The organism is Mycolicibacter arupensis (assembly GCF_002086515.1).
Lineage (GTDB): Bacteria > Actinomycetota > Actinomycetes > Mycobacteriales > Mycobacteriaceae > Mycobacterium > Mycobacterium arupense.
Map to the genome: position 1 here is coordinate 1 of NZ_MVHH01000025.1, position 57,671 is coordinate 57,671.

Sequence of the window (57,671 nt, forward strand, 5' to 3'; positions counted from 1 at the left end):
GATCAAGGCCTAACTGAGGCCTCCCCGCCCCGGGGGCGGGGAGGCCTCAGTTAGGCCTTGATCCGGATCTGGCCCGGTGACCACCAGCCGGATCGGGTGGCGGTGCCCAGGTCCAACTCCGCGGGCGTCGCGGGCGTGATCACGTCGAACTGACGCAGCGAACCCCAGTCGCGGCCCCAGTCGTAGTTCAGGTACGTGGCCATCACGTGCGCCCGCAGCAGCATGTCCGAGATACCCAGCAATCCGCCGTTGACCCCGTCCTGCCAGGTGTCGGTGTCCTGCTTCTTGGCGTTGTAGTCCGGGGTGATCCGATACTGCGGCACCTCGGTGACCCCGTTCGCGTGCAGCATCGGGTGCTGGCACGGGAACGCCAGGCCCACCGCCCAGTCCAGCAGCACCGGCTTGTCGGAACCGATGTACTCCTGGATGGTCTTCACCTCTGGCAGTCGCGGCGGAGTGAACGCGATCCAGTCGCGCGGGTTCAACGACTTGTCCACGGCGACAATGCGAACCGCAGTGGCCTGCTCGGGAATCTGCGCCCGCGGGTAGCGCAGGTTGCGCCACATCCGCGGCCACTCGCCGAACAGGTCGTACGGCACCAGCCGGCCCGCGGCCACCGGGACGCCGTCGGGCCCGGGCACACCGTACTCGAGCTGCACATCCTGGCCGGTGGTGTAACCCTTCAGGACGCTGTTGCCGGCGATCGTGCCGGCCGCGGTCACCGCCACCAGTGGGTGGCCGGCATCGGCGGGCGGCAGTGTGTACCAGGCCGACGTCAGTCGACTCTCCTGTTGGCCGTCGGTGCTGTAGCTGCCCGCCAACGGAATCCGGGCCGGGTCCAGCCCGTAGGGCAGCGGGACCCTCGAGCCGTTGATGCCAGCCGCCGGCAATTTCTTCGGTGCATCCCAGTCGTAGTCGGTACCGGGCTGGGTGATCGGCATCCGCAGCGACTCGGCCACCACCTTCTCCGGCACGCCGCTGGCGGTGAAACCGACCGGGTCCACACCGCCCAGGGGTCCCAGGTCGCCGTATTCGCCCGGCAGCGGCGTCAGGGCACCGTCGTTGGGGTCCGGTTCCACCAGCACGTTGTCGGCCAGCCCGCAGCCACCGACGAACGCCCGCACGTTGGCCAGGCCATTGGAGTACGTCGGGTACTCGCGAACGATCCCGGCCACCATCGAGGCCACAAATACGCAGACCATGAAGCCGGCCGCCACCGGGATGGGTGCGGCGGTCAGGGCGCGGGCCAGCCGGCCCTCACCGCGGTCGCGCGGTGCGAAGTGCAGCCAGGCCGCCCATCCGGCAGTGACGGCGAACATGGCGAACAGAATTGTGCTGACGGTGATCCCACCGATCCGCGGCATGTCGGCGTTGAACGGAACCCCGTAGCTGGAGACGTACCACCAGCCGTTGGTGGTGGCGAAACACAACGCCAGGATGAACAGCACCGCCGCGGCGAACGCCATGCGGTTTCTCGACCAGCGCACCACTTGTCGCGAGACCAGGACCGTGGTCAGTGCCGCCATGGCTCCGGCCACCGCGGCGAACAGCCCGAAGTGATGCACCCACTTGGTGGGCGCGAACATCAGCGAGAACATGGTCGCCAAGATGACGCCCATCAGCCGCCACACCGGGCCGCTGGCGACACCGGCAACGCGCTTGCGGCGCAACATGATGAACATCGCGGTGAACAGGCACAGCGCGCAGATCAGGAAACCGAACCGCCGCGACAATGAGCCGTCGACAGTCGGCAGAATCAGGTAGTAGTAGCGCAGGTTCTCGGTGTACCAGGCCTGGCTGGGGCCGATCGCGGTGCGCACCCGGGTGGCTTCCAGCACGGTACGGATGGTCTGGTCGGAGAAGACCACGGTCAGGATCACCGCGCCGGCGGCCAGCAGCGGGGCCACCAGCGGCCACGTGCCGTGAATCTGGTGGCGACGCACCAGGATCCGCAGCAGTGGCCGGCCACCGGCCAGCAGTGCGGCCACCGCGATCAGGCCGGTGGGTTGAATGCCCAGGGTGAAAGCCGCGCAGATGATCGCCAACGCCGCCGGTGTGAGGCGGCTTGAGATGATCGCCCGTTCCACCAGCACCCAGGTGATCAGCGCGCCGACCGCGATGATCCCTTCGGGGCGCAGGCCGTTGTTGAACGGCATCCATGCCGCCAGCAGCACCAGGCCTGCGGCCCACAGTGCGGGCTTGCTGGCCGCCACCGCCGGACCGAACCGGGGCAGTACCTCGCGGCTCAGCAGCAGCCAGCAGACCAGCCCGGCGACCAGATCCGGGAGCCGGATCCAGATGCTGGCGTCGGAGACGTGCGTCATCAATGCCAGCAGGTTGTAGTACCAGCCGAACGGATCTTCCGGGCTGCCGAACCAGCGGAAATAGTTGCTCATGTAGCCGGCATGGTCGGCGACACGCGCCATCCCGAGGACGTAGCCGTCGTCGGAGGAGTTCGCACCGATCACGTACCAGAGCACGAATCCGAACACCACCACCACATCGGCGAGGGAGAAGAACCGCCAGCGGCTCGGGATCAGCCGGTGCATCCGGTGGCCGTCGAGCCGGTCCAGACGCCACAGCGCCAGTACCGCGATCACCGTGGCCAGAATGGCCGCAAAGATCGCGGCCCGCTTGAGCGCCGTCGGCTTGGTGGAGAACCGGGTGTCGATGTCGGCGGTCAATGCCAGACCGGCCGGTGCGGGACCGGCCAGATCGGTGAACACGCCGACGATCTGCGGGCGCAGGTTCGGGTCGGGCCAGCCGTAGCGCTGCGTGATCCCGCCGATGGTGGCGAACGTCCCGTCGTGCGACGACGTGACCTCGATGTCGGTGCAGTCGGGGCCCTCCACCTTGGCGCGGGGGGCGGTGGCCAGCACCACGTTGCGGTCGGTGACGTCCACCCGCTTCTCGGTGACGGTGATGAACAGCCCGTTGAGCGCGGCATCCTTGCCCTTGGCCGGAGCCGTTGACACCAGCGTGCCGCCCTCGGCGGGCAACTGGCGCACCAGCGCACACGGCGCCTTCACCGTCATGGAGATCGGGGTCTGCGAGATCAGCGGTGCCGTCACGCTGCTCAGCTCGCCGTGCTGCGGCCAGTTCAGCGTGGCGGTGGTCTGCACCACCGGCAGCAGCGGCGTGGCCACCGACAGCAGGAAGCCCACCAGGCCGGCGATGACCGCCACCCAGCGAGTCACTTTCAGGTCGCGCGTCATGGCAGTGCTCGAATCGGTCCGGGCCGGCTCCAGCCGGCAACAGTGACGGTGCCCTGCTCGATCACGGCGTCAGGTGCCTCCGCGGCGGGGATCAATCGGTGATACGCCTCGACCGCGCCCCAATCGCGATACCAGTCGTTGCGCAGGTAGGTCGGAACGGTGGTGGTCCACAGCATGGCCTGAGTGATCATGAACGGGCCACCGTCTTCGGCGGACTGCCACAGGTTCGACGACGCCGCGGTCTGTTTGTGGTCGGGCATGATCCGGTACTCGGGCAGTTCGGCGACGCCCAGGTGCTCGGCGAAGGGTCGCTGGCACGGGAAGTTGGCCGCGACAGCGATGTCCATCAACACCGGGGTCTGTGAGCCCATCAACTCGCTGATCGTCTTGACCACCGGTACCCGCGGCGGGGTGAAGGCGATCCACTGCTCGGTGGACAGGTTGGGGTCGTTGGCCACGATGCGTACCGCGTTGGTGCCCGGCGGCGCCCATGCCAGCGGGAAGCGCAGGTTGCGCCAGGAATTCTGCGGCCCGATGTCGATCGGCTCCACCTCGCCGAGCGCCGTGAACGTCCCGTCGGGATTGCTGGTGCCCCACTCCAGTTTCAGCGGCTGCCCGTAGTCCAGTTTGCCGTCCTCGCCGTGCGACCAGATGGCGCCGGCGGCGGATACCACCACGATCGGTGCACGGTCCTTCGACTGCTCCGGCAGCCGGTACCAGACCGACGTGGCGTGCGCGGCCACCTGCTCTTTGTACGAGCCGAGCACCGGGGTAAGGGCCGGGTCCAGCCCGAACGGCAGTGCCACCCGCGAACCGTTGACCCCGTCGGGGGCGTCGTCGGGGATCTTGCCGCCGGCGGTGCCCGCGGCGTCACTCTGGTTGGCGCTCGGCTTGTTGGGCGAGGCATCGGCGTTAGGCACGCCGGGCTTGGCGATCACGGCCAGCGAGGTCAGGTCCTCGTCGACGGAGTTCGGGTCGAAACCGTACGGGTCGGCACCGCCGAGCGGGCCCAGCTCGGTGTACTTCTGGCCCGGGATCGGCTGCAGCAGACCGGCATTGGTGTCGGGTTCAGCCAAGACGTCGTCGGCCATGGAGCAGCTGGCGGAGCCCCGAACCCCCGACAACACGGCCTCGGCGTTGGCTTTGGCAGTGGTGTAGGCCGGGTAGCGTCCCGCGGCCGCCTTGGCCATCGAGCCGACCATCAGCAGCACCATCAGGCTCGCGACGATCAACAGGGGGGTAGAGGCCAGGATCCGGTTGCGCCGGTTCGGTGTCACCTGGGTGTGCCCGCTGTAGTCCAACCGGAAGTGCTGCCAGCCGGCCAGTAGGCCGGTGGCGATCGAGGCCGCCAGGAACATCGACGTCACCGGCTTGCTGGCGATCACCGGCGGAATGTCGAACCACGGCACTCCGTAGCCGCCGACATAGAACCAGCCGTTGACCCCCGAGGTCGAGACGGCCACCAGGAACAGCAGCGCGGTGACATACAGGGTCATGTTGCGTCGGCTGTGCAGCCCGACGCGGGCAAAAGTGAAGGCGGTGAGCGCTCCCAGCGCCCCGGCCAACCCGGCGAAACCGCCGAACTGTACCGCCCACTTGGTCGGGGTGAACGTCAACAGCAGCAGGCCCACCGCGCAGGTGCCGATCAGGCGCCAGGCCGGGCCGCTGGCCACACCGCTGATGCGTCCGCGGCGCAGCAGCACGACCAGCATGGCGAACATGCAGAACAACAGCACCAACACGGCGAACCGGCGGGTCAGCGAGGCGTCGACGTTCTCTTCGACGGTCAAGAAGTAGTACCGCAGGAACTCCTGATACCAGGCGATGGTCGGACCGACCACGTACTTGATCCGAGCCGATTCGGCGACCGCGGCCAGGCTCTGTGACCGGCACACCACGACGGCGAGAACCGACGCGGCCGCAGCCAGCACCGCCAGCGGCGCGGCCAGCCCATCGACGGCCCGCCGTCGGCGGATCACGGTCTCGATGGCCCGCGAGCCGGTCAGCAGCGGGGCCAGCGCGATCAGGCCGTGCGGGGCCAGCGTGACGGTGAAGACCGCTACCAGGATCGCCAGGGCGGTGGGAACCAGCCGGCGGGTGGCGATGGTGCGCTCCACCAGCACCCAGACCACCAGGGTGCCCAGCGCGATCAGCGGCTCGGGCCGCAGCCCGTTGTTGAACGGAAGCCAGGCCGCGGCGAACATGGCCGCAGCGGTGAACACCGCCACCCGGTTGCCCGACAGCCGGCCCAGGCGAGGCAGGATTCGGCGGCTGATGATCAACCAGCAGGCCATGCCGGCCAGCGTGGCGGGCAGGCGCATCCACACCCCGGCAGTGCTGATGGTGCTCAACTGGCCCAGCAGCGCCGGATACCAGTCGAACGGGGCCTCGCTGGCGCCGAAGAATCGGTAATAGTTGGCCACATAACCGGCGTGCCCGACATTGCGCGCCATCGTCAGGTTGTAGCCGTCATCGCTGGAGATGGCGCCGATGACGTGCCACAACGCCAGAGTGCCGAGGACGCCCACGTCGGCGAGTCGGGTCACCGGGTGAACTGTGGATCTGGAGCGCCGGCGCCGCGGCCCGTCGAGGACCGCCAGAGCCACGATCGATGCCAGCACCGCCAGCACGCCGAGCGCCATCACGGCGGTCTTGAGTGGGGTTGGCCCGCTGATGAAGCGGGTGTCGATGTCGATACGAGCGTTCAGTCCCGGCTGCGGGCCGACCTGCAGCTCGGTGAAGACGCCGCCGATCTGCGGCTTGTTCTCCGGAGGCAACGTGCCGGCGGCGCCGGGGATACCGACGAAATCTGCGCCGACCCCACCGGCCCCGGCCCACAGGTGCAATTCGCTGCAGTCGGCGAGCTTGCTGCGCGGCGCGGCCGCGGCCACCTGGTCGCGGTAGGCCGCGAACACGGTGGTCTTGTTGGCCCGCACGAACAGGCCGTGCGCCGTGGCGTCGACGCCACCGGCCGGCACCGTGGACAGCACCAGGCCGCCCTTTTCTCCCAGGGTGGCCATCGCCGAGCAGGGGATGGTGATGTCCAGGCTTTGGGGCGCTCCGGAGACCAGGGGCGCGGTGACGTCGGCGACGTGGCCATCAGCGTCGACGCCCTGTGGCCAGGCGATGGTGGCGGTGGTCTGGTTGACCGGGAGCAGCGGGGTGATGCCGCACAGCAGCACGCCGGTGACGCCGGCCACCACCGCGATCAGCCGTGCGAATCGATGACGCTGCCTGGGCTGGTCGTAGGTGGAGGACACGAGCCCTGATGTTAGGCGACCCGATCGGTCACGCGGGGAAGCCGTCCCGCCCGTCCCGAGACCGGGACATATGTGGTCGTTGCCCGCCTCTGAGCGACAGCAGGCATTATGTCAGGTTGGGGACGGGGGCTGGGAATCGCTGGGCGCAAAGCCCTCGGCCTCGGCGCGCAGTGCCATCACTCGTTGGTGAATCCGGTACTCGGTGCTGCGCGGCAGCAGGTGCGCCGGCCCGTAGCGGCCCCGGCCTCGCCGGAACACCCGGCCGTGTTCGCCTTCCCAGCGCAGGGCATCCGAGATCGCCTTCGACGGGCGCCCCCGCACCGTGAAACCGCGGGAGTCCAGCTCCGCGGCCAGCTCGCCGATACTGCAGATTCCGTGATGCTGCAGGTAGTGGGTCAGTACATAGCGGAGTTCGATGCCACGCAGCGGCTTCCGGTTCGTCATGCGGCGACCCTGACACCACGGTCCGACAGACGGGACGTTGTCGCTCAGAGGCGGGCAACTCTCACATGCCCCGGATCCGGTGACGGGTGGGGCGAGCCAGGCGCGTGTCGGAGGAGTGAGCGTGGATCAGTGCCGCAGTGGCGCCGGACTCCACAATCCGGAACGTACGGCGGTGCCCAGTTCCAGCTGCGCCGGTGTGGCCGCGGGGTAATACGGCGTCAGCCGCTGCAGGGCACCCCAGTCCCGGAACCAGTCGTGGTTCAGATAACTGGGCACCGTTGTCGCACGCACCAGCAACTCGGTGATGCCCAACGGACCTCCGCCGTTGTTGTCCATCACCGGGGAGTTGGCCTCCGCGCCGAACCGATCCGGCAGGATCCGCCACTTGGGCACCTCGGTCACCCCGTTCTGGTGGCCGAACGGGCGTTGGCAGGGGAATGCCAGGCCGACCAGCCAGTCCAGCAGCACCGGGTCGGACGAGCCCACCACCTCCTGCAGGGTCCGCAGCTGCGGGACACGTGGCGGTGTCACCGCGATCCAGTGCTGCGGCGCCAGGTCGTCATCGCGGACCACCAGCCGGATGCGGGTCGCCTCGGCCGGGATCGCCGACAGGGGTGCTCGAAGATTGCGCCAGGCCGGGACCGCGCCGATATCACCGAACTCGACCGTACCGCCGGGCTTGTCGTTCGCGGCGCCGGACTCGGTGGCCCACTGTGCGATGACCTCGCCGCGATCGAAGCGACCCGCTGCCGTCACCACCAGCAGGGGCCCGGCGTTGGCCCGGTCGGCGGGCAGCCGATACCAGGCCGAGCGCAACAGCGCGGGCACCTGAATGCCGGGACGCCAGCTGCCCAGCACCGGCACTCGGGCCGGGTCCAGCGTGTAGGGCAGCCGGGCACGGGAGCCGTTCACACCCTCGGCGGCGGTGGTGCCACCCTCGGTGCCCGCCTCGCCGCCGGCGGTCTGTGCGTCGTCATCGGCCAGCCGGCCCAAGCCGGGCGGCCCGATCACCTGATCGGCCGAGACATCGGCGGGGATCCCGTTGGGGGTGAACCCGACCGAGAACGTCGCACCGAGGGCTTCATCGACCGGCGTGTCGATCGGGGTGAGGATTCCGGAGGTGGGGTCCTGCTCCACCAGCACGTCGTCGGCCAGCCCGCAGGTGCTGCCGTTGCCCACAACAGGAAGCGCCCCCAGGTTGGACCGCCCCACCGTCCATGCGGGGTACTGGCCCACCATCGCGGCGGTCAGCGACACCACCTCGAAGACGATCAGCACCCAGGACGCGATCGCCAGCGGGTAGCCCGACAGCGCCGCCCACCGCGGCGGCCGGTCGGGGCCCCCGGTGAAGTGGAACCACGCCGCCGCCAGTGCCGCGGCCACGGTCAAAGCGACACCGATGGTGGCGAACGCCAGGTGCCACTTGGGGAACGCGTTCGACCACGGCACCCCGAAGTTGGAGACGTACCACCAGCCGTTGACACTGGCGAACGACAGCGCGGTGATGAACAGCACCACCGCGGTGAACAGTGCCCGGTTGCGCCGGGAATGCATCGCCGCGGCGCTCACCGCGACGGCGGCCAGGGCGCCCAGCGAGCCGGCCAGTCCGGCGAACACGCCGAAGTGGTGCGTCCACTTGGTCGGAGTGAACATCATCGCGATGAAGGAGATGATCGTGATCCCGATGATGCGCCGGCTGGGTCCGGCGGCGGTGCCGGGAATACGGCCCTTGCGCAGGGCCATCGCCACCGACACCGCCAGGGCGACGCCGAGGGCCAGCACCGGGAAACGCCGGGCCACCGAGCCGTCGGGGGTGGCCAGGAAAAGCCGCTCGTAGCGGACGTGCTCTTCGAACCAGGCCAGGCTGGGCCCGACCGCGGACTTCAGCGTGCTGGCCTCGATCTCACCGGCCAGGGTCTGGTCGCGGAAGATCACGATCGCGGTGATGCTGACGGCCGCGGCGATCGGAGCCAGCAATGGAGCCAGCCCGAACTGCTTAGAGCGCCGGTGCAAGATGGTGCGCAGCGGCCCGATCGCCACCAGCAGGGCACCGATCGAGGCGATCCCGGTGGGCCCGGAGAACAGCGTCATCGCGCCGATGATGCAGGCGATCGCCAACGGCAGCAGGCGGCTGGTGGCCACGGCCCGCTCCACCGAGCACCAGGTCGCCAGGATGCCCAGCGCGATGATCGGCTCGGGACGCAGACCGTTGTTCAGTGGCAGCCAGAACGCCAGGAACATGCCCGCCGCGGTCCAGGCCGCGGCGCGGCTGTGTTTGACGGCGTTGCCCAGGCGGGGGATCACCTCGCGGCTGATCAGCCACCAGCTGGCCAGTGCCATGCCCAGGGTGGGCAGCCGCATCCAGATGCTGGTGGTGGACACCTGCGACCACACTGCGAGCAGGTCGTAGTACCAGCCGAACGGCGCCTCCGGGGTGCCGAACCAACGGTAGAAGTTGGCCATGTATCCGGCGTGCTCGGAAATCCGGGCCATCGTGAGGATGTAGCCGTCGTCGGAGGTGTTTGCGCCCACGAAGTGCCACCACACCAAGACCAGGGTGACCAGGGCGTCCAGCGGTTTCATCGACCACCAGCGGGCCGGCAGGAAGCGCCGGTGCCGGGTGCCGTCGGCGGTGTCCAGGATGTGCAGGGCGATCAGCGCGGCGATCGTCAGCACCACCCCGAGGATCATCGCCGCCAGCTTGAGAGGGGTGGGCGCGCTGGAGAATCGGGTGTCGATGGTGGCGCTGAAGTCCAGGCCGGCCGGCGCCGGTCCGGCCAGGTCGGTGTAGACGCCGACGATCTGCGGCCGGAAGTCGTAGCCACTGCGGGTCCCGGTCAGCGGTGAGCCGGGCTTCTCGGCGTTGGGCCCGTAGGTCAGGCCGACGAACTCGGCGGTGACCCGGTCGGCGTGGGCGGTGAAGGTCAGTTTCTGGCAGTCCGGACCGAGCACCTGGGCCAGCGGCGCCACCACCACCGGCACATTGCGCACGACCAGGACCAGGTCGTCGTTGACGAGTTCGATGAGCAGGCCGCGGTCGACAGCCTTGGGGGCCTGCTTGGGCACGGTGGACAGCAGAACCGACTTGGCCGGGGTGAGCCCGGCCGCGGCCTGGCACGGCACGCTGATGTCCAGGTCGGTGGCGACGTAGCCGATCAGCGGGGCCTGCACGCTGGCCATGACGCCGTTCTGCGGCCAGTTGAGCTCGGCGGTGGTCTGTTTGACCGGCAACAACGGGGTCAGGATTGCCAGCAGTGTGCCCAGAACGCCGGCGACGACAGCGACGGTCCGAGCGATCCGGTAGTCGGCGCGCGTATCGGTCACGCAGAGATGTTATCGGGGCGGTCCGCAGCGCCTGTCAGGTGCGGACGGCCAGCACGAACGGCCCGATCTTCTGGACACGGAACTGCGGCCCCGCGAACAGCGCCGCGTCGAGCTCCACGGTGTAGCGGCGCACGTTGGGATGGTTCGGGTAGACGTCCTTGGCCAGCCGCAACGTGTAGCTGTCACCGGCGCCGGGCCGCATCAGGAAGACGGTCGGAGCCGGCCACGCCAGGTCGTCGAGCGCCTGGGTGAACTGCTCGGACGTCTCAAGGGCGGACCAGGCCCCGATCGCCGCCGCGCGGGCGGAGAACTGCGCCAGTGGGTTGGCGTAGTGCGGGGTGAGGCCCTGGAAGCCCCAGTAGGGGTAGTAGGAGAGGAAGCTGTAGTCGGCGGTGAGCACCACGGTCTCGTTGCGCGGCCTGCCGGTGGCCGCAAGGATTGCGGCATCAACCGCCTCGTAGTACTTCACCGCGCCGGGCGGTCGGCGGTCGCCGCGTTCGCCGTGGCCATCGGTGTCGGTGTAGGCGACGGTGATGTCGGGTCGCAGCACCTCGGGGATGTCCTGGCTGAATGCCAATGCCCCGGCCAGACCCACCGCGGTCGCCGCGGGATACACCACGGTGTGCCAGCCCTGCGCCGCGCGACCGAGCGCCCGCGCACCTTCGACGAAGCCGAACACGCCGGCCGTCGCCAGCAGCACCGTCAACGTCGGCTGCAGCCGGAAACTCAGCAGCGTGGTGCGGGCCAGCGTGGACACCATGGACAACAGTGACCACAGGTAGACGCCGACGACACCGAGCGCCAGGGCGCCCGCGCGGGTCGACTTGGGTGCCCGGACTACCAGCCACAGGGTGCCCAACAGGCATAACGCGCCCAGCAGGGTGAACTGCAGCATGGGGAAACTCAGCTCGGCGCCGTCGCCGGGCAGATAGTGGAAGGCACTGCGGCTCTCACTCGCGGGGCGGCGCAGTGCGGCTAACAGATAGGGCGTCCAGGTGATCGATGCCAGGGCCACGGCGATAGCGCCGATCACCGCCAACCGGATCAGCGGGCTCAGCACGGCGGTGATGCCGGCGCGTGTGACGGCCCGTGATGTCGCCAGCGCCACGGCCATCAACGTCACCGTGAACGCGCCGTAGGCCACCAGCAGGGTGTAGAAGGTGGCGGCGAAGCCCAGGAACAGCCCGGCTCCGACGATGGCTCCCCAACCGCCGGTGGGGCGGGAGCCGTCACCGGCGGCCCGCAGGCCCGACCAGGCCAGGATCAGCACCGGGGGCAGCAGCATGGTGATGATGGCCGCGTACGGCTCCGGGGAGCTGTAGGCCAGCGTCACGGCGGTTCCGGTGATGGTGACCAGCAGGGCCAGCTCGAAGCGGATCATCCGGTTCCACAACACCAACGCCACCGCGGCGGCTATCGCCATCGAGGTGATCGCCCACGGCTTGTACATCTCCCAGGCCGGTGTGCCGGTCCAGGCCGCGGCCCGCCCACCCAGCCAGAACCACCCCGGGGGGTAATACGGTGGCAGCCCCAGATACGTCATGTCGGCTAGCCGTGGACTGTCGGTCAGGCGGGTCAGGTATTCGGTGCGGAACTGCTGATCCACCGAGATGCCGAACAGGTAGAGCTTGGTGGCCCCCAATGGCATCGCCAGTGTCACCACCGCGAACGCACTGGTGAACACGACGGCCGCCAGCCAGGCCATGCCGCGGCGACCCCGCCGCCAGGACCATGCCGCGGCGGCCAGGCCGGCCAGGCAGCCGACCTGCCCGACGGTGGTCAGCGCGTGCAGCTGGTTCGACGAGGGATATGCCGGCCACTGCACCCGCGCGATGGCCACCAGCGCGACCACCGCGACGAGAACGGCGATGACGCAGGCCAGCATCATCTGGGCCACCGTGTTCAGCGCATTACGCACGGCCACCACCAGTCCCAACTGTCACTCGGAAACAGATATATGCCGATTGCCCGCCTTGGAGCGACAATCGTTGTCGCTCAGAGGCGGGCAACTCACCGCAGCCTTCCTCCACGTGACGTGTGTGACGCACGAGGCTGGCGCGGCTCATCGGCTAGATGGGCAACCGGCGGAAGATCACTCGCGGGACGTGCCGCAGCACCATCATGACGTAGCGGAATGCCCCGGGCGCCCAGACGATCTCCTTACCCTTGGCGGCCGCGGTGACCGCCAGCTCGGCCACGTCCTCCTTGTCGACGGTCAGCGGAGCTTCCTTGACGTGCGCGGAGAACCGGGTGCGCACCTGCCCGGGCCGGATCACCAGCACCCGTACCCCGTCGTCGCGAAGCGCCTCGCCCAGACCAAGGTAGAAGCCGTCGAGCCCGGCCTTGGTGGAGCCGTAGACGAAGTTGGTCCGGCGCACCCGCTCACCGGCGACCGAACTCATCGCGATGATCTGCCCGAAGCCCTGCGCGCCCATCTTGTTGGCGAGCAGCACACCCACCGACACCGCCGCCGTGTAGTTGATCCCGGCGACCTGCACGGCCTTGGCCTGGTTGTGCCAGAGTTCTTCGGCGTCGGCGTCCATACCGAAGGCCACGATCGCCACGTCTATATCGCCGGCACTGAATGCGGCATCGATCATCGCCGGGTGGCTCGCGGTGTCCAGGGCGTCGAAGTCGACGATCCGCACCGACTTGGCGCCGGCCGCCTCCATCGCAGCCACGGCGCCGTCCCGGCCGGGATCACCGGGCAGGCACGCCAGCACCACACTCGCCGAGGCGTGGCGCAGGTAGCGCGCACAGATCGCCAGGCCGATCTCGGAGGTACCACCCAGCAGCAGAATGGACTGGGGGTTTCCGGTTGCGTCGAACACCATCTACATAAGCTCCAAACGTCGGGCCATATCTGAGGCGAAGATCCCCTCGGGATCCACCTGGCGGCGTATCGCGATCCACTCGTCGATCCGCGGGTACATGGCGTGGAAGTTCTCCGCGGTGGTGCGGGAGTCCTTGGCCGTGTAGAGCCGGCCGCCGAACTCCAGCACCCGGCGGTCGAGGGAGTTCAGTAGCTCGTTGACGCCGGGCTTCATCGGGAAGTCCAGGCACACGTTCCAGCCGGGCATCGGGAAACTCAGGGGCGCCTGGTTGGCGGGTCCGAACAGCTTGAACACGTTGAGCGCCGAGTAGTGCCCACTGGCCTGGATGTCGATGATGATGCTCTTGAACTCTTCGACGGCCTCGGTGGGCACCAGGAACTGGTACTGCGCGAAGCCGGCCGGGCCGTAGCCGCGGTTCCACTCACCGAGCAGGTCCAGCGGGTGATAGAACTGCGTCAGGTTCTGCACCTTGCCCCGGTAGTGGCCGCCGCGGCGGTAGTACAGCTCGCCGATGGCGCTCAGGCTCAGCTTGTTCATCAACCCGTTGGGGAAGACGTCAGGCACCGTCATCAACTGCGGTGCGTCGAATTTCAGCGGGTTGCGGGCGAGCTTTGGGGGCAGCTCGTCGCGCAGGGCCAGCCGCCCGCGGGTGATGGTGGCCCGGCCCAGCTTCGGCGCCGGGCTGATCGCGTCGAACCACGCACTGGAATAGGTGTAGTTGGCTTCGCTGCCGTCGCTGTGAAAGGCGATGGTCTCGTCCAGGGTGGCGGTGTTGTCGCCGTCGTTGATGAAGTACGCCGTCTCGGTCGGGGTCATGGCGATAGTGGCGCGCAGGATGATCCCGGTCAGCCCATTGCCGCCGATGGTGGCCCAGAACAAGGCGGCGTCATCGCCATCCGGCGTCAGGTGCCGCACGGTCCCGTCGGCGATCAGCAGCTCCATGGAGCGCACGTGGTTGCCGAAGCTGCCCTCGCTGTGGTGGTTCTTGCCGTGGATGTCGCACGCGATCGCACCCCCGATGGTGACCTGGCGGGTACCGGGCAGGACCGGCACCCACAGTCCGAACGGCAGCGCCGCCTTCATCAGCTGGTCCAGGCTCACGCCGCCGTCGACGTCGACGAGGCCGCGGTCGGCGGAGATCGAGTGGATCCGGTTCAGCGCGGTCATGTCGATCACCAGGCCGCCGCCGTTCTGGGCGTTGTCCCCATAGGAACGGCCCAACCCGCGGGCGATCACGCCGCGGCCTCCCGACTCGGCCGATCGGGCCACCGCCTTGGCGATGACGTCGACGTCCGGGGTCGACAAGACCTGCGCCACGCTCGGCGCGGTGCGGCCCCAACCGGTGAGGCGGCGGGGTGTGGTCTGCAACTCGGTGCTCAACATCGCACATGAGGGTACCGTCAACGCGCCGCATCTCGATTCAGCGTGACTAAACGGAGCTGTCCCGTTACGATCGCGCAATGCCTGAGACCTCTGCAAGCGAATCATCCTCTGCCAAGCCCAAGACCGCGGGTTTTCCGCAATCTTCCACTTCAGCGTCGGCGTTGTCGGTGCCCACGATCGCCGCTCTGGCGCTGGCCGTGATCGGTATCGTCCTGGCTATCCTCGGCTGGTTCCACCCGTCGACGAGCCAGAAGTTCAACGACGACCAGCGGACTCAGGCCAAGGGCAACATCTGCAACGCGCAGAGTGTCGTGCGTCAGGGCACCCAGTTCAACACCAACCTGCAGAACCCGGTCCCGGGCGACCTCGCCGGTGACCTGGCGGTGGGCACCAACGCGCGGCTGTCGCTGTTCGCCGGTGGCGCGTACCTGCACCAGGCCCTGGAGTCCAACCCGGCCACCCCGGCCGACGTGGCCCAGGCTGTCGGCGACATGGCCGACACCCTCGAGGCGCTGAGCATCAACTACCTGGCCGGGCACTCGCCCGAGGACGAGGTCCAGCAGCCGCTGCGCGACCAGCTGCGCGGTCAGATCGACGTTCTGGACAACCTCTGCCAGCAGCAGTAATCCCCATCCGGCGACAGGTGCGCTGGGCGAGGTCGAAGAGACCGCGCCCAGCGCACTTTTGTTGGTGGACCTGCTAGAGCTAGTAGGCGCACAGACCATTACGGCCACCCCGGCGACGGGGTGGCCGTAATGGTCTGTGGCCGTTTAGTGGGCCATGGCTCGTTGAGAGTCCAGCAAACGTGACGGACCGCATAAGTCTTTGCTGAATATCAGAGAGTCTTCTCTAAGTCCTTGATCAGCATCAAGGCATCGAATTTAGCATATCTAACTACAAGCGGAGGTTACTAGCATATCCGACCGTAATAGTGGGTCACAAGCCTCAAGTCGAGTTTGAAAGTCTCCGAAAGTGTATGCGAGTTGACGAGTCGAGAATCGGTGTTAGCCTAATTTTTTGATCAGGATTGCTGTGCTGCCGTTGTGTCCTAGTTAAGGGGGGGAGACGCCATGTCTCGTCATGCTCGAAGTGGTTTCCGGGGGCCTCGCGGCCGTGTGTTTGGTGCCGGGACCGCGGTCAGTGCCTTCCTGACGTTCGGCCTGGGGCCGCTGGCGCCCGTGCCGGCAGCGCACGCGGACATCGAGGATGTGCTGGTCGACCTGTTCGGTCAAAATCTCAGCGACGCCTTCGCCGGCCTGGGGGCCGACTGGGGTAATCAGGCCGACTGGGCGGTGGTCCTGGATGCAGACAGTTGGTCGCCCTTCTTCGACAACCTCGCCAGCCAGGCCACCTGGGATGCGATCCTGGCCGATCTGAGCCTGAGTGGCATCGGCGCGGCGGACTTCGATCTGCCGGGCTCGGCGGCGTTCAACCTGTTCGACTACAACCTGTTCATGCCGTTCGGCAACGGCGCGGACGGCACTGTCGACCACCCGGACGGCTATGCCGGCGGGTGGATCTACGGAACCGGTGGTGCGGGGTGGGACGCCGACGGCACCGGCGCCAGCGATGACGGCGGTGCGGGTGGCCAGGGCGGCCTCTTCGGTGGTGACGGCGGCGCCGGTGGTGACGGTTTCGGTGAGGGTGACGGCGGTGCCGGTGGCAGCGCCGGATGGTTCGCCGCGTTCAGCCACGCCGGTGCCGGCGGTGCCGGCGGTCTCGATGGTGGCGCTGGTGGTGCCGGTGGCGACGGCGCTGTCCTCGCCTGGATCAGTGACGCCGGGGTCGGTGGTGCCGGTGGTAGCGGTGGTGGTGCCGGCGGCAAGGGCGGCAACGTCGGATGGTTCTCCTGGTTCAGCAAGGCCGGCGCGGGTGGTGACGGTGGTAGCGGCGGGGGCGCCGGCGGCAAGGGCGGCAGCGTCGGCGACCTGTCCTGGTTCAGTGACGCCGGCGACGGTGGTGACGGCAATGGCGGTAACGGTGGCGACGGCGGCAGCGTCGGCTGGAACTCCTGGTTCAGCAACGGCGGCGACGGTGGTGACGGCTTCAACGGTGGGGACGGTGGCAACGGCAGCCTGCTCGCCTGGTTCAACAGCAGCGGCGGGGACGGTGGCGACGGCATCGGCGGTAAGGGTGGCGACGGCGGAAGCGTCGGCTGGTTCAACACTTTCAGCAGCGGCGGCGCCGGTGGTAACGGCCAGACCGGCGGCAACGGTGGCGACGGCAGCCTCTTCGGGTGGTGGAGCAACGGTGGTGCCGGCGGTGACGGAACCGACGGCGGCAACGGCGGCGACGGTGGCAGCGCCGGATGGTTCTCGTGGTTCAGCGACGGTGGCGCCGGCGGTAAGGGTGGTACCGCCGTCGCCCTGGGTGACGCCGGTGGCAATGGTGGCGCTGGTGGTGACGCCGCGTTGTGGGGTCTGTTCAGTGCGGCCGGTGCTGGTGGTGCTGGCGGTGATGGCTTCACGGGTGCGGCGGGTGCGGCGGGCAGCTTCGCCAATGGTGGCGACGGCAACGGTGGTGTCGGCGGTAATGGTGGCAATGGTGGTAACGGTGGTACGGGCGGTCGGGGCTCGTATCTGTTCGGGGCCGGCGGTCAAGGTGGTGCGGCCGGTGATGGCGGTAAGGGTGGTGCCGGAGGTGCCGGCGCCGACGGTGCTGATGGCGCGGTAGCCGGTGCCGATGGCACCAATGGTGGTAATGGCGGTGTCGGCGGTAATGGCGGCGCGGCCGGCCAGGCCGGCGCCGGTGGTCAGGGTGGCTGGCTCAGGGGCGAGGCCGCCTCGGGTGCGGCCGGTTCGTCGGACTCGGGTGGTCTGGGCGGTAACGGTGGCCGCGGTGGCGACGGCCAGGACGGCGTCGGCGGTGAGGCGGGGACCGCGTCGAACCCCGATGGTGGGGCTGGTCAGGCCGGTGGGCATGGTGGTAACGCGGGTCTGGCCGGTGCCGGTGGTGTGGGCGGCAACGGTCAGCAGGCCGGTAGTGGTACGGCGGGTGCGGCCGGTAAGGGCGGCAGTGGTGGTACTGGTGGGGCCGGCTATGACGCGGCGTCGGACGGGACCGCTCTGGCTGGTACCGCCGGCGGTAATGGTGGTGTCGGTGGTGATGCGGGCCTGGGTGGTTTGGAGGCCAACGGCATCACGCATGGCGTTTCGGGTGCTGCTGGTGTTGGTGGTGCTGGTGGTGACGGTCGTGACGGTGCGGCCGGGGCGGCGGGCACGGCGCTTGATCCCACCGGCAAGGCCGGTAGTGCCGGTGGTGCTGGGGGTAACGGTGGCCTGGGCGGTCTGGAGGCCAACGGCTTTACCCATGCTGCGGCCGGTGTTGGTGGTGATGGTGGTGCCGGCGGTAAGGGCGGTGCCGGATTTGACGCGTTGGCTGCCGGTGCTGCGGCGGGTACTTCGGGTGGCAATGGTGGTGCCGGTGGTGCCGGTGGCACCGGGGGCACGGGTTCGGTTGCGGGCACTCACGGCACCGGTGGTGTGGGTGGTCAGGGTGGTTCGGGTACCGCTGGCGCCGATGGTGGGGCTGGTACCGATGGTGATGCGTCCAACCCTGATGGTGGCGCGGGTGGCAATGGCGGCACCGGTGGTAATGCCGGTGTCGGTGGTGCTGGTGGTGACTCGGGTAACGGCAACCATGCCGCCAGTGGCGCTAGCGGTGTGGCCGGTAAGGGCGGCAGTGGTGGTGTCGGTGGTGCCGGGTATGACGCCGCCTCCGACCTCGCCGCGTCCGCGGGTGCCGCGGGCGGTAACGGTGGTGCCGGCGGTAACGCCGGCCTGGGCGGTTTGCAGGCCGACGGCACGACGCGCGCGGCGGCGGGCAACGCCGCTGTCGGCGGTAACGGTGGTGACGGGAAGGACGGCACCGACGGTGTCAACGGCACGCAGAGTAGCCCGGACGGCACGGCGGGCCAGGCCGGTGGCGCCGGTGGTAACGGCGGCCAGGGCGGCCTGAAGGCCGACAACACCCGGGCCGCCGACGGCGACGGTGGTAACGGTGGTGCCGGTGGTAAGGGTGGCACCGGCTACGCCGGTTTGGCTGGGACCAACCCGGGCCAGGCTGGCGAGAGCGGCGGTAACGGTGGCGCCGGTGGTGCCGGTGGAGTCGGTGGTACCGGGACCAATGCCGGCACACACGGTGTCGGCGGCGTGGGCGGCGACGGTGGATCCGGTGGTGCGGGCGCTCAGGGCGCCGACGGCAATAACGGCACCGCGTCCCATGTGGATGGTACGGCGGGGCAGGCCGGTGGGGCCGGTGGTAACGCCGGTAAGGGTGGTGCCGGTGGTGACAGCGGTAACGGAACCACGGTGGCCGATGGCAATGACGGTACGGCGGGCGTCGGCGGTAAGGGTGGTGCCGGCGGCCAGGGCTACAACGGTGTCGACGGCTCTACCGGGCACGTCGACGGCACCAACGGTGGCGCGGGCGGCGCCGGTGGTGCCGGTGGCCTCGGTGGTCTGCAGACCGATGGGTCTCGGGCCCTGCAGGGCAACGGCGGCAATGGTGGTGCCGGCGGTAAGGGCGGCAGTGGCCTGTCCGGTGTTGCCGGAGCTACCGCGGGTGCCAGTGGCACCAATGGTGGTGCCGGTGGCAATGGTGGCACCGGTGGTGTCGGCGGTGCGGGCACCGTCAGTGGTGTGGCCGGCGCCGGTGGCGTCGGCGGTAACGGCGGTAACGGTGGCGCGGGTGCGGCCGGCGCGGCCGGTGTTGACGGAAACGCCTCGCACGTTGACGGCACCGCCGGTGGTAATGGTGGTGCCGGTGGTAATGCCGGCAAGGCCGGTAGTGGTGGCCTCAGTGGTGCTGGGGTTCAGGCCAGTGGCGGCACTGATGGCACCGCGGGCGTGGGTGGTGCCGGTGGTCAGGGTGGTAAGGGATTTGACGGCACCAACTCCAGCAGTGCGGCGGCTTCTGGGGGCAATGGCGGCGCCGGCGGCGCCGGCGGTAACGGTGGCCAGGGGGGCCTGAAGGCTGATGGTGTCACGCGGGTCGCTGATGGTGTCGGCGGCAATGGTGGCGCCGGTGGTGGCGGTGGTGCCGGTTACACCGGCCAGGCGGGTGCTGACGCAACGGTGGCCGGTGCTGCCGGTGGTGTCGGTGAGTCGGGCACCAATGGTGGTAACGGTGGCGCCGGTGGCGCTGGTGGTACGGGTTCGGTGGCGGGTACGCAGGGCGTCGGCGGTAAGGGCGGTGCCGGTGGCTCAGGTGGCGCCGGTGGCAAGGGTGCGACCGGTGCTGATGGAAACGCGTCGCATGTCGACGGTTACGACGGTGGTGCCGGTGGTGCCGGTGGCAACGCCGGTCAAGGCGGTCTCGGTGGTGCGGGCCTGGGTGGTACGGCCGCTGGTGGGACGAATGGCACGGCTGGTGTGGGTGGCGCCGGTGCTGCCGGTGGTACGGGCTTCGCTGGTGCTGACTCGCACACCGCCGGTCAGGCCGGCGGCAACGGTGGTGCCGGTGGTGCCGGTGGTAACGGCGGCCAGGGCGGTCTGAACATCGGTGGCAGCTATGCCGCGCAGGGCAATGGTGGTGCTGGTGGTGCCGGTGGTAAGGGTGGCGCCGGGTTTGACGCGGTTGCTGAGGGTGCGGGTGCTGGTGTGTCGGGCACTAATGGTGGTGCTGGTGGTGATGGTGGTGCCGGTGGTAGTGGCACCGTGGCCGGTAGCCATGGTGTCGGTGGTGTCGGTGGTGCCGGTGGTTCGGGTACCGACGGCGCCAACGGTGGTGTGGGTACGACGGGCACGGCGGAGGATCGCACCGGTGGTGCCGGTGGCAATGGTGGCGATGGTGGTAACGCCGGTGCTGGTGGCGCTGGTGGTTCCTCCGGTGGTGGTAACTACGCTACCGGTGGGTCGAACGGTTCGGCCGGTACGGGTGGCTCCGGTGGTGCCGGTGGTACCGGGTATGACGCGGCTGGTGATGCGGGTGCTGCGGCGGGGACCTCGGGTGGCAATGGTGGTGTCGGTGGTAACGCCGGCAAGGGTGGTCTTGAAGTCGGTGGCGGCCATGCGGCCGACGGCACCGCCGGTATCGGTGGCGACGGTGGCGACGGTAAAGACGGGGCGAACGGAACCGACTCGCACACCGCGGGTGTGGACGGCACGGCCGGTCAGGCCGGTGGTGCTGGGGGTAACGGCGGCCAGGGCGGTCTGAACATCGGTGGCAGCCATGCCGCGCAGGGCAATGGTGGTGCTGGTGGTGCCGGTGGTAAGGGTGGCGCCGGGTTTGACGCGGTTGCTGAGGGTGCGGGTGCTGGTGTGTCGGGCACCAATGGTGGTGCTGGTGGTGATGGTGGTGCCGGTGGTAGTGGCACCGTGGCCGGTAGCCATGGTGTCGGTGGTGTCGGTGGTGCCGGTGGTTCGGGTACCGACGGCGCCAACGGTGGTGTGGGTACGACGGGCACGGCGGAGGATCGCACCGGTGGTGCCGGTGGCAATGGTGGCGATGGTGGTAACGCCGGTGCTGGTGGCGCTGGTGGTTCCTCCGGTGGTGGTAACTACGCTACCGGTGGGTCGAACGGTTCGGCCGGTACGGGTGGCTCCGGTGGTGCCGGTGGTACCGGGTATGACGCGGCTGGTGATGCGGGTGCTGCGGCGGGGACCTCGGGTGGCAATGGTGGTGTCGGTGGTAACGCCGGCAAGGGTGGTTTTGAAGTCGGTGGCGGCCATGCGGCCGACGGCACCGCCGGTATCGGTGGCGACGGTGGCGACGGTAAAGACGGGGCGACGGGTACGGCCGGTGATGGCGGCGACGTCGATGGCGGCGTCGGTCAGGTTGGCGGCAACGGCGGCAACGGCGGCCTGGGCGGCCTGAACACCGACGGCAGTCTGGCCGCGCAAGGTGATGGCGGCAAGGGTGGCAACGGCGGCGACGGCGGTCAGGGCTATGACGGCCTGACCGGAATCGCCGGCAGCCCCGACGGTGGCAATGGCGGCGTCGGTGGTGTCGGCGGTGTCGGCGGCAATGGTGGTGCCGGCTCGGTCGGTGGTGCCGCCGGTAGCGGCGGCAAGGGTGGTGCCGGCGGCGGCGGTGGTGACGGTTTCAGCGCGATTGTCGGAGACACCACCGGTGGTGACGGCGGCAACGCCGGTGCCGGTGGCGTCGGTGGTGGCGGTGGCGTCGGTGGCACCTCCAGTGGCGGCGGCGCCGACGGTGCCGGTGGCAATGGTGGTAGTGGCGGTAACGCCGGTACGGCCGGTAACGGTGGCGCCGGTGCTGGTGGTGGCGGCAGCAACACCGCGGGCTCTGGTGGTAAGGGCGGCAATGGCGCTGACGGTGGCGCCGGCGGGATCGCCGGTGCCGGCGGTACTGACGGCGTAACCGGCACTGGTAGTGCTGGTGGCAATGGTGGTGCTGGTGGCGATGCTTCGGGCTTTGCCGCTGATGGTGTGACCGCCCAGAACGGTGGTGCTGGTGGTGCCGGCGGCAACGCGGGCACCGACGGTGTTGGTGGTGCTGGTGGTCGTGGTGGTAACGGCGCCACGGGTGCTGATGGTGCAGTGGCTGGGGATGCTCAGGCCGGGAACAGCGGTGGTGTCGGCGGTAACGGTGGTGTCGGTGGTGTCGGTGGCACCGGCAAGGGGACCGGTAACGGTGGCGCTGGTGGTGTCGGTGGTAACGGTGGCGATGGTGGTGCCGGCAGTGCCGGTAACTCGGGTCCTGATGGTGCCGGCCGCGACGGTGGCGACGGCGGCGATGGTGGTTACAGCGGTGCCGGTGGTCGCGGTGGCGATGCCCTGGGTTCTGGTGATGGTGGCCGTGGTGGTGATTCGGGTAACGGCGGTAACGGCGGTAACGCCGGTGCGGGCTCGAGTGCCACGAATGCCAGTGGTGATGGCGGCAATGGTGGTACCGGTGGGTCCGGTGGGGACGCGCTGGGTGCCGGTGTGAGTCCTCCGCTCACGGCCGGTGCGGCCGGTGCCGGCGGTAAGGCGTGGGGTACCGGTGCCGGTGGTGCCGGTGGTGATGGTGGCGATGCCGGACACAGTGGCAACGGTGGCAATGGTGGCGACGGCACCGGCACCGGTAACGGTGGCAATGGTGGCGATGCCGGGGGCTCCGCGCATCTGGGTGGCGGCATGGGTGGCCGTGGTGGTGACTCAGTGGCCGGTGATGGTGGTGCCGGTGGTAACGGTGGCAACGGTGGGGACACCGGGTCGGTGGCCGGTACCGGTGGTGCCGGTGGCGCTGATGGCGGCAACGGCGGCAACGGCGGTTGGGGCAGCATCGCCGGTTGGGGCGGTACCGGTGGTGTCGGCGGTGATGCGTTGGGTGCCACGGGCAATGGTGGTGCCGGCGGTGCCGGCGGCAATGGTGGTAACGCGTTGGCCGTCGGTGGTGCCGGTGGTAGTGCGCAGACCGCGGGTGCCGGTGGCAACGGTGGTGACGGCGGCTGGGGCGGTATCGGTCGTGAGGGTGCTGCCGGTGGCAATGCGGCCGGCAGTGGCTCTGGTGGCACCGGCGGCAAGGGCGGCAACGGTGGCACCAACACCGATGGCGGCCAGGGCGGCAACGGTGGTGCGGGTACGGCCACCCAGAACGCCGGTAAGGGTGGCGCCGGTGGTGACGGTGCCGGTGGCACGCCGGTCTGGTGGGCTCCGGGAACTTACGAGTACGGCCAGGGCGGCAATGGTGGCGCCGGGGGTAGCTCGGTCAGCGGTGCCGCTGGTGGTAGCGGTGATGGTGGCCAGGGTGCCAGCGGTAGTAACGGCGGTAACGGCGGCAATGGTGGTACCGGTTACACCGCGACGCCCGGCAGTGGCCAGTCCGGCACTGACGGCGGTAACGCCGGTGCCGGTGGTGCCGGTGGCGTGGGTGCTTTCGGTGGCAGCAGTGCGACCGGTACCGCCGGCAGTGGCGGTAACGGTGGTGTCGGCGGTAACGCCGGCACGGCCGGTACCGGTGGTGACGGCGCCGGTGGTGGCGGCACCAACACCGCGGGCTCTGGTGGCAAGGGCGGCAACGGCGCTAACGGTGGTGCCGCGGGCAGTGCCGGTGCGGCCGGGGCTGGCACGGGAGGCAGCAACGGTGCCGTCGGCACCGATGGTGCCGGTAGTGCTGGTGGCAATGGTGGTGCTGGTGGTGATGGTTCGGGTCTGGCTGTTGATGGTGTGACGGGTCAGGCTGGTGGTGCTGGTGGTGTCGGCGGTAACGCGGGTACTGGTGGCGTGGGTGCTGCTGGTGGTGCGGGTGGTCGCGGTGGTAATGGCGCCACGGGTGCTGATGGTGCAGTGGCTGGGGATGCTCAGGCCGGGAACACCGGTGGCCAGGGTGGTGCTGGTGGCGTCGGTGGTGCCGGCGGCTCGGGGACCGGTGTCGGTAACGGTGGCGCTGGTGGTTCTGGTGGTAATGGTGGCGATGGTGGTGCCGGTAGTGCCGGTAACTCGGGTCCTGATGGTGCCGGCCGCGATGGTGGTGACGGCGGTGACGGCGGCACTTCCGGTGGCGGTGGCCGTGGTGGTGACGCTCTGGGTTCTGGTGATGGTGGCCGTGGTGGTGATTCCGGTAACGGCGGTAACGGCGGTAATGCCGGTGCGGGCTCGTCGGCCACGAATGCCAGTGGTGATGGCGGTAACGGTGGTACCGGTGGCTCTGGTGGGGATGCCCTGTTCGGCGCTGGCCCGAACTCGGGTTCAGCCGGTGCTGGTGGTAAGGCGTTCGGGACCGGGACCGGTGGTGCCGGTGGTGATGGTGGCGATGCCGGACACAGTGGCAACGGTGGCAACGGTGGCGACGGCACCGGTGCGGGCAACGGTGGTAACGGTGGCGATGCCGGGGGCACCGCGCACTTGGGTGGCGGTGTGGGTGGCCGTGGTGGTGACTCGGTGGCCGGTGATGGTGGTGCCGGTGGTCACGGCGGCAACGGTGGGGACACCGGGTCGGTGGCCGGTACCGGTGGTGCTGGTGGCGTTGATGGCGGTAACGGCGGTAACGGTGGCTGGGGTGGCCTCGGTGGTTGGGGCGGCACCGGTGGTGTTGGGGGTAATGCGTTGGGGGCCACGGGCAATGGTGGTGCTGGTGGTGCCGGCGGCAACGGCGGTAACGCGTTGGCTGTCGGTGGTGCCGGCGGTCAGGGTGGCCTGAGCGGTAACGGTGGCAATGGTGGTGACGGCGGCTGGGGCGGTGTGGGCCGTGATGGTGCTGCCGGTGGTAACGCGGCCGGCAGCGGCACTGGTGGTGCCGGTGGTGCCGGTGGCGCCGGTGGGGCCAACTCCGATGCCGGTAACGGTGGTGCCGGTGGTGACGGTGTCAATGGTCAGGCGGCCGGTAACGGTGGCAATGGTGGGGCCGGTGGCGGTGGTTATGGCACGTTCGTGGCCCCGTTCCAGTTCGGGCAGGGCGGCAATGGTGGTGCCGGTGGTTCCTCGGCGACCGGTACTGGTGGTGCCGGGGGCAATGGTGGCGCCGGTTCCAGCGGTAGCAATGGTGGTCTGGCCGGTGCTGGCGGTCAGGGCGTCGATGGCGGCAGCGACGGTGGTAACGGCGGCAACGGTGGTGATGGCGGCAACGGTGCCCACGGCGGTAACGGTGGTAACGGTGGTAACGGTGTCACCTTGGGGGCCAACGGTTCCGGTGGTGATGGTGGTAACGGCGGCAACGCCGGACTGCCCGCTGATGGTGGTGACGGCGCCAACGGCGATGCCACTCATCCCGATGGTGGCAACGGTGGTAACGGCGGCAGTGTCGGTGCTGCGGGTATCGGCGATGCCGGTGGCAATGCGGGCACCGGCGGAGCGGCCGGCACCGGCACCCACGGGACTGACGGTGTAGCCGGCACCGCCCCGACATCCGTGGCCGGTAACGGCGGTAACGGCGGTGGCGGCTACAACGCACTGCTGGACCCGAGTGCGGCGGCGGGTGCTGATGGTGGCAACGGTGGCAATGGTGGTGCTGGTGGTGATCACGGTTCGGGTGGCCGTGGTGGTGATGGTGGTAACGGTGTGGCGGGCCAGGCTGGTGTCAATGGCACCAACCCGGGTGATTCCGGTACCGATGGCGGTGATGGTGGTAGTGGCGGCAGTGGTGGCGCTGGTGGTGCCAGTGGCACCGTGGCCGGTAACGCCGGTTCCGGTGGTAATGCTGGTAGCGGTGCCAATGGTGGTGCTGGTGGTGCCGGTGTCACCGGTGCCGATGGTCAGTCGGGAGACAACCAGGGCGTCGGTCAGGACGGTGGTAAGGGCGGTGACGGTGGTGCTGGCGGCCAGGGTGGTTCCGGTGGTGCGGCGGGTGCGCTGCTCAACGGTTCTGGCAATGCGGGCAGTCAGGGCAACGGCGGTAACGGTGGTGACGGTGGTGATGCCGGCACTCCCGGCGACGGTGGTAACGGTGCCGTCGGGGTGGCTGGTGTGGTCGGTTCGGGCGGGGCGCTGGGTGCCGGTGGCGATGGCGGCAAGGGTGGTGATGTCGGTGCAGCCGGTGTTAAGGGCGTTGGTGGCAGTGGCCTGACCCCTGGTGGTGATGGTGCTGACGGTCAGTCCCCGAGCGGTGTGATGGGTAACGGCGGTAACGGCGGTAACGGCTACAACGCACTGCTGGACCCGAGTGCGGCGGCGGGTGCTGATGGTGGCAACGGTGGCAATGGTGGTGCTGGTGGTGATCACGGTTCGGGTGGCCGTGGTGGTGATGGTGGTAACGGTGTGGCGGGCCAGGCTGGTGTCAATGGCACCAACCCGGGTGATTCCGGTACCGATGGCGGTGATGGTGGTAGTGGCGGCAGTGGTGGCGCTGGTGGTGCCAGTGGCACCGTGGCCGGTAACGCCGGTTCCGGTGGTAATGCTGGTAGCGGTGCCAATGGTGGTGCTGGTGGTGCCGGTGTCACCGGTGCCGATGGTCAGTCGGGAGACAACCAGGGCGTCGGTCAGGACGGTGGTAAGGGCGGTGACGGTGGTGCTGGCGGCCAGGGTGGTTCCGGTGGTGCGGCGGGTGCGCTGCTCAACGGTTCTGGCAATGCGGGCAGTCAGGGCAACGGCGGTAACGGTGGTGACGGTGGTGATGCCGGCACTCCCGGCGACGGTGGTAACGGTGCCGTCGGGGTGGCTGGTGTGGTCGGTTCGGGCGGGGCGCTGGGTGCCGGTGGCGATGGCGGCAAGGGTGGTGATGTCGGTGCAGCCGGTGTTAAGGGCGTTGGTGGCAGTGGCCTGACCCCTGGTGGTGATGGTGCTGACGGTCAGTCCCCGAGCGGTGTGATGGGTAACGGCGGCAATGGCGGTGCCGGCTATGACGCGGCGTCGGATCTGAGTGCGGCACCGGGCGCCAGTGGCGGTAACGGTGGCGCGGGCGGGGCCGGCGGCAACGCGGGCAACGGCGGCAACGGCGGCGATGGAGGCAACGGGTCGGCTGGGTCTGACGGCGGCTCCGGCGCGGGTGGGTCCTCGGGCGTCAACGGCGGCAAGGGTGGCGACGGCACTGCCGGCGGCAACGGCGGCACCGGTGGGGCAGGTGGCAACGGTGGCCTGCTGAGCGCCAACACCGCGGGCAACGGTGGCCACGGCGGCAATGCCGGTGCGGGCGGCAACGGCGGGACCGGCGGTGCCGGTTACAACGGCACCAACGCCGGTGAGAACGGCACCCGCGGCGGTGACGGTGGCAACGGTGCCAATGCCGGGCAGGCCGGTGCGGGCGGGGACGCCGGTACCGCGCAGGGTGGGGCCGTGGTCGGCGTCAACGGCACCGGCGGCAATGGCGCGGCCGGCGGCAGTGCCGGCACCCCGGGTGACGGCGGTAAGGGTGCTGACGGCAACGCCACCACCACCAAGGGTGGCGACGGCGGCGCCGGCGGCAACCCCGGTGCGGTCGGTCTCGGCTCGCTCGGCGGCGACGCCGGTACCACAGCTGGCGGCGGCGGTAGCGCCGGCAGCGACGGCGCTAACGGCGGCTTGCCGACCGGGGCCCACGGCAACGGAGGCAACGGCGGCAACGGCTACGACGCAGCCAAGGACCCGGGCGCGGCACCGGGCGCCAACGGCGGCAAGGGTGGCAAGGGCGGCGACGGCGGAGCGATCGGCAACGGCGGAAAGGGCGGTGCCGGCGGTGACGGTGCTACCGGCAGCACCGGTAACCCGGCGCCTGCCGGTCAGGCACCGGACGGTACGAGCTACCCGTGGAGCGGCAGCACAGGCATCAACACGACCGCGAATGTCCAGGGCTCGTCCGGCGGCGCCGGCACCACCGCCGCCGTGGCGGGTCAGCAGGGTGGCGACGGCGGCAGCGGCCAGAAGACCGATCTCGGTAACGGTACAAACAACAACAAGGCGTGGGGCGGCGACGGCGGCAAGGGCGGCGACGGCGGCATCGGCGCGAACGGCGGCGAGGGCGGCCACGGCGGCGGCGCCACCAAGGGAGCCGGCGGTGCTGGCGGTGGCAACAGCACCGGCGGCAACGGCGGCGGTGGCGGCAAGGGCGGCCACGGACAGAACGGCGGGCAGGGCGGCGCCGGCGGAGAAGGCGGTGCTGGCGGTGCCGGCGGCTCGATCTCCGGCGTCAGCGGCGACGGCGGTGCCGGCGGTAAGGGCGCCAATGGCGGTGCCGGCGCCACCGGTGGTGAGGGCGGCGACGGTGGTGACGGCGGCGCAGCCCGGATCGCCACCGCTGGGTTCAGCAACCAGTCGATCATCGGCGGCAATGGCGGTGCCGGCGGCACCGGCGGTGTCGGCGGCAGCGGCGGCGCCGGTGGCGTGGGTGGTGCCGGTGGTGCTGCCGGTGCGGTTGGTGGTAGCGGCCTGGCCGGCACCGCCGGTGAGGGCGGCGACGGCGGCAACGGCGGGGCTGCCGGCAAGGGCGGTGCCGGCGGTGACGGGGGCGACGGTGGGAACGCGAGTTACAACACCGCCGCCGGTGCGGTTCGAACCCCGGGCACGGGTGGCGCCGCCGGCAGCGGCGGTACTGCAGGCACGGTCGGTTCCGGTGGTTCCGGCGGCGCCGGCGGCCAGAACGCCGACGGCTCCTACGCCACATCCGGCGACACCGGCGGTGCGGGTGCGGCGGCATCCGTAGGTACCGCCGGCGGCAAGGGCGCTAACGGCACCACAGCCAACAACGCCGTTCCGTGATCGAATTCGCCGGGCACCGGACCGGTTCGGTACCGGATGCTCGGGACGACTGTCCCGGCGGCACCAGCGGCGATGCGCCCACTGGCCGGCGGCTATACAGACGTCGAGCTGACCGGAACCTGCGCACGGTTCGGGACCATCACTAGCGGCGCGAACAACCCGTAAAGGGTAGCGACGGTGCGCTACTGGTCGCCCTCTCCACGCATCACGGCCCGGTCCTTTGACCGGGCCGTGATTGCGTTGCGGTATGCGGACGGCCGCGCTCCCGGCGCGTCTGCTCTGGCAAACAACTCGTAGGCACTTTTACCTAACCTGAGGGAGATATAAGTGGTGTCTGTCAGCTGTGAATATGACTACAACCGTTAACTAATGCCTTCTCCGTTTTTGATAGCTGCTGTTCAGGACGCTGAAGACAAACGTTGTCATGATCGCTCAGGTTCTTCACAAAAGTAGGGGTTGACTAAGAATGTGCCGCTGTTAACCTAGCCCACCATCAGATTTGCCGCCGTCGTCAATATCTGTAGCTAAGGGGCACGTGCCATGTCTCGTTACCGTCAGGGTGTTCAAAAGAGCCGTCGCAGCAACCGGGTGTTCGGTGCCGGAACTGCGGTGAGCGCGTTTCTTGCGTTCGGGTTGGGGCCGCTCGCGGCCGCGCCCGCGGCGCACGCCGATTTTGACGATCTGTTGTTCGACCTACTGGGTGCCGACCTGGGCAACGCCGTTGCCGATCTGGGCGCCAACTGGGGTGACCAGGCTGCCTGGGCGGTGGTGCTGGACTCGGCCAGTTGGTCGCCCTTCTTCGACGCTCTCGGTAGCCAGGCGACCTGGGATGCGGTCCTGGCCGATCTCAACCTGGCCGGTATCGGGGCTTCCGCACTGGATCTGCCGGGCTCCGCGGATGCCTCGTTCAACTGGGCCGACATCAACTGGCTTCGCCCGTTCGGCGGCTACCTCGATGGCGACGGTGGCGCCGGCGGTGCCGCCGGGCTGTTCGCCTGGTTCAGCCACGGCGGCGCCGGCGGTAACGGCGGTGACGCGGCCACCGCCGGCGGCGTCGGCGGGACCGGTGGCCTCGGTGGCGACGCCGCGCTGTGGGGTCTGTTCAGCACGGCGGGCGTGGGCGGCCAAGGCGGCGACGGCCTGGCCGGTGCGGCAGGTTTGGTCGGCAGCTTCGCCAACGGCGGCGACGGCAATGGCGGCAACGGCGGCAATGGTGGAGCCGGCGGCAATGGTGGCGCCGGTGGCCGAGGTTCGTATCTGTTGTTCGGCGCCGGCGGTAAGGGTGGCGCGGCCGGCAGTGGTGGTGCCGGCGGCGCCGGCGGCCAGGGCGCGGCCGGGGCCGATGGCACTAGTTCGAACATCGATGGCACCGGTGGTGGCAATGGTGGCCTAGGCGGCAATGGTGGTGCGGCCGGCGTGGCCGGTGCCGGTGGCGCGGGCGGCTGGCTCACCCCCAATGCTGCTGCGGGCGCGGCCGGTGCCCAGGGTGTCGGCGGTGTGGGTGGCAATGCCGGTGGCGGTGGTGACGGCCTTGACGGTGCCGACGGCGCCGACGGGACCTCAACCCATGTCGATGGTTTCGCCGGTGAGTCCGGTGGTGCCGGTGGCAATGCCGGACTTGCCGGTGCCGGTGGTCAAGGCGCTGGCGGTCAGGCCGCCAGCGGAGCGGTCGCTTCCGCGGGCAAGGGCGGCAGCGGTGGCGCCGGCGGCACGGGTTATGACGCGGCGACCGACGCCACCGCGGCGGCCGGTACCGCCGGCGGCAATGGCGGTGCTGGCTCGGCAATGCGGGCCTGGGTGGCCTCGAGGCCGATGGCTCCCACGCGGACTCCGGCGTGGCCGGTGCTGGTGGCGCCGGTGGCGACGGTAAAGACGGTGCCGCGGGTGCTGCGGGCACCGCGCTGGACCCCGATGGCACGGCCGGTGGTGCCGGCGGTGCCGGCGGTAACGGCGGGCAAGGCGGTCTGGAGGCCGATGGCAGCACGCGTGCTGTCGATGGTGTCGGTGGTGATGGTGGTGCCGGCGGTAAGGGCGGCGCCGGGTATGACGCGGTGGCAGCGGGTGCCGCGGCCGGCACCTCGGGCGGCAGTGGTGGTGTGGGTGGCGACGGCGGTGTCGGTGGCACCGGTTCCACCGCGGGAGTTCATGGCGCCGGTGGCATCGGCGGCAAGGGTGGATCGGGAACCGATGGTGCTGATGGTGGCGCGGGGTCGGCCGGTACTGCGGGCGACCCCGACGGCGGGGTCGGTGGCAACGGCGGCAATGGCGGCAACGCCGGTGTCGGCGGTGCCGGCGGCAACTCCGGCAACGGCAACCATGCCGCCAGCGGCAGCAATGGTGTGGCCGGTAAGGGCGGCAACGGTGGTGTCGGCGGTGCCGGCTATGACGCCGCTTCCGACAACGGGGCGGCCTCGGGGACCGCGGGCGGCAACGGTGGCGCGGGTGGCAACGCCGGCGTGGGTGGGGTGCAGGCCAACGGTTCTCGGGCGGCATCTGGTGCGGCCGGCGTCGGCGGCGACGGTGGTTCCGGTACCGATGGCCAAAACGGTGTCGCGGGCACCCAGTCCAACCCGGATGGCACGGCGGGGCAGGCCGGTGGCGCCGGCGGCAATGGTGGCCAAGGCGGCCTGAACACCGACAACACGCGCGCCACCGACGGCGACGGCGGCAACGGTGGTGCCGGCGGTAAGGGTGGCGCCGGCTACGAGGGCCTGGACGGGGCCACCGCGGGTGCGGCCGGTGAGAACGGCGGCAATGGTGGTGCCGGTGGTGCCGGCGGTGTCGGCGGAACCGGTACCAATGCGGGACTGCACGGCGTCGGCGGCGTCGGCGGCAACGGTGGCTCCGGTGGTGACGGTGCCACCGGTGGCAACGGTGCGGCGGGCACGGCCACGCATGTGGATGGCACAGCGGGTCAGACCGGCGGTGCCGGTGGCAACGCAGGCAAGGGCGGCGCCGGCGGCGACAGCGGCGGCGGCAACACCGCCGCGAGCGGCAGCAATGGTTTGGCGGGAGTCGGCGGCAAGGGTGGCGTCGGCGGCGCTGGTTTTGCCGGTGTCAACGGGACCACCGGACACGTCGACGGCACCAACGGTGGCGCCGGTGGTGCCGGCGGCGACGGTGGCCAGGGCGGTCTGCAGGTCGACGGGGTGACCCGCGCAGCTCAGGGTGACGGTGGCGCGGGTGGTGCCGGCGGCAAGGGCGGCAGCGGACTTGACGGTGTGGCCGGAGTGGCGGCAGGCGCCAGTGGCACCAACGGCGGTGCCGGCGGCAACGGTGGCGCCGGCGGTGTCGGCGGCCAGGGCACCAACAACGGTGCGGCCGGTCTCGGCGGAGTCGGTGGCAACGGCGGCAACGGTGGCGCGGGTGCCGCGGGCGCGGCCGGTAACGACGGCACGGTCAGCAATGTGGATGGCACCGCCGGTGGTAACGGTGGTGCGGGCGGTAACGCGGGCAAGGCCGGTACCGGCGGCCTCAGCGGTTCGGGTGTGCAGGCCGCGGCCGGTACCAATGGCGCCGCGGGCGTCGGTGGCGCCGGTGGCCAGGGTGGCAAGGGCTTTGCCGGGGCTGATTCGGCCAGTGCGGGTGCTTCGGGTGCCAATGGTGGTGCTGGTGGTGCTGGTGGCAATGGCGGTCTGGGTGGTCTGCAGGTCGATGGCAGCACGCGGGCTACCACGGGTGTGGGTGGCAATGGTGGTGCCGGCGGCTCTGGTGGTGCGGGCTACACCGGTAAGGCCGGTACGGACGCGTCGGTGGCGGGTGCCACCGGTGGTGCGGGTGAGTCGGGCACCAATGGTGGTAACGGTGGTGCTGGTGGCGCCGCGGGCACGGGTTCGGTTGCGGGCCAGCAGGGTGTCGGCGGTAAGGGTGGCGCCGGTGGTTCCGGTGGTGCCGGCGGCAAGGGTGCTGCGGGCTCAGCGGGCACGGCGTCGAATGTCGACGGTGGTGCCGGCGGTGCCGGTGGTGTCGGTGGTAACGCGGGCAAGGGCGGTACCGGTGGTGCGGGCTTTGGTGGTCCGGCCGCCAATGGCACTGCGGGCACCGCGGGTGTCGGTGGTGCGGGAGCTGCGGGCGGTGCGGGCTTTGCCGGGGCTGATTCGACCAGTGCGGGTGCTTCGGGTGCCAATGGTGGTGCTGGTGGTGCTGGTGGCAATGGCGGCCTGGGTGGTCTGCAGGTCGATGGCAGCACGCGGGCCGCTCAGGGCGACGGTGGTGCCGGTGGCGTCGGCGGCAAGGGTGGTGCGGGGTACAACGCGGTGACCGCGGGCGCACCGGCGGGTACCTCGGGCACCAATGGTGGCGTGGGCGGTAACGGCGGCGTCGGCGGCAGCGGCACCAATGCCGGGGCCCACGGTGCCGGTGGTGTCGGCGGTAATGGTGGCTCGGGAACCGACGGCGCCAACGGCGTGGCCGGCACCACGGGCACCGCTGAGGATCGGACCGGTACGGCCGGCGGCAATGGTGGCAAGGGCGGTAACGCCGGCGCCGGTGGCGCGGGCGGTTCCTCCGGCGGCGGCAACTTCGCCGCCTCGGGCACCAACGGCACGGCGGGTAAGGGCGGCAACGGCGGTGCCGGTGGCGCTGGCTACGACGCCGCATCGGATGTGACTGCCGCGGCGGGCACCTCCGGTGGCAATGGTGGTGTGGGTGGTAACGCCGGGCTCGGCGGTCAGCAGGTCGGCGGCGGGCGCGCCGCGGACGGCACGGCAGGCGTCGGCGGCAATGGTGGCGACGGCAAGACCGGCGCGGCGGGAACCGCCGGCACGGCGGCCGACCCCGACGGCACCGCCGGCGGCACGGGTGGCGCCGGTGGTAACGGCGGCGTAGGTGGTCTGCAGGCCGATGGCAGCACGCATGCCGCGACCGGCACGGGCGGCGACGGCGGTGCCGGCGGTAAGGGTGGTGCCGGCTATGACGCGGCCTCGGACAGCGGTGCCGCGGCGGGCACGTCCGGCGGCACGGGTGGTGCCGGCGGCAACGGTGGTGTCGGTGGCACCGGTTCGGTGGCCGGCGTGGATGGTGCCGGTGGCGTGGGTGGCAACGGAGGTAGCGGTTCAGACGGTGCCAACGGTTCGATTGGCCAGGCGGGCACGGCATCTGAGCCCGACGGTGGTTCCGGTGGCAACGGCGGCAACGGTGGTAACGCCGGTGCCGGTGGCGCCGGTGGTCTGGCCGGCGGGACTGGAGCTCAGGCGGCCGGCGGCTTGAACGGTGGCGCCGGTAAGGGCGGCAACGGTGGCGCCGGTGGCGCGGGCTATGACGCCGCTTCGGATTCCGGGGCCGCTGCGGGCACGTCCGGTGGCAATGGTGGTATCGGTGGTAACGCCGGGCTCGGCGGTCAGCTGGTCGGAGGCGGCCGTGGAGACGACGGCACCGCGGGCGTCGGCGGCAATGGTGGCGACGGCAAGACCGGCGCGGCGGGCACCGCAGGTACTGCGGGTGACCCCGACGGCACGGCCGGCGGCCAGGGTGGTTCCGGTGGTAACGGCGGCGTGGGTGGTCTGCAGGTCGATGGCAGTACGCATGCCGCGACCGGCACGGGCGGCGATGGTGGTGCCGGCGGTAAGGGTGGCGCCGGGTATGACGCGGCCTCGGACAGCGGTGCTGCTGCGGGCACGTCCGGTGGCAAGGGTGGTGCTGGCGGCAACGGTGGTGCCGGTGGTGCCGGCTATGACGCCGCGAGCGATGCGACGGCGGCGGCGGGCACGTCCGGCGGTCAGGGCGGTGTCGGTGGTAACGCCGGGCACGGTGGCCAGCTGGTCGGAGGCGGCCATGGGGACGACGGCGCGGCCGGTGTCGGTGGCAATGGTGGCGACGGCAAGACCGGTGCCACGGGTTCGGACAGTTCCACCGCGGGTGTTGACGGCGGAAACGGTGGTACCGGTGGCGCCGGCGGTAACGGCGGCCTCGGCGGTTTCGAGGTCAACGGCACCGATCGCGCCAACTCCGGCAACGGTGGTGCCGGTGGTGCCGGCGGTGCGGGTGGCGACGGCTACAGCGGACAAAGCAGTACCACCGCTGGAGTGGACGGAGAGAGCGGAACCAGCGGCGGCCTCGGTGGCGACGGTGGTCAGGGCGGCTCCGGCTTCGTCGCCGGCGCCGGCGGTTCGGGCGGCCTCGGCGGTGACGGCGGCAACGCCGGTGACGGCTACACCGCAGAGGTCGGCAGCGGCAACTCGGGTACCGACGGCGGCAATGCCGGAACCGGTGGTGCCGGTGGCAAGGGTGGTGAGGGTGGCGCCAGTGCCACCGGAACCGCGGGCAACGGCGGCAACGCCGGCAGCGGTGGCAACGCCGGTACCGCCGGCAACGGTGGCGACGGCGCCGGTGGTAGCGGCGGTAACACCGCTGGATCCGGTGGCAAGGGCGGCAACGGCGCTGACGGCGGCGCGGCGGGCAGCATCGGCCTTGCCGGTGCGGGTGCAGGCGGCAGCAATGGTGCCGCTGGCACTGCCGGAGCTGACAGCGACGGCGGCAACGGTGGTGCCGGTGCCGATGGTTCGGGATTTGCCGCTGACGGCGTGACGGGCCAGGCCGGCGGCCAAGGTGGCGCGGGTGGAACCGGTGGCGCGCACAACAACGGCGGCACCGGCGGAACCGGCGGTGCGGGTGCTGAAGGTGCGGCTGGGACCAGTGGCGTCGGGGCAGGTGCTTCGGCAACCACCGCGGGTGGCACGGGTGGCGCCGGTGGCGCTGGTGGTGCGGGCGGTGACGGCGGCGCGGTCTCCGGTGTCAGCGGCAATGGCGGCGAGGGTGGCGCCGGCGGTAAGGGCGGTGCTGGCGGCAGCGGTGTCGACGGTGCTGCGGGCATAGACAACTCCGGCAACACCGGTGTGGCCGGCGGTAAGGGCGGCAACGCCGGTAATGCCACCGTCGGCGGCAACGGCGGCGCTGGTGGCGCCGGAGGTGCGGCAGGGGCTGCCGGCGGTGGCGGCTCCGGAAGCCACGGTGCCGGTGGTGAAGGCGGTGCCGGAGGCACCGGCGGTAACGCGGGCAACGGCGGCAACGGCGGTGACGGTGGCGATGGCGATGGCGCCTCCAGCATCGCGGCTGGCAAGGGCGGCGACGGCGGAACCGGCGGCCTGGTCGGCAGGGGTGGTTTCGGTGGTGCCGGTGGTGACAACGGTGACGGCACCAATGCTGCGTCGGGTTCGCAGGGCGCGGTCGGCCTCGGTGGCGACGGCGGCAACGGTGGTGACGGTGGCGATGGTGTCGGCCAACTCCCCGACGGCACCGGCCAGGCAGGTGCGGCCGGTGGTAACGGCGGCGACACCGCGCTGTTCGGCCAGAACATCTACAACAACCCCTTGAAGCCCGCGGGCAACGGCGGCATCGGCGGCAACGGCGGCGCCGGTGCAGCCGGCGCCGACAACGCAGCCGGTGACGGTTTCGCCGGTGGTGCCGGTGGCGCTGGTGGTAACGGCGGTAATGGCGGCTACCAGAACGGCCACGGTGGCAACACCACCGGTGCCGGTGGTGCCGGCGGTAAGGGTGGCACCGGCGGTGAGGGCGGCGCGGCCACTGGCGTGACCGGAAATGGTGGCGACGGTGGTGCCGGTGGTGCCGGCGGCATCGGCGGTTGGGCGGGCAGCGCTGAGAACCCGGGCTCCCTCTCCGACGGCTACGACCACACCGTGGTCGGTGGCAACGCCGGCAATGGCGGCGAAGGCGGCATTGGTGGTGCCGGCGGCGAGTCGAATGCCGGCACCGGCGGTGTCGGTGGTGCCGGTGGCGACGGCGGTGAAGCCGGCCGCGGCGGCTGGGGCTCGCTACAGGGCACTGACGGCGGCAACGGCGGCGTAGGCGGTAACGGCGGTAACGGCGGCGAGGGTGGTGCCGGCGTGATCGGTGGCGCCGGTGGTGCCGCCGGCGACGGTGGCACTGGTGGCACTGGCGGCCACGGCGGGTATGGCTCGACCGGCTTCGACGCCGGCGACGGCGGACTGGGCGGTGCCGCCGGTAACGGTGGCGTCGGTGGCGCCGGCGGGCAAGGTGTTGACGCAGCCAGTGGTGGTGTCGGCGGTGCCGGCGGCAACGGTGGCCTCGGTGGCCGCGGCGGTACGGCCGGCAACCCGGGATCGGTGGCGGGCGCACCCGGTCGCGACGGCGGTATCGGAGGCGTAGCAGGCAACGGCGGTAACGCGGGTGCCGGTGGCGCCGGTGCCGGCGACGCTGCAGACGGTGCCAACGGCCACGGCGGCGACGGTGGCCTCGGTGGCCGCGGCGGCCAGGCGGCCGCGGGCGCGGGAACCGACGCCAACGGCAACGGCTACGACGGCGGCAACGGTGGCGCCGGCGGTGCCGGTGGTGCGGGCGGTCAGGGCATCGGCGGTGTCGGCGGCGGGAACGGTGGTCGGGGCGGCCAGGGCGGCCAGGGCCTCAACGGTGCCGGGGGCGCCAGCGCGCCGGCCGGCAGCGGCCTCGACGGCGGAAAGGGCGGTAACGGCGGCGACGGCGGTGCCGCCGGCCAGGGCGGTACCGGTACCGATGGCGGTCAGGACGGCACGGTGGGTGCCGGAGGTTGGGCCGGCAGCGGTGGCGCGGGCGGTAAGGGCGCCGATGGCACCGCGACCGCTGACGCCGGCAACGGTGGCGCCGGCGGTAACGGCGGCGCGGCAGGAGCTGGAAACAACGTCAACCCGGACGCCTCGGACTACAACCCCGGCAAGGCCGGCAACGGTGGTGTCGGTGGTGCCGGCGGCAACCAGGGTGCTGGTACCGCGGCAGGCAACGGCGGCGCCGGCGGAAACGGTGGCAACGCCACCGGCGGCGCGGCCGGCATCGGTGGCACCGGTGGCGCAGGTGGCACCGGATCCACCAGTAACGGCGGCAGTGGTGGCGCCGGTGGTAACGGCGGCGACGCCGGTCCGACCCCCAGCGGCACCGGCCCCGGCGTCAACGGGATTGCCGGTGGAGCGGGCGGTGCGGGTGGTGCCGGCGGTAACGGTATCGGCGGCGGCACCGGTGGTAAGGGCGGCACCGGTGGCGCCGGCAGCGACGGCACCAACGGTGCCGACGCGGTCACCCCGGGTGCGACGGGCGGCAACGGCGGAAACGCCGGAGCCGGTGGCACCGGCGGTGCGGGTGGCAAGGGCGGCACGGGCCTGTCCGGCAGTGCCGGTGGTCAGGGCGGTAACGGTGGCACCGGCGGTACCGGGGGTAAGGGCGGTGACGGCGGCGACGGTGCCGACGGCGGCACCGGTCTGTTGGCCGGCAACGGCGGTAACGGCGGTAACGGCGGCACCGGTCTTGGTGGGGCAGCGGGCGCCGGCGGCACCGGTGGCACCACGGGAACAAGCGGGACTGTCGGCGCCGCAGGCACCGGCGGTGCCGGTGGCAACGGTGGCGACGGTGGCGACGCCTCGGGCCTGATTGGAGGCATTCCGCAGTCCGGCGGTAGCGGTGGCAACGGCGGTAACGGTGGCACTGGCGCCAGTGGCGGTACCGGCGGCGTCGGTGGCACCGGTGCGGCGGTCGGCGCCGGCGCGTTCGGCGGTGACGGCGGCATAGGCGGCCTGGGCTACCAGGGATCCGGCGACATCGGCTACGGCGGTGGTGGCGGCGGTGGTGGCGGCGGTGCCTACGTGGGTGGCACCGGATCCACCAGCGGCTCTACGGTGACCGGTGGTAAGGGCGGCGACGGCGCGAACGGCACCGTCAGCGGCCCCGGGGCTCCCGGGCTGACCGGTGGTGTCGCCACCCTGGTCATCGACGGCACCGTGGAAAACGTGGAGATCACGGGCGGTAATGCCACGGCGGACTACGCGGGCGGCGCGGCTAACGTCATTGTCGACGCGACCAGCACCATCACCGGCGGCAGCATCACCGGCGGTAACGCCGGCAGCGGTGGCGCGGGCGGCGATGCCACCCTGGCCGCGACCAACGGGGCCGAGATCATCGGCAGCTCCGTCACCGGCGGTAATGGCGGCGACAGCTATGCGGGCGGTGCGGCTGTCATCAACGCTGACGGCGCAGGCGTCACCGTCACCGACGTGACGCTCGTGGGCGGCAACGCCGGTAACGGCGGCGAGGGTGGCAGCGCCACCGTGAACGCCGACAGCGGCGCCTCCGTCGCCGGCACACAGGTCACCGGCGGTAACGGCGGAGACGGTGGCGCCGGCGGGTCGGCAACGGTGTACGCCACCGACGGCAGCACCGTCGAAGACAGTTCGGCGACCGGTGGTAACGCCTCGGCCACCGCGGCCGGTGGCGACGCATCGATCACCGCTGACTCGGGCAGCACCGTCACCAACAGCCACGTCGAAGGCGGCAACGGCGGCGGCAACGGCGGCGGTGGGGGCGAGGACTTTGCCCGCGGCATGTTCTCCCTCTTCTCGATCGAGAGTGTTGACGGCACCGATGGCGTCGGTGGGACGGCCACCATCTCCGCCACCAACGGCGGTGTGGTCACCGACGCCTACGCCTACGGCGGTGCCGGCGGAATCGGCACCGACGGTGGGGTCGGTGGAGCCGGCGGCGCGGCCGTCGTGTCCGCCGACGGGACCGGCAGCACCGCAACCGGCAGCGCCTACGGCGGCGCGGGCGGCGCCGGTACGGGTGGTACCGGTGGCGCGGGCGGACGAGGCGCTGTTGAGGCGACGGGTGAGAACAGCTCGGCCAGCGGTACCGGCACCGGCGGTAACGGCGGCGACGGCATCGACGGTGGCCAGGGTGGCGCCGGGGCCGAGGGTTCGACCAATTCCACCGCATATGGCAGCGCCACGGGCGACAGCTTCGGCGGCAACGGCGGAACGGCGACCGGCGAGAACAGTGTCGGCGGTGACGGCAGTGGCGGCTGGGTTCAGGCCGGCTACGGCGGTCCGGTAGGCGGCATCGCGACCGGTGACGCCACCGGCGGTGACGGCGGGTCTGCGAGCGGTGGCGGTACGGGCGGCAACGGCGGCATGGCCGTCGTGCTGAGCAACGGGGTCGGTGCGGAAGCACACGGCAGCGCGTTCGGCGCCAGGGGCGGCGACGGTGTCGATGGCGGCGTCGGCGGCGACTCCCGGACTGCCGGCACCGGCCAGGTGGCCGCGACCGCCGATGGGTCCTATGCCTCGGGTACGGGCAAGGGCGGCGACGCCGGCGATGGTATCGGCGTCGGCAACACCGGCGGTGGCGGCAGCACCGGCTGGCTGCAGGCCTCCGGCGTGGACAGCAAGGTCACCGGGACCGCGACTGGCGGCGCGGGCGGCGACGGTCACGACGGCCTCGTGGGTGCCGGCGGCGGCCGGGGTTCCCTGCAGGCAATTGGTGAGGGCGCACAGATCCTCAACAGTCACGCCCACGGAGGTGACGGCGGTGCCGGCTACGTCACCTCTGCGGCGTCGGGCGGCACGGCCAACTTCCTCGTCTATGACGATGCGACCGTCAGCAACGTCACGGCCACCGGTGGCAACGGCACCGACGGCTTTGCCGGCGGTTTGGTCAAGGTTGAGGTCCATGGCAGCGGAAGCTCCGTCGCGGACACCACCCTTGCGGGTGGAAAGGCCGGCCTCGGCGGTGCTGGTGGCAGTGCCACGGTGACGGCTACGGCCGGCGGCAGCGTCGAGGACAGCAGTCTGATCGGCGGGGCTGCCGGTTCCGGGACCAGCGGCGGCGCGGGCGGTAACGCCACCGTGAGTGCCAGCAACGGCGCTTCGGTCACCAATGGCGACGCCGCAGGCGGTACCGGCGGTGCGGGCACCGACGGTGGAGTCGGCGGCGCGGGTGGCGCGGGCAGGATTACTGCAGACGGCCCCACCAGCACCATTACCGACGGTGCGGCTACCGGTGGTAACGGCGGTACGGCCGACGGCGCTGGCAGCGTCGGCGGCGCCGGTTCCGACGCCGACGCCGCGGCTGTTCTTGGCGGCACCGTGACAAACGGGTCCGCGACCGGCGGCGACGGTGGTAGCGCAACAGACGGCGGCGTCGGCGGCGCCGGTGGCTACTCCGCCGTCACGGCCGGGGTCGAGGGCGGCACCGGCGGCACCACCTCCGGTACCGGCCAGGGCGGCAACGGCGGCTCCGCCGACGGCGCCGGCAGCATCGGCGGCAAGGGCGGCAGCGGCAACATCCAGTCCGGCTTTGTCCGCACCGGTATCGGCGGCAACGACGGCTCGGCCAGCGGAACCGCGACCGGCGGCAACGGTGGTGACGCCACCGGAGGCGGCAAGGGCGGTACCGGCGCCACCGGCAGCGTGGTCGCCGGCGGAACCGGTGCGGTGGCCAGCGGCACCGCGAGCGGCGGTAACGGCGGTGCCGGCCTCGAAGGCGGCACCGGCGGTAATGGCAGCGCCGGCCAGGTGGGTGCCTTTGCAGCCGGGGCACTGGCCAGTGGTGACGCATCCAGCGGCAACGGTGGGGACGGCACGGGCGCCGGAAGCGTGGGCGGCAACGGCACCATCGGCAACATCCAGGCGTTCGGGCTGAACAGCCAGGCGTCGGGCACCGCGACCGGTGGCGACGGCGGCGCGGCCAGCGACGGTGGCCGCGGTGGCACCGGCGGTCAGGGCCGGATCGTGGCCAACGCCGACGGCAGCATCGCTACCGGAAGCACGGCCACGGCCGGCGACGGCGGCTCCGGACTCGGCGGCGTCAACGCCTCGGGCGCCCTGGGCGGCCAGGCCTACGTCTTCGCGGGCACCCTGGGTGACGCCGTCAGCGGCGGCAACATCACCGGCAGCACCGCGATCGGCGGAGACGCCAGCAGCTCTGTCAACGGCGGCATCGGCCAGGTCGAAGCCATCAACGGGACCATCACCAACAGCTCTGCGACCGGCAGTGACGGCGGTGCAGGTGGCCTGGGCGGCTATGCCACGGTCAGCGCCACCGATGGGGGTTCCATCTCCGGCAGCCACGCGGTCGCCGGCCAGAACGGGCTGACCGCCGTCGGCGGCAATGCGACGGTGTCGGCCGACGGCACTGGTAGCACCGTCTCCGGCAGCACCGCCACCGGTGGTAACGCCGGGGTCGGCACCACCGGAGGTATCGGCGGTGCTGGTGGCGCGGCAAACGTGCAGACCACCAACGGTGCAGGTATCTCCAACACCACCATTTCCGGCGGTGCGGGCGGTGCCGCCACCAACGGTGGTACCGGCGGCGTGGGCGGTTTCGGTGAGGCCAAGGCAAATGGCGTCGGCAGCACGATCACCGGTACCGGCACCGCCGGTGCCGGCGGTGCCGGGAACAACGGAACGGGCGGTGCCGGCGGCGGTGGCTTCCTGGTCGTCGACGATGCCGGCGGCACGATCGGTGGCGGCAATACAGCGATCGCAATCGGCGGCTCTGGAGGTGCCGGTACCGATGGCGGCGTCGGCGGCAACGGCTGGTTCGGCGAACTCGAGGCCAACGGCGCAGGAGGCCTCTCCTACGGCACCGCCACCGGAGGCAGCGGCGGTAACGCCACCGGTGTCGGCAGTGTCGGCGGTGTCGGCGCCACCGGCATCATTCAAAGCGCTCGTCCCGAGGGCGGCGGAGTCGGTGGCACCGCACACGGCACCGCCACCGGCGGCAACGGTGGCGACGCCACCGGCGGCGGCAAGGGCGGCGCCGGGGACCGCGGCAGCATCCTGGCCGGTGGAACTGGGGCCGAGTCCTCCGGTATCGCCCAAGGCGGCAACGGCGGCGACGCGAGTGCTGCCGGCGCCACCGGCGGTAAGGGCGGCTCGGCCAACTTGAGCGCCTTCAACGCGACAGCCGATGGCACGTTGACCGCCGGCGACGGCGGTGCCGGCCTGGGCGGTGACGGCGGGCTCGGCGGCCGCGCGTGGCTGCAGGCGACCTATCCGGGCACCTCGATCACGGCGAGCACCGCAACCGGCGGTACCGGCGGTGACGGTGGCCTCAACGGTGCGGGCGGCGCCAAGGGCGGTGCCGGTGGGGCAGGCGGTTGGGGCAACGTCCAACTGCAAGGCCCTTCCCCCACATCGGTCACCGGCAGCGCCGGCGTCGGCGGCAACGGCGGTAACGGTGGCGACGGTGGCCCGGGCGTCGGCGACGGTGCCGGCGGCAAGGGTGGCAGTGGCGGAATCGGCGGCTTCAACGGCCAGTCCGGCACCGGTGGTGACGGTGGTGATGGTGGTGTCGGCCAGCCCGGCGGTGTCACCGGTACTGCCGGCACCAATGGGGCTAACAACTGATAGCTACCCGCACCTAGGCGAGGATGCCCCGCACACGCAAGGTGTGCGGGGCATCCTCGTCTTCTGGCTCAGGCCAGATCCCTAGCCGCAATGCGCCGGCATTCGCCGCGACTACGGCCGCTCAGCGTGTCCGGAAGATCAGCGTGCGCTGCACCACGAAGTTGATCACCGTCGCGGTGCCCTGGGCGATCACGAACGCCACCGGCAGCGCCCACCGCTGGTAATCCAGCAACGCCAGGCAGGCATGGTTGATCCCCACCTGCACCCCGAACGTCAGCGCGTAGAGCGCCATCACCGCGACGAATCGGCCGGCGTGGGCCGAGGACTGGAAGGTCCACCTGCGGTTGATCAGGTAGGCGGTGGTGGTGCCCGCGACGAAGCTGCACGCCTTGGCCGCGTCGACGGGCATTCCGGCGCCCAGATAGAGCACCAAGTACAGCCCGAAGTCCACCACCGCAGACAGGGCGCCAGTGATCAGGAAACGCCACACCTGGGTCGACAGGCGCAACGGAGTGTTGGGCGTTTGGTCCACCCGGGCAGCTTAAGCACGCCCGTGTCCGCCGCCGCGAACCAGTTACGGGAAGCCTGCGCGGTACTAATAAAAATCACAGTGAAGTCGGCCGGGCGAGATTGCGCCAGGCTGGCGGGTGGCAGGCCGGTGGTGCAGCAAACTTCCTGGTCCGGGCGCGGACCACCAGTTCAAACGCCGGCCATCCACCCGGCCGCGAGCCTTCTCAGGAAATTAACGAAATTGCTTGGAAACCGCTCACAGGTTCTGTTACCTTAACGACGGCTAAGTTAATTACGCCGCCGTCAACCGTGAACAGTCAAACGATCTGAGGGGAATCTATGTCTGACCGCTTCGCCGGCAAGGGCAACAAGCGCAAGATCAACCGTTTCGTCGGGGCCACCAGCGCTGTGGGCGCTTTTCTTGCCGTGAGCATGACGCCGCTGACCGCGGCGCCGGCGAGTGCTGACCTCGAGGACCTCGACTTCGGCGACCTGTTCAGCTGGATGGTGCCAGCCTCTTCGGACTCGTCGTCGTTTGACTGGAGCAGCTTCGCCACGCTGTTCGACGCCGACCTGCCCGGCTCGGCCGCGGTCAGCCCGATCGACAGCCTCAACGCCTTGGTGGCCAACACCCTCAACGCTGTCATCTACCAGCCGATCTACACCATCAACCAGTTCCTGATCAACGACCTGGGTCTGCAGATCAACGGTGTCTTCGACAACGGCGACAACGCCTTCGTCAGCATCAACGGTGACGGTGACCTGGTCTACAACGCGGCGACCAACGGTGGCTTCCTGTTCGGTGACGGTGGCACGGGTGCGTTCGTCAACGCCGACGGTGAGGTGCTCGGTGCCGGTGGCACGGTGCTGCTCGACGGCGACGACAACGTGGTGACGCTGGCCGGTATCGAAAACGGCCTCTACTCGTTCGCATCGACTGACTTCAACCTCAACGGCGCCAACGCCGGCCTGATCGGCAACGGTGGCGACGGCGGCAGCTTCTTCGGCCTCGGTGGTGACGGTGGCGCCGGTGGCTTCTTGATGGGCAACGGTGGCGCCGGCGGTCAGGGCGGCATCGGTGACATCGGCCTCGTCGGCTTCGCCGGTGGCGACGGTGGCGACGGTGGCTTCTTCCTCGGTAACGGCGGCGTCGGCGGTATCGGTGGTACCGGCGGCACCGGCGCGGCTGGCACGGATGGCACCGCGAATGCGGCCGCGACCGCGGGCCTCGCCGCCGGCAACGGCGGTGCGGGTGGCAACGGTGGTGTGGCCGGCCTGTTCGGCAACTCCGGTGCCGGTGGCGCCGGCGGCGTCGGTGGTACCGGCGGTGCCGGTGGTGCTGGCGTCGCGGGTGCCGACAGCCTTGACGGCAACGGCGGCAACGGCGCTGTCGGTGGCGCGGCAGGTGCGGGTGGCATTGGCGGCAACGGCGGTGCCGGTGGCTTCTTCGGTGTGCACACCACGGGTGCCGCGGGTAACGGCGGCGCTGGCGGCGTCGGTGGTGCAGGTGGCGCCGGTGGCGAAGGTGTGACGGGCCTGGCCGGTACCTTCGCCGACGACGGCGACGGTAACGGCGGTACCGGCGGCAACGGCGGCAACGGCGCAATCGGCGGTGCGGGTGGCGTCGGTGGCGCGGCCGGTGTCGGTTCTGTGCCCGGTGTGGTGGGTGTTGACGGCAACGGCGGCGTCGGTGGTGCCGGCGGCAACGGTGGAGACGGCGGCGTCGGCGCCGTCGGCCTGGCCGATGCAGACGGTGGCAACGGCGGCCTCGGCGGTAACGGTGGTGCCGGTGCGGCCGGTGGCGCCGCTGGTGGCGCAACCGGTAACGCCGGTGCCGCGGGCGTCGACGGCAATGGTGGCGATGGCGGCGCCGGTGGAAACGGCTTTGCCGGCCCGGCCGGCGAAGACGGCGAGACCGATGGCGCTGATGGCACCGACGGTGTCGCCGGTGGCAATGCGGGCAACGGTGGCGGTGGCGGTCAGGGCGGCGGCCAGGCCGGCAACGGCGGTAACGGCGGCGTCGGTGGCGTCGGCGGTGCCGGTGGTGCCGGTGGTGCCGGCGCAGCCGGGTCGGAGGGCTCCGGTGGCAACGGTGGCAATGGTGCAGCCGGTGGCCAGGGCGGTGTCGGCGGCGCAGCCGGTGCCGGTGCCGTAGACGGTAACGACGGCAACGTCGGTGCTGACGGCAACGGCGGCGTTGGCGGTGCCGGTGGGGCTGGCGGCGACGGGACGGACGGCACTGACGGTGAGACCGACGGCGCTGAAGGTGGGGCTGGCGTTGCAGGCGGCAACGGCGGTACCGGTGGCGCCGGTGGTGAGAGCGGCGGTGCGACCGGTCTCGGCGGCGACGGCGGTGCCGGTGGCAACGCCGGTGCCGGCGGCAACGGCGGCAACGGTGCGGACGGCGCCGAGGGCGACATTGGTGAGCCCGGTGGCGACGGCGGCAACGGTGGCAACGGTGCCGGAGGCGGCGTCGGCGGTGCCGGCGGCACTGCCGGGACCGGCGGGACTGACGGTGTCGACGGCAACGGTGGCAGCGGTGGCAACGGCGGCGACGGCGGCAACGGAGCCGACGGCTTTGGAGCCCCGGGTGGTGTCGGCGGCACGGGCGGCACGGGTGCCGGTGGCGGCGCCGCCGGTGGCGGAACCGGTACGCCGGGTACAAACGGTGGCAACGGCCAGAACGGCGCCAACGGTCAGCAGATCGGTCTGCCGTAGTAGTTCGGAAACTGCAAAAGAAACGCCCCGCACATTTGTGCGGGGCGTTTCTTTTGTGACGGCAGCACTGTGCGGGCGAGCCGTGACCGTGCAATGCGAAATCTAGGAGCGCCCAGAATGTCTCGACACCGCAATGCCCGGTTAGTCGTTTGACTGAAAAGCCCTGCGTAGGATCGCACTGGCCGCCCGCAACAAATTCGCATCAGGCCGGCATCCGCGCTCGAATATCGGCTTGCACTGCAATACAATTTGTCGCTATGTGGACAGTGTCGAGCGGCCATCCCCGCGTCTTTCTCAGTGTTGCGACGGCAGGTATGGTCGCGCTGGCGGCCAGCGGGGCCGCGGTCACGCCCGACGCGATTCCTGCCGTTGCTGCCCCGTCCGCGACGGTCCTCGCCCCGGTCGACCTCACGGCGTTGTCCGCCGACTCCAGCTTGATGGACATCATCGGTTCGCTGACCGGGCTGAATTTCATCATCCCGTTTCTGAACAGTCCCGATTCTCCGCTGTTCCCGTTCGTCACCGCGTTCGAGACCCTAGGCCAGGCTCTCTTCGTCATTCCGGTGACTGTCGCAGTCGGCGCCCCGTTACTGCTGCTCACCGAAGGGGTCGAGGGCGTCCAGGGCCTCTTCGCCGAGTTGGGCGGAATATTCGGAGTGGTGCAGGACGCGTTCGACAACATCATGGATTGGTACGCGACGCATAACTGGTTGACGGGGGCGTTGCTTGACCCCGGTTCCAGTGCGGCGGTCGACCTCGCGGGCTGGGCCGACATGTTCCTTGGCGCTGGTGCGCAGGACCTCGTCCCGCCGGCCGATCTCGACGCGGTGTTTCCCGCCGACACTGTCGATGCCGGGGCCGTTGCGGACGGCTTCGAGGCCGTGCTGGCCGATTTCGGCCTCGCCGACCTGATCGGCTGAGGCCGCACCCGGACGCCTATACCCAGTACGCGACCCGCGCCCGGTACTGACGCAGCACCAGGGCGGCCACCACCCAGCCGATCACGGTCAGCACCAGCACCACGGCCCAGTGCCGCAGCTCCTGGTGTGCTCCCAGCAGTGGCGCCCGCACGATGTCCAGATAGTGCATCAGCGGGTTGAATTCGACCACGGTCGTCCAGCGCGATGCGCCCTGTGCGCGCAGCGTGTCGTAGTTCCAGATGATCGGCGTCATCAGGAACAGCAGCTGCACCACCGAGAACAGCAGCGGGGCGATATCGCGGTAGCGGGTGGACAGAATGCCGAAGCACAGCGACACCCAGACGCAGTTCAGCGCGATCAGGGCCAATGCCGGAATCACCGAAAGATCCGCCCAAGACCAGTGTTTGGGGAAGATCAGCGCTATCGGCAGATAGATCACGATGTTGTGCGCAAACAAGATCATCTGGCGCCACACCAGCCGGTAGACGTGCACACTCAGCGGCGTCGGCAGCTGCTTGATCAATCCCTCGTTGGCGACGAACACGTCCGCGCCCTCCAGGATCGCGGCGTTGAGCAGGTTCCACACGATCAGCCCCAGCGTCACATAGGGCAGGTGCACCGCGAGGTCGAGGTGGAACAGCTTCGAGTACAGCCCACCCATCGCCACGGCCGTGGTGGCGGTGCCGATGGTGATCCAGAACGGGCCCAGCACGCTGCGCCGGTAGCGCTGCTTGATGTCTTGCCAGCCCAGGTGCAGCCACAGCTCGTGGCGCCGGAACCCGTCCACCAGATCCGCCGCCGCCCGCGCAAAGGTTTTGGACTGCGTGGCAACGTCGTCGAAACTCATTGCTGCCCCTCTGGTTTGGCGAACTGTTCCCGACGGCCCTGCCGGCGTAGCCGGGCCCACGCGATCAAGCCGGCCGGATCGCGGCGCGACACCAGGAAGAACCACCCGAATCGCAGCCATTCCTGGACCAGTAGCCGGCGCATGCCGGGCTGGGCCATCAGGTAGCCGCGGTTGCGATAGGTGTAAAAGCGTTTGACGGCGCTGTCCGGGTATTGAGCGTGCATCCGGCCGCCCAGGATCGGCTTGAACTCCTCGGAACCGCACGGGTGCAGGTATGCGGCGTTCAGGCACGTCCCGAACGCCAGACCGGACCGGGCCAGTCGGCGGTGCACCTCCACCTCGTCGCCGCGCATGAACAACCGCAGGTCGGGAACACCGACCGCCTCCAGTGCGTCAGCGGTGAACAAGGCCCCATTGAACAGGGATGCGATCCCCGGCAGAAGATCCTCCCCGGTTGCGCCAGTGCGTAATTCGCTGACCTCGCGACGCCACACCAGGCCGCGCCGTAGCGGAAATGCCAGTCGTGACGGGTCATCGATATTGCACACCATCGGCGATACCTCGGCCAGCTGGTGCTTGGTGGCGCAATCCAGCAGCGCCGACAGCACCCGGGCGTCCGCCGGGCGCCCGTCGTCGTCGGCGAGCCAGACCCAGTCCGCGCCCGCCGCCAGGGCATGCAGGATGCCCAGCGCGAAACCGCCTCCGCCGCCCAGGTTTCGCCGTGATCCCAGATACGTCGACGGTATCGGTTGCGCGGCAACCAATTCGGCTACCGCGGAATCGTTGTCGTTATCCACCGCGATCACGTGGTCGGGAGTTCGGGTCTGGCTGGTCAGCGCCGCGAGCGACTCGGCCAGCAGCTGCGGCCGTCGGTGGGTCACGACGACGGCGTAGACGGTTTCGGTCACGCCTGTTCCCCGGCCTGGGTCTCGGCCAGCACCTCACGCACGTGCCGGGCGGCGTCGGGACCCTCGTAGGCGCCGACCACCTCCTCGATGCCGCCGGTCATCCGGATGGTGCCGTGGTCGATCCACATCGCCGTCTTGCACAGTCGCGCGAGGAATTCGTTGGAGTGGCTGGCGAAGACCAGGATCCCGGACCGCTCCACCAGCTTCTGCAGGCGGCTCTGCGCCTTCTTCAAGAACTCGGCGTCCACGGCGCCGATACCCTCATCGAGCAGCAGGATCTCCGGGTCGATGCTGGTGACCACACCCATGGCCAACCGCACCCGCATACCGGTGGAGTAGGTGCGCAGCGGCATCGCCAGGTAGTCGCCCAGTTCGGTGAACTCGGCGATCTCGTCGACCTTGGCGGCCATTTGCTTGCGGGTCTGTCCAAGGAACAGTCCGCGGATGATGATGTTCTCAAAACCCGAGATCTCCGGGTCCATGCCCACGCCCAGGTCGAACACCGGCGCAACTCGGCCGACCACCGACGCCGAACCCCGAGTCGGCTCGTAAATCCCCGAAAGTAGCCGCAGCAGTGTCGATTTGCCGGCGCCGTTGTGCCCGACCAGGCCAACGCGGTCGCCGAGCGACAGCGACATGGTGATGTCGCGCAGTGCCTCGATCACCACCACGTTGGAGTTGTTGCGGCCGATCGCGCCGCCGGCCTTGCCGAGGAAGGCCTTCTTCAGCGAGCGTGACTTGGCGTCGAAGATCGGGAACTCGACCCAGGCGTCGCGGGTCTGGATACGGGGTTCGTTGGCAGACACGGTGATTCCGCTTGCGAGCCTACAGGTACTGGCCGGAGCCGGTGTGGCCGTGCCCGCCACCGACACCGCCGGGCGGCAGTGCGCCGTGGCGCATCTGCTCCAGCTGCGCCCGGGCAGCCATCTGCTGGGCGAACAGCGCGGTCTGAATGCCGTGGAACAGTCCTTCCAGCCAGCCGACCAACTGTGCTTGGGCGATGCGCAGTTCGGCGTCCGACGGTGTGGCGTCCTCGCGCAGCGGCAGGGTCAACCGCTCCAGTTCCTCACGCAGCTCCGGGGCCAGGCCGTCCTCGAGTTCGCGAATGCTGGCGGAGTGGATCTCACGCAGCCGGGCGCGGCTGGCCTCATCGAGCGGTGCCGCCCGCACCTCCTCAAGCAGCTGCTTGATCATGGTGCCGATCCGCATCACCTTCGCGGGTTGCTCGATCAGGTCGGTCACCGATCGCTCGTCATCGGAGTCGGCATCGGCTTCGGCGGCACCGTTGAGGCCGGCGGCCAGCACTCGCGGGTCTGCGCCGCTGATGATCTCGACGCCGTCGATGTTGTCCCGGCCGTCTGCGCTCCCGTCGGTGCTCAACGCGCTGCGTCTCCTTGCCATTCGTAGATGCGGGCCTCGCCGTTGTCGTAGACCTTGGCCCACGACCGCGATTTCTCCAGTGAGACTAGCCCGTCGGGCAGCGTGAACCCGCGCACCGTCGGGGTGCTGATCAGCACGTAGCGGATGTTGAGGTCGTGCACGGCCGCCGCTACCCGGGGATCGGTGTCGGCGTCGTCGGCGTAGGCCCAGAAGATGAACCGCTCCGGGCCAGGGCCCTGCTGTTGGGGATAGTCGTAGTGCGTCCAGAGCGGATGCAGGTCGGCGACCGCGTACATCCAGGCGCTGCCATCGACGTTGGCGTTGCCGATCACCGTGTCGTGGGCCCCGGGAAGCCCGGCCAGGTAGGCATACGCCTGCAGGTCGCGCTGGTCGACCATCACCGAGTCGTACTTGTCGCCGAGCAGGAACGCATGCCGAGGCAGATAGTGCCAGGCCAGCCCGACAGTCGCCGTCACCAGCAGGATCCCGGTCAAAACCGGGCGTGCCCGCGCAGCCAGCGGCGTGGCCACCAGCCCCACCCCGGCGATCGGGACCAGCAGCACGGTCATCGCCGCCATGATCCGGCGCGGATCGTTGTAGAACAGCTCGGTGAGGGTGCTCACCGCATTGCCCAGCGGGCCGCCGGTGGGAGCCGAGGACTGCACCACCGCCACCGCCAGTACGGCCCACAGCAGCAGCGGCCACCACACCTTGCGCCTGATCAGCACGACCGCGCCGGTGGCGGCCAGCGCGACCAGCGCGTACTGGACCGGAAAGTCATTGAGATGGCGGGTGTGCATCAGCAGCGCGTCATGCAGACCCTCCTTGCGTCCCTCGTGGGTCACAAACGCGTGGCCGGCGATGATCTCGGCCTGCTTGCGCACGCTCAGCAGTTGCGGCATCAGCAGCAGGGCCGTCGGGAGGAGGACCCCGGCGAGGGCGAGGGTGTCCCGCCGTTTCCCGCGCAGCGGCTTCCACAACGCCCCGTCGACGGGGCTCAGCCACCAGGCCGCCACCAGCAGCGCCGTCACCACACCGCCGGTCGGGTGCACCGAGAACACCCCGATGAGCGCCAGTACCGCCACTGGGATCCGATCGCGCAGCGTGCGGACCGCGGTGATCAGCGCGAACGCCGGCGCCACCAGCCCGTAGGCCACCAGGTTGGGCATGGCCGCGGTGCCGAATTCCACGTAGGGCAGGGCGGTGAACGATGCCGACAGGGCGGCGGCCGCGCCCGCGGCCGCCGCGGTGGTGGCGGTGCCGGTCACCCGCTGCAGCAGATTCCAAGTGATCAGCGCGGCGCTGAGCGGGAACAGCCATACCGCGGCGGCCAATCCGGAAAGGGTGTACGCGGTGGTGGGTGCGGCGCCGGTCAGCTGGCACAGCACCGCGGTGAGCGCGTGAAAGGCTGACGGGTAATAGAGCGCCGCGTGGGTTTCGACATTGCGCAGCTCACCCATGTGGGTGGGGGAGGCCTGGCCGGTGTCGAGGATGAAGCGCACGGTGTTGGCATGCCACACCGCGTCCCAGGTGCTGGGAATGCTCTGCCAGTTCGGTATCCCACGCACTGCCGCCCAGCCGATCAGCAATACCCCCAGCAGGGCACCGGCAGCCACCGCCAGGAGGGGCCATCCGGCGGGCGCAGGCGCTGCGACATGGACGCGCGTGCGGCGCTCCAGCAAAGTCCGTAGACCCCTGGCTAGGCTGCCGGTCAGCGCCCCGATCACCACCAGTGCGGCCAGTGCAGTGATTGCGTTCCAAGGGATTCCGAGTGCGCCGAAGGGGACGATCGCCAGGCCTACTACCCCGTAGGTCAGCGCCGGTCCCACCGCCACGGCTAAGGGTCGAGGCAGCCCGGCGCCGACGGCCACCAGCGCACCCGGCAGCACCAGCAGCAAAAGCGCTGCGACCATTCCGAAGCCAAGAACCACTGCACTAGTATGTCTGCCAAGGTGGCATAGCTCGGTAATGCGGCGAGCTATCTCGTTATCCGAGACGTTCACCGATCGCCGATCTTGAGAAGCTCCGAAGGTGACTGGCATGGCCTATGACGTCGCTCGAGTGCGTGGGTTGCACCCGACGCTCGGTGACGGATGGGTGCACTTGGATTCCCCGTCGGGCATGTTGATTCCCGATTCGGTGGCAACGACGGTGTCGACGGCGTTCCGGGGATCGCTGGCCAAGGCCGACGGCCCGCACCCGGCTGCCCGGCGCAGTGCCGCGGTGCTGGTTGCGGCGCGCCAGGCGGTGGCCGATCTGGTCGGCGCCGATCCGTCCGCGGTCGTGCTCGGTCCTGATCGCGCGGTGCTGTTGAGTGCCCTGGCCGATGCCGCGTCATCGCGGGTGAGCCTGGGTTACGAGACGGTGGTCACCCGCCTGGACGACGAGGCCAACATCGCGCCCTGGGTGCGGGCCGCCAATCGCTACGGCGCCAAGCTCAAATGGGCCGAGGTCGACATCGAGACCGGCGAGCTGCCCAGCTGGCAGTGGGAGAACCTGATCACGCCGTCCACCCGGCTGGTGGCGCTCACGTCGGCATCGGGTGTGCTGGGCACCGTCACCGACCTGCGGTCGGTCACCAAGCTGATCCACGATGTGGGTGGTGTGGCGGTGGTCGATCACTCCGCTGCGGCGCCGTATCAGCTGCTCGACATCAACGAGGTCGAGGCGGACGTGGTGGCCGTCAACGCGGCCTCGTGGGGTGGGCCTCCGGTGGGTGCGCTGGTCTTTCGTGATCCTGCGCTGATCGACACCTTCAGTTCGGTGTCGCTGAGTCCCCACGCGGCGGGCCCGGCCCGCTTGGAGGTGGGTCTGCACCAGTTCGGTCTGCTGGCCGGATTGGTGGCCAGCGTCGAGTACCTGGCTTCCCTGGACGAGTCGGCCCGGGGTACACGGCCCGAGCGCCTCGCGATCTCCATGCGTTCGGCCGCGACGTATTTGAACCGGCTGTTCGAATACCTGCTGAGTTCGCTGCGCTCACTGCCCCTGGTGATGCTGATCGGTCAGCCCGAAGCGCGTATCCCGGTGGTCAGCTTCGCGGTACAGAAGGTGCCGGCAGAGCGGGTGGTCCAGCGTCTGGCCGACAACGGCGTCCTGGCAATCGCCAACGCCAGCTCTCGAGTGCTGGACGCGATCGGGGTCAATGACATTGGGGGAGCGGTCACCCTCGGGCTGAGCCACTACTCAACGATGGCCGAGGTGGACCAGCTGGTTCGGGCGCTGGCGTCGCTGGGTTAGGAACCCCTCTGTTCTAGAGCCCGCTCGGCTGATGGCGGGATCCGCGGTGCCCGGCTCCGCCGCGCTTGCGATCCCGCTCGGCTGATGGCGGGTTCCCCGGCGCCCGGCTCCGCCGCGCTTGCGATCCCGCTCGGCTGATGGCGGGATCCGCGGCGCCCGGCTCCGCCGCGCTTGCGATCCCGCTACGCTGTGGGCCGTGACCGACGTCTCACCGAAGGCAGATCAGACGATGGCAGAACTGACGAGTTCCTTGGCCCCTTTGGCCCTGGACACCTTGGTTGACCTGATGCAGCAGCAGGCTGCGCGTTTTGCGGACACACCCGCTTTCATCTTCTGCCCCGAAGGAGACGTGGAGGAGGCCCGGGTCACCTACCGCGACCTGGACCGGCGTGCACGCGCTATCGCGGCACGCTTGCAGCATTACGGCGCCGCCGGCGAGCGGGTGCTGGTGCTGTGCCGCCCCGGCGTGGACAGCATCGCCGGGCTCTTCGGCTGTTTCTATGCCGGCGCCGTTGCGGTTCCTGTCGACGAGCACTGGCCGATCCGGCGCATCGAGACCGTGGTTCCCGAAGCGGATGCGCGCTTCGCGCTGGCAACCGCCAAGACGCAGGCCAAGATGAAGTCTGCGGTGGATGGCCTCAGCGCCGGTCCGAAGTTGACGTGGCTGGCCATGGACGATGACTCCGACGACGGAGCGGCCTGGGAGCCGCAGAGCGTCAGTGCCGACAGCCTCGCCATGATCCAGTACACCTCGGGCTCCACTGGGGTGCCGAAGGGTTGCGTGCTGACTCACCGCAACTACCTGGCCAACCTGGAGATCATGCGGTGGGCCCTGAATCCGGCCGACGACGCACCAGTCATGAACAGCCCCATCAGTGGGGTGTCCTGGCTGCCGCAGTATCACGACATGGGCTTCGTCGGGGGCATCGTCGGCACCATCTACGGCGGCCGTAGCACCGTGCTGATGTCTCCGAGTGCCTTCCTGATGCGCCCGATCCGGTGGCTGCAGGCGATATCGCGCTACCAGGCGACCATCACCGCCGCACCGAACTTCGCCTACGAGGCCTGCGTCAAGCGCAGCACCGCCGCGGAGCGTGCTGCCTTGGATCTGTCGAGTCTCTCGATCGCCGTGGTCGGGGCCGGACCCATCAGCTCGGAGACGCTGCAGTCCTTCACCGACGCATTCGCACCCGCCGGCTTCCGGCAGGAGGCTTTCATACCGGCTTACGGGCTTGCCGAGGCGACCCTGGGCGTGACGGGCATGTCCGAGTCGGCGTTGCCGGTGGTCCGGTACTTCGACCGGCCCGCGCTCACCGAGGATCGAGTCGTCGAGGTGACCGCCGACGCGGCCAGCCCGGAGACCGCGCTTCCGCTGGTGGGTTGCGGCAAAAGGCCGGACGGCGTGGACGTGCGCATCGTCGATGCCGAGACGCGGGAACTTCGCTCCCCTGAGGAAGTGGGGGAGATCTGGGTGTCCGGGCCGAGTGTCGGCGTGGGCTACTGGCGGCGTCCCGAAGAGACCGAACACGCCTTTAATGCGCACCTGGCTGACACCGGCGAGGGGCCTTACCTGCGCAGCGGCGACCTCGGGTTCTTCCAAGACGGCGAGCTGTTCGTCACGGGCCGGTGCAAGGACCTGATGACGATCAATGGATTCAGCCACTACCCGAATGACATCGAGCTGACCGTGCAGGCCTGTCACCCGGCGCTTATGCCCAGCCGTGGTGCGGTGTTCCAGCTGCCGACCGAGCGTTACGCCCCGGAATACGTGGTGGTGGTCCAGGAGGTGCACCACCACACGGCCGCCGGCGTCGACCTCAATGACCTGATCCACTCGATTCGGGCGGCGGTCCGCACCCACCACGGGATCGATGTGCAAGCCGTCGCGCTGCTCAAGCCGATGCGGATCCCGACCACCACCAGCGGCAAGATCCAGCGCAGCGCGTGTCGCGAGCAATACGTCGCCGGTGAACTGGCAGCGATGGCCCAGTGGGCCGAGCCGCTGCCGGAAAAGCGCCCGTCGGAGGTCAAAGGTGCCTTGCTCGGCGGCCTGGCCCAGCTTGCCGCCACGGGCCTGGCAAACCGGCTGCGCGGAACACAGGGCCAGCAGAGCCAGAGCTGAGCTTCCTGAGACCTCCTAACAGGAACGTCTCCACTTTCCGTCCGATCTGACCCCGCGTCACACTCGCAGGGCTAGCGGGACCCATATCACAAGTTCGCGGACGCGACATGGCATTACGGCGCAAATTTCAGCTGAGATCTATCGCTTCACGTGAGGGCTGACCCCGGTTTTGATGAAGCTATTGCTTACAAAGCTACGGTTCGACAAACGGGAAAACTCATGTAAGTTTAAGCAACGTCCGTAGTCAGTGTCCTAGGAGAGCATGATGCAGCTGGCGCTTCGCCCATACGTCACCCCCGGCGTCGCCATCGCAGGTGCCGCCTTGATTGCGGTTACTGGGGCCGTTCCCGCGGCGGTACTGCGGCCCCACGCCGAGCCTCAACGGGCTCTTCAGCTGATCCAGGACCAGGGTGTCAAGCTCTCGGCTGACTTCTTCGGCCCGTGGGTAGACCTCTTCAACAACACGGCCACCAACGTGGTCGCAATGGGGACCGACAACGGCTGGGGAAACCTTCTCGAGCAGATCTTCTCGGACCCGAGCTCGCTGTCGCGGCTGCCGGAAGTCTTTGAGTTCCTGACCTCGATCATGCCTTCCATCAGCGGATCCGACCCGCTGATGGTCCTGCTCTCGCCGATCCTGACCATCGGCATGGGGGTCATCGGCCCGCTGGTCACGGTCAATGACGCGATGCAGGACATCCTCAACCAGATCTTCAACCCCAGCGACCCGCTGGACCCGTTCGCCGCCCTATTCACCGCGGTCCCGCAGCTGCTGGACGCGTGGCTGAACGGCACCAGCACCATCGATGTGGCCGGGCTGAGCATCCCGGCCTTCAATGGGATCCTGGTACCCGACCAGAACCTGATCATCGATGAGACCGCCAGTGAGTGGGCCAACAACCTCGGTATCGGCGACCAGACCATCGCCAGCCTGCTGGACCAGACCGGGATCGGAACCCTTGAGGTTGCGGGCATGCTCACCGGCCTGCTGGACAGCGTCGGACTGGGTGACGACACCCCCGTCGACGTCGTCAACGCCCTCGGCCTGGGCGACCTTGAGGTCGCCAGTGTGCTGAGCACGGTCTTCAACGCGGTGGGCATCGGCAACCCCACCATCGCCGAGCTCATGGACATGCTGGGGATCGGCAACGTTGCGGTCGCCGACATCGCCATCGACATCACCAACGCGCTGGGCTTTGAAAACACCACGGTCATCGACATCGCCGACGACATCGGCCTGGCCGACCTCAAATTGGCCGACCTGGGCATGGACATGCTCGAAGCGCTGGGCATCGGAGACCCGACGGTCAACGAGCTCCTCACCGACATCGGCGCCGGCAGCCTGACGCTCAACGGCCTGCTCCAGACCGCGGTGGACGCGGTGGGACTGGGCGGTCAAACCCCCGCGGACATCCTTGACGCCACGGGCCTCGGCGCACAGACCACCCACGAGTTCATCACTGAACTGCTCGGCGGACTGGGCTTGGGCAACCAAACGATCATGGACCTGCTCAGTTCTGCCGGCTTGGCCGACGCTGACGTGGGGCAATTGGCCGTCGCCATCCTCGGTCCCTACGGCGACACCACTGTGAGCGAGGTGATGGGGTATGCGGGCTTCGGCGCTGTCACCACCCGGGATGTCACCGACCTGTTGGGTATCACCAACCTGTCGCTGGGCACCATCTTCGGCAACCTGTCTTATATCACCGGCAACCTCACCATCAACGACATGCTCACTGCGACCGGCATGACCCCGCTGGATAAGGGTGGTGACGCCCTCCTGGCGGATTCCCTGGCAGGTACGACCATCGCCAGCATGCTGGGCACCCAATTGGACGAGCCCCTGTCTGCGATGCTCGGTCCGATGGGCGACATGAGCCTCGCCGACATGATCGAGCAGAACTTCTCGATGACGCTGGGGCAAATGCTCATCGATTCGGGCATGGCCGATCAGACTCTGACCGACCTGGTGCTGGCCGGGATGCCCGACGCACCGCTCTCGTCACTGCTGGGCGTCATGGGTGACACCCCGCTGTCGGCGCTGATCGACCAGCTGGTGCCCGCCGACCAGACCATCGTGGACCTGCTCGCCGCCTCTGGCCTGGGCGACCAGACCATGAGCGAGTTGCTCACTCAGACCTTCGGCGACCAGACCGTCGCCAACGCCTTGGACGACGGTGGCCTGGGCGGCATGCAGATTGACGACATCATCCGGCAGGCGCTGGGACCGCAGACCGTCAACGAGATGCTCAACGACTTCGGCCTCGGCGGCCAGTCGCTGAGCGACCTCTTCGACCAGTTCTTCGGTGTCTCGACCATCGCCGACCAGATGATCGCCCTGGGCCTGGGCGATCAGACCCTCAACGAGCTGATCGACTCACTGTTCGGCGCCTCG

At 70.0% G+C, this 57,671-nt stretch carries 21 protein-coding genes (1 of these 21 running past the window's edge); 8 read left to right on the forward strand and 13 right to left on the reverse strand.

All coding sequences use genetic code 11. The features are described from left to right. Window positions 1–50: 50 nt before the first annotated feature. From BST15_RS12770 to BST15_RS12800, 7 genes are all read right to left on the reverse strand, one after another. The gene (locus BST15_RS12770) at window positions 51–3,215 is read right to left on the reverse strand and encodes an arabinosyltransferase domain-containing protein (RefSeq protein WP_046189977.1); all 3,165 of its coding nucleotides are present in this window, start codon (window positions 3,213–3,215) and stop codon (window positions 51–53) included. After that, window positions 3,212–6,475 (reverse strand): arabinosyltransferase domain-containing protein, encoded by a 3,264-nt coding sequence (locus tag BST15_RS12775; RefSeq protein ID WP_046189978.1) that lies wholly within the window; start codon window positions 6,473–6,475, stop codon window positions 3,212–3,214. The genes BST15_RS12770 and BST15_RS12775 overlap by 4 nt, the downstream gene beginning before the upstream one ends. Window positions 6,476–6,586: 111 nt before the next feature. Continuing rightward, window positions 6,587–6,919 carry a hypothetical protein gene (locus BST15_RS12780; RefSeq protein ID WP_046189979.1) on the reverse strand — a complete coding sequence of 111 codons (333 nt, stop codon included), beginning with the start codon at window positions 6,917–6,919 and terminating at the stop codon, window positions 6,587–6,589. A 126-nt stretch (window positions 6,920–7,045) separates the two neighbouring features. Beyond that, a complete protein-coding gene (locus BST15_RS12785) occupies window positions 7,046–10,243 on the reverse strand; it encodes an arabinosyltransferase domain-containing protein (protein WP_046189980.1) in 3,198 nt (1,065 codons plus the stop codon). 34 nt (window positions 10,244–10,277) lie between these two features. Further along, window positions 10,278–12,131: a galactan 5-O-arabinofuranosyltransferase gene (locus tag BST15_RS12790; RefSeq protein WP_109370764.1), complete on the reverse strand. Its 1,854-nt coding sequence runs from the start codon at window positions 12,129–12,131 to the stop codon at window positions 10,278–10,280. 181 nt (window positions 12,132–12,312) lie between these two features. Next, window positions 12,313–13,077: a decaprenylphospho-beta-D-erythro-pentofuranosid-2-ulose 2-reductase gene (locus BST15_RS12795; RefSeq protein WP_046191493.1), complete on the reverse strand. Its 765-nt coding sequence runs from the start codon at window positions 13,075–13,077 to the stop codon at window positions 12,313–12,315. Beyond that, window positions 13,078–14,460, reverse strand: a complete 1,383-nt coding sequence (locus tag BST15_RS12800) for a decaprenylphosphoryl-beta-D-ribose oxidase (protein WP_046191494.1) — start codon at window positions 14,458–14,460, stop codon at window positions 13,078–13,080. Between the two features lie 77 nt (window positions 14,461–14,537). Here BST15_RS12800 and BST15_RS12805 point away from each other — a divergent pair, with 77 nt between their 5' ends. From BST15_RS12805 to BST15_RS22125, 3 genes are all read left to right on the forward strand, one after another. Continuing rightward, window positions 14,538–15,086 (forward strand): hypothetical protein, encoded by a 549-nt coding sequence (locus BST15_RS12805; protein ID WP_234708253.1) that lies wholly within the window; start codon window positions 14,538–14,540, stop codon window positions 15,084–15,086. A 444-nt stretch (window positions 15,087–15,530) separates the two neighbouring features. Then, window positions 15,531–28,511 carry a hypothetical protein gene (locus tag BST15_RS23080; protein ID WP_165757124.1) on the forward strand — a complete coding sequence of 4,327 codons (12,981 nt, stop codon included), beginning with the start codon at window positions 15,531–15,533 and terminating at the stop codon, window positions 28,509–28,511. A gap of 1,835 nt (window positions 28,512–30,346) precedes the next feature. Continuing rightward, window positions 30,347–42,634 (forward strand): beta strand repeat-containing protein, encoded by a 12,288-nt coding sequence (locus BST15_RS22125; protein WP_165757125.1) that lies wholly within the window; start codon window positions 30,347–30,349, stop codon window positions 42,632–42,634. Window positions 42,635–42,755: 121 nt separating this feature from the next. Here BST15_RS22125 and BST15_RS12905 read toward each other — a convergent pair whose 3' ends face one another. Then, the gene (locus tag BST15_RS12905; protein WP_046191504.1) at window positions 42,756–43,166 is read right to left on the reverse strand and encodes a GtrA family protein; all 411 of its coding nucleotides are present in this window, start codon (window positions 43,164–43,166) and stop codon (window positions 42,756–42,758) included. 317 nt (window positions 43,167–43,483) lie between these two features. On the opposite strand from BST15_RS12905, the gene BST15_RS23085 reads away from it, so the two are divergent. Both BST15_RS23085 and BST15_RS12915 read left to right on the forward strand, forming a co-directional pair. Then, window positions 43,484–45,862, forward strand: coding sequence for a PE family protein (locus BST15_RS23085; protein WP_109560232.1), 2,379 nt, complete (start codon window positions 43,484–43,486; stop codon window positions 45,860–45,862). A 257-nt stretch (window positions 45,863–46,119) separates the two neighbouring features. Beyond that, window positions 46,120–46,782 carry a hypothetical protein gene (locus BST15_RS12915; protein ID WP_131701208.1) on the forward strand — a complete coding sequence of 221 codons (663 nt, stop codon included), beginning with the start codon at window positions 46,120–46,122 and terminating at the stop codon, window positions 46,780–46,782. A gap of 16 nt (window positions 46,783–46,798) precedes the next feature. Here BST15_RS12915 and wzm read toward each other — a convergent pair whose 3' ends face one another. From wzm to BST15_RS12940, 5 genes are read right to left on the reverse strand one after another with little or no spacing between them, the layout of a single operon-like run. Then, the gene (gene wzm, locus BST15_RS12920) at window positions 46,799–47,629 is read right to left on the reverse strand and encodes a galactan export ABC transporter permease subunit Wzm/RfbD (protein WP_046190534.1); all 831 of its coding nucleotides are present in this window, start codon (window positions 47,627–47,629) and stop codon (window positions 46,799–46,801) included. Further along, entirely contained in the window at window positions 47,626–48,537 is a 912-nt protein-coding gene (glfT1, locus tag BST15_RS12925; protein ID WP_046190533.1) for a galactofuranosyltransferase GlfT1, read from the reverse strand. The genes wzm and glfT1 overlap by 4 nt, the downstream gene beginning before the upstream one ends. Further along, window positions 48,534–49,343: a galactan export ABC transporter ATP-binding subunit Wzt/RfbE gene (wzt, locus tag BST15_RS12930; RefSeq protein WP_046190532.1), complete on the reverse strand. Its 810-nt coding sequence runs from the start codon at window positions 49,341–49,343 to the stop codon at window positions 48,534–48,536. The genes glfT1 and wzt overlap by 4 nt, the downstream gene beginning before the upstream one ends. Before the next feature lie 19 nt (window positions 49,344–49,362). Further along, a complete protein-coding gene (locus BST15_RS12935) occupies window positions 49,363–49,917 on the reverse strand; it encodes a bacterial proteasome activator family protein (protein WP_234708320.1) in 555 nt (184 codons plus the stop codon). Next, a complete protein-coding gene (locus BST15_RS12940) occupies window positions 49,914–51,830 on the reverse strand; it encodes a DUF6541 family protein (RefSeq protein WP_046190530.1) in 1,917 nt (638 codons plus the stop codon). The genes BST15_RS12935 and BST15_RS12940 overlap by 4 nt, the downstream gene beginning before the upstream one ends. 127 nt (window positions 51,831–51,957) lie before the next feature. Here BST15_RS12940 and BST15_RS12945 point away from each other — a divergent pair, with 127 nt between their 5' ends. The 3 genes from BST15_RS12945 to BST15_RS12955 form a co-directional block, all read left to right on the forward strand. Next, entirely contained in the window at window positions 51,958–53,154 is a 1,197-nt protein-coding gene (locus BST15_RS12945) for a cysteine desulfurase-like protein (protein WP_046190529.1), read from the forward strand. 196 nt (window positions 53,155–53,350) lie between these two features. Beyond that, complete coding sequence (locus BST15_RS12950) at window positions 53,351–55,276, forward strand: fatty acyl-AMP ligase (RefSeq protein WP_306341110.1); 1,926 nt, start codon at window positions 53,351–53,353, stop codon at window positions 55,274–55,276. A 265-nt stretch (window positions 55,277–55,541) separates the two neighbouring features. Beyond that, window positions 55,542–57,671, forward strand: the 5' portion of a protein-coding gene (locus BST15_RS12955) for an autotransporter outer membrane beta-barrel domain-containing protein (RefSeq protein ID WP_083070984.1). It continues 174 nt past the right edge of the window; the window shows 2,130 of its 2,304 coding nt (coding positions 1–2,130); it begins with the start codon at window positions 55,542–55,544; its stop codon lies off the right edge, out of view.

Bases quoted from the DNA above. Each gene is read 5' to 3' on its own strand.
- BST15_RS12770 (WP_046189977.1), bottom strand. From the start codon at position 3,215: ATGACGCGCGACCTGAAAGTGACTCGCTGGGTGGCGGTCATCGCCGGC.
- BST15_RS12780 (WP_046189979.1), bottom strand. From the start codon at position 6,919: ATGACGAACCGGAAGCCGCTGCGTGGCATCGAACTCCGCTATGTACTG.
- BST15_RS12790 (WP_109370764.1), bottom strand. From the start codon at position 12,131: ATGATGCTGGCCTGCGTCATCGCCGTTCTCGTCGCGGTGGTCGCGCTG.
- BST15_RS12795 (WP_046191493.1), bottom strand. From the start codon at position 13,077: ATGGTGTTCGACGCAACCGGAAACCCCCAGTCCATTCTGCTGCTGGGT.
- BST15_RS12800 (WP_046191494.1), bottom strand. From the start codon at position 14,460: ATGTTGAGCACCGAGTTGCAGACCACACCCCGCCGCCTCACCGGTTGG.
- BST15_RS12805 (WP_234708253.1), top strand. From the start codon at position 14,538: ATGCCTGAGACCTCTGCAAGCGAATCATCCTCTGCCAAGCCCAAGACC.
- BST15_RS23080 (WP_165757124.1), top strand. From the start codon at position 15,531: ATGTCTCGTCATGCTCGAAGTGGTTTCCGGGGGCCTCGCGGCCGTGTG.
- BST15_RS23085 (WP_109560232.1), top strand. From the start codon at position 43,484: ATGTCTGACCGCTTCGCCGGCAAGGGCAACAAGCGCAAGATCAACCGT.
- BST15_RS12915 (WP_131701208.1), top strand. From the start codon at position 46,120: ATGTGGACAGTGTCGAGCGGCCATCCCCGCGTCTTTCTCAGTGTTGCG.
- wzm (WP_046190534.1), bottom strand. From the start codon at position 47,629: ATGAGTTTCGACGACGTTGCCACGCAGTCCAAAACCTTTGCGCGGGCG.
- BST15_RS12940 (WP_046190530.1), bottom strand. From the start codon at position 51,830: ATGGTCGCAGCGCTTTTGCTGCTGGTGCTGCCGGGTGCGCTGGTGGCC.
- BST15_RS12945 (WP_046190529.1), top strand. From the start codon at position 51,958: ATGGCCTATGACGTCGCTCGAGTGCGTGGGTTGCACCCGACGCTCGGT.